Genomic DNA, 54,226 nt, shown 5'->3' with positions numbered 1-54,226 from the left:
ATCCCAAGGGGGGGTTGTGGGTGGCCGACAGCGGCAACCATTGCCTGCGCTACATCAGCCGACAGCGGTGGGTGAGCACCTTTGCCGGCACCTGTTCAGCCGGCCACCGAGATGGAGAGCGCGACGAGGCGCAGTTTCGCGAACCCTTTGGCCTGGCCCTGGGTCTGGACGGCAGCCTTTACGTGGCCGATCGCGCCAACCGCCGCATCCGCCGCATCACTCCCACGGGCAAGGTGACGACGGCCGCTGGCACTGGCCAGCCGGGATCCGCGGATGGGCCGGCAGACCAAGCCCAGCTTCTGGAGCCGACAGCTCTGGCAGTGGACAAGGCGGGTAACCTCTGGATTGCCGATAGGCATCGCCTGCGCCGGCTCTCTGCCGACGGACACCTGACCACCCTCTCCCAGGCGGAAGCAGGCTACCGCGATGGCCCTCTGGCGGAGGCCCGTTTTCAAACCCTTGCGGGGCTGGCTTTCGACAGTGCGGGGGTCCTCTGGCTGGCCGACCAAGACAACCGCCGCATTCGCCGTCTTCAGCCCAGCGGGCAGGTCTCTACCCTGGCCGGGGGGGATGAGCCGGGCTGGCAGGATGGCCCGGTGGTCTCAGCTCGCTTCCAGCGGCCTGGCTCTCTGCTTGCCTTGCCAGACGGCAGCTTGGTAGTGGCGGATGCTGGCCTGCCTGGCTTGCGGCGTCTTAGCCGCGTCGTCCCCTAGCCCGCCACTCCCGTTTCGAGGGGATCTCCCTAGGTGCGACGGTGACGGGCCAGGGCCGCTTCGTAAGCCCGCCGACTGGCCTGCAGGGACTTTGCCAAATCCACCACGGGGCGGGGATAGTCTACCCCCAGCCGCACGCCAAACTGCTTTTGCTCAGCAGCGCTGAGGCGGTAGGGCTCGTGGATCTTGTCCCCCGGGATCCCGGCCAGCTCCGGCAGCCAGTGGCGTAGGTAGTGGCCCTGGGGATCGTAGTCGCGGGATTGCTTGGGAATGTGGAAGTAGCGAAAGCCGCGCGCATCGTTGCCCACGCCGGCGGTGTAGTTCCAGTTGCCGTAGTTGCTGGCCACGTCGTAGTCAATCAGCAGCGACTCAAACCATTCCGCCCCCAAGCGCCAGTCGATCCCCAGGTTCTTGGTGAGAAAGCTGGCCACATTCTGCCGCCCGCGGTTGGACATAAAGCCAGTGGCGGCCAACTCCCGCATGTTGGCATCCACCAGAGGGTAGCCGGTCTCGCCGCGGCACCAAGCCTGAAAGCGGTCCCAGTCCTGCTGCCAGGGGATGGGGATCCCTTGGATCCCCGAGGGACGAAACAGCTTGGCGCCATGCTTGGCCAGGATGAAGCGAAAGTAATCCCGCCACAGCAGCTCGAAGACCAGCCAGTAGGTGGATTCGTTGCGCACCCGCTCCTCCTCGTAGCGCTTGACTTCGGCATACACCGTGCGAGGAGAAAGGCAACCCAACGCCAACCAGGCAGAAAGACGCGAGCTGTCGTTGGGATCCAGCATGCCGTTGCGGGTTTCTTTGTAGACGCGCAGCCGATCCAGATCCCAGATATAGGTCTGCAGGCGCGCCTGGGCAGCGGTGCTGCCGCCGGTATAGACAAAGCGGGCGCGGGGATCCGGCGGCGGCAAGCTCAACCCCAGCTCCGCCAGAGTGGGCAGAGGGCCAGGGTCCAGCCCTGGCGGCAGGGGCGGCAGGGAGGGGATGGGCAGGGGAGCGCGAATGGCGGCCTTGGCTTCCACCTGCTGGCGGAAGCGGGTGAACACCTCCGGCAGGTCTGCCAGGGCAAAGGGGAGGTCAGCAGGATGGTAGAGAGTGTGGCCCCACTCCAGGTGCAGCGGGATCCCTAAGGGCTGAAGCGCTTGCTGCAGGGCCCTGGCAACCGCCTCCTCCTCCGTGCCCACCTCTTCGTGGGCATAGACAGCCTTCACCCCCCACTCCCGCGCCAGGGCCGGGATCACCTGCTCCGGCTGGCCTTGGCGGATGACCAGATCAGAGCCGCGGGCCCGAAGCTGCTGCCGCAGGTCAGCCAGGCTTTCCAGCAGGAACTGGGCGCGGAAAGGACCGGTCTTAGGAAAGCCAAAGGCCGTCCGGCCAAAGTGGCGCGGATCCAGGCAGTAGAGGGGAATGAGGAAGGATCCCTGCTGGCAAGCGCGCGTCAGCGGCTGGTGATCCAGCAGGCGCAAATCGGTCCGAAACCAAACCAGAACGGCCATTCTAGACGGATGCCGGCGCTTCCAGATCCCCTCGGCGTTTTCTCCTAGGGCGTCCCAACTCCGGGCTGGGGACAAAATAGGGCACTTGGGCAGCCGGGATGTGGACAGGAGCCTTAGTGCGGGGGTGATAGGTTTGCCGGGCCGGACGGGGCCGCAGCAAGAAGGTGCCAAAGCGCGCCAGCCGCACGGATCCTCCTTCCGCCAGACATTGGCTGATGCTGTCTAGCATTGCCTCTAGGGCAGCGGCAGCCATTTTGACGGTCAGGCCATCCACTTGCGCAGCCATCTGGCGGGCCAACAAACGGCGATTTAAATGGGGAGAAGCCACAGCTACCTAATCCCAACAACGGCAAGATAAACCAACACGCTTCTCTAGCAACAGCGCCAAAGCTGGCTACCCAGCCAAACACCCGCTTAGGGAAACTTGCTAGGCCACCTCCAGCGCTTCAGCGAGCCTTCTCCTGCGTCGGGTTGGAATCGACCTCCTCCACCTCACTTTCGAAAAACCAGTGCCGCGAGCGGTCAGGAAACTCCAGGATATAGCCAATGCCGCTGCCATCGACCACCCGCCGCGCCAGGACCACGCCCTCCTTGCCCACCAAGGCGCTCACCTCTTCCTGCCCGCGATCGCGAATGGAGCGCACCCTAACTTTATCGCCAACTTTGATCGCCATAACACCAGAGGTAACCGCGAAGAGCTTCACCACTCAAGATGGTACGGCAAAAGTAGCTATCCCTTTCCCCAAACTGGCCTGCGCCGGCCGACGCAGACGGCCATTGCTAAGATCGACAAGAGCGTTGTGCGCCGGGAAGACCGCCCCTGTGATTGCCCTGTCCCTAAAACCCGCCCATTGCTCCTGGAGCGTTATCAGCTTTCCCTCCACCCTCTACACTCAGCCGATTCTGGATCTGTTGGTTGCCAAAGTTCCTCCTCCCTGGAGGGCAGAGGTACGCCTGGGCCTGCAAGAAGCCCTCATCAACGCTGTCCGCCATGGCAATGGTCTGGATCCCAACAAGAGGGTGATCGTCGAATACACCAGCTCCGAGCGCTTCTACCAGTGGCTAGTGCGGGATCAGGGATCCGGCTTCTGTCCCCAGCAGGAGCTGCAGCGCTGCCGCTGCGGCCTCTTGGAAACAGAGGAATCGGGCCGGGGGGTGCTCCTGCTGACCCAAATCTTTGACTTCGTGGAATGGAACGAGACGGGCAACCAAGTCTATTTGGCCAAGTTCATCTACCCCGGCTGCCGCGATCCCTGGATAGTCTAATACCACTGCCAAAACAGCTTGCCCCTCTGGAGAAGCCAGCAGCCCCGATCGGGGTAGGGAGCTTCAGAGAACTTCAGGGTAGTAGTGGCAAAGGCAAAGCGAGTGGATGACCAGCGGGATCCCGAAAGCTGAGGCAGCCAGGTTTCCAGTAAGCCTAGGGATCCATATCCATAACCCAGGTTGCGGTGAGGTAGGGGAGCCACCAGGCGGCGCCAGGCGCGAGTGGCGCTCAAGGGGGGATCTGCCAGGGCCGCTTCCAGAGCCGCCAAAGACGAAGCCAGATAGGAATAGCCGTCCCGGTCAGCGTGATACACCTGGGCTAGCGGCGGCGGCTTTGGGATCGCGGGCAGGTTCTGAGGCAGCGCCTCTGCTAGGGGCTGGACTACGGGTTTGCTCCAGGCGGTGGCGACGCCGTGTTTTGTTGCCATCGACACCACCTGCCAGCCCTGGGCAATTGCCCGCTCATCCAGCGTCGGTGCCTCCGGCCTCTTGCCAACCCAGAGCCAGGCCGGTTTCCCATCCGCGGGTAGAAGGGCAAGGGCAAACTCTCCCGTTTCCGGCACCAGCCACTGCCAGTCCAGGTCGACCTGGGCTGGCCCCCACTGACCCGGATCCAGCGGCAATCCCAGAAGGCGGAGGGGCTGCACCTGGCCCAGGCTTTGCCAAAAGACAGCCCAGTTGCGGCCGGACACCAGCGCCAGCGTCTCGTCGGGCAGCTGACCAATAACCTGGGGACGAAAAGCTTCGCTCCTAGGCAGGGCGAAGTTGGCAGGCGTATGCCAAAGGGCAGCCGTTTCTGCTAGCAAACCCTGAAAGCTCACCCCTAGCCCCAGCCCCACCGCCTGTAAGGTCAACCCTTCGGCGGAGGCCGGCTGCGGATTTTGCCAGAAGGCCCAACCTACCTGCGCCGGTGGCAGCGCCTGGATGACCTGCCGAAACTGCGGCTCGGCCATGAGCGACAACTGCGGCACCTGCCAGGCATCGATAGCGGCGCGAAGGGCTGCTGCCTTCTCCGCCAACAGCACGTAGCGCTCCCCGAAAAGGGCTGCCGCAAACCCCGGCAACCCTGGCAGCGGACTGGAAACTACCTGGATGCCCTTGTAGGTGTCCACCTGGACCGGCAGACCGGCCAAACTCTGCCGCTCCCACAACAGGTTGAGCTCAAACTGCGCCAGCGCCGGCTTGCGGATTTCCAGGGCAACCAAGGTGCCCCACTCCGGCAAGCTGGCCAAGAGGGTGCTTTTTCCCAGCCAGGGCTGCACCTCCCGCTCGAAATTCAGGGATCCCCCCGCCAAGAGGGATCCCAGCCATCCTGGACCTTCGCTGGAGAAAAATTTGCGCCACTGCTGGCGGGTAGCGCGTCGCTGGGAGGCGGGGGTTGCCGCTTGCCAAAACGCCTGCAGATTTTCCAGGGGAACAGCTAGCAGCAGCAGCGCCTGGGTGGAGCGGGGGGCCAGGCCCACAATCGGCGGCAGCTCATGGCGAACCAGCAACAAGGCCAGCGGACTTTGGGCGAGCAGCCAAGCGATTACCCACACGCTCATGGCCGCCAGCAGGCCCAGACCAATTAGGATGCCGCGCCGGAGTTGCCCTTGTCCCATACCTCCATCCCCAGTCTGGAATAGACGCTGTCTTGCCGCAAAGCTGGCAGTTAGCACCGCGTAACTATCTTACCTGGGAGGGGAAGTTGGCTCCCCTTGCTTGCCGTTAACCGCCACCTAATAAAGAGTTTCCTGGAACAGCGGTGCGCTGACCCATGCTGAGGGGGGCGTGTTGGGCGGGCGCTTTTCCTTGAGGCTGGGGCAAGGCTAAGATAGCGGGAAAGGTTGTGTTGCCAGCCGGCTCATGCCCCTTGCCTCTGAGACTGACTCCTCGCAGCAAGCTGCGCCAGCGCAAGCGCCCACGCGGGTGCCCAATCCAGAGTTTCCCTACGAGGTCGAGATGACCTTGGTGGAGCACCTGGAGGAGCTGCGCCGCCGCCTCTTGGCCAGCCTCATTGCTGTGGGCCTGTGCATCGTCGCCTGTTTTTTGGGGGTAAACCGCCTTGTTGCTTTTCTGGAGGTGCCAGCCCAGGGGGTAACCTTCCTGCAACTGGCGCCGGGCGAGTACTTCTTCGTCTCCCTCAAGGTAGCGGCCTATGCCGGCTTGCTCTTGGCCACGCCCTTTTTGCTCTACCAAATCGTCCGCTTTGTGTTGCCAGGGCTAAGCGTCAAGGAGATCAGGCTGCTGGGACCGGCGGTGCTGGGATCCAGCCTCTTGTTTGTGGCGGGCTTAGCCTTTGCCTACTACCTTCTCATTCCGGCAGCGCTGAACTTCTTTATTCGCTATGGGGAAGGGGTAGTGGAGCAGGCATGGTCCATCGATCGCTACTTTGAGTTTGTGCTGCTGTTGATGTTCAGCACTGGCTTGGCCTTTCAGGTGCCAATTCTGCAGGCACTGCTGGGGGCTTTGGGGCTGGTAACTGCCGAGCAGATGCTCAAGGGCTGGCGCTACGTCGTTGTGGCTTCAGTGGTGGCGGGGGCCATTCTTACCCCTTCCACGGATCCCCTTACCCAGAGCCTCCTAGCCGGCGCGATCACGTTCCTGTACGGGTTGGGCGTTTTGCTGGTGAAGCTACTGGGTCGGTGACACGGGCGCTGGCTTGGGCAGCCTGGCTTCCCCGTGCGGGGAAAGCGGTTTGACCTTGGAAAGAAAGATGGACAAGCTCTACCTGCTCACCAAAATCCTTAGCGGTAACAGTCGAGACTGCAGCCCTGGTTAGGGCTGGAATACCAGCCTTTGGCAACAGCCGCACCCTTTGGCCAGCAGAAAGGCTCATTGGGGCAGAGGGAAAGTTTGTCCAATTTGTCTATCCCGGCAGGGGATCCGCCCCGCCCCTACCCTAGCTCAGGCGAGGGGGGTAGCTAGCTATGCGCCCCTAGTAAGGGGTGTGGGCAACAGTTGGCTGCTGTTTTCCATCTTCAGTAGCTGCTGCAGGGCCTTGGCCAGCGGGGACCGGCAGCAAAGCTTCCTACTGCTGCTCGCTGCCGAAGAGGCTGCTGCTGCAGAAGCGGATTTTCTGAACTTTCAAGAACGAGTTCTTGACCTCAGGGCTTCTATGCTTTCTTGGAGTTTTTGCCCCAAAACAAACCCCTATCCTGCTAGAACCTACGATCCTTCCTATCCAGTTGGCAGTTACTGGGACAGCACGATAGCAGACTCCAGTTGGCGACACCCAGCACCTCTGCAAGGGCAGGTGGAGGCTGAGGTAGCCATCATTGGGGGCGGGTTCACAGGGCTTTCGACAGCCCTGCACCTAGTCCGCGATCACGGCATTTCCGCCTGCCTGCTGGAGGCGGGATCCCTGGGCTGGGGAGCCTCGGGGCGTAACGGCGGTTTCTGCGGCGTGGGGGCAAGCTGCCTGACTCACGCCCAGATGGTACGGCGGGTAGGGCTAGCGGAGACGGAGCGCTACTACCGGGATCAATGGCAGGCAGTGGAAACCGTCCAGGAGCTGGCTGCTACCGAGGGCTTTTCCCTGGATGCCCAGGGCCAGGGCTGGTACGCGGTGGCCCATCGCCCCAGTGCTTGGCAGGAGTTGGAGGCGGAATACCAGATCTACACCCAGGTGGCCGGCTACCCCGTTCAGCTCCTTAGCCCCAAAGAGCTGCGGGAGCGGGGCTTCGACAGTCGGGAGAACTACGGCGCTCTCCACATTGGCATTGGTTTTGGCCTCAACCCCCTCAAGCTTACCCAGGGGCTAGCTCAGGCTGCCCGCCGGTGGGGAGCCCAGCTATACAGTGCTAGCCCGGTTATCGCCTGGGAGAAAGTGGGATCCTACCACCTTTGCCATACACCGGGGGGGACGGTGCGGGCGCGCCACCTGGTGATTGCCACCAACGGCTACACGCCAGCCCACCTCTATCCCCAACTGGCGGGATCCCTGCTGCCGGTGCTTTCCAACATCGTGGTGACCCGCCCCCTGACGCCAGCGGAGCAAAAAGCTCAGGGCTGGTGGGATCCGACCCCTGTCTACGACACGCGGCGGCTTCTGTTCTACTACCGTCTCTTGCCCGATGGGCGGCTGCTATTTGGGGGGCGGGATGGCACCTGCGACGACCCAGGGCAACGGCAGCGCCTGCAAGCTTGGATGGTGCAGCGGCTCTACCGCCTCTTTCCCGCCTGGGAGGGGGTGGAGATTGAGTACGCCTGGAATGGCTTGGTTTGCCTCTCCCGCCAGCTTCACCCTCACATCGGCCCTTCGCCGACGGATCCCAGCCTGTGGTACGGCCTAGCCTACCATGGCAGCGGTGTGGCCACGGGGGTGTGGGCGGGCAAAATCTTGGCTCAGGATATCGCCGGTAATCGACCCCAGATCAGTGCCCTCTTTCGTCAGCCGCCGCGGGTTTTCCCTTTCCCTGGCTTGCGGCTTCACTACCTGCGGTTGGGGTATCTTTGGTGGCAGTTGATAGACGGCTAGCTTCCCCAAGAGTGCGCGAGAAGCCCCTGGGCGCTGCCACCGCCCTGTCGTAATCTAGTCCTAGCCTGGCCCGAGAAAGCCCCCTAGCTTCTCGCCTTTTGGTTCCTATTCCCCTGAGGTGCCTCGTGCTGTCCCCATCTTGGCCTGAACAGGACTCTCTCCCCCTGAACCCAACAACTAGCCGCCAACAACAGCCCTCCGCCGGGGGGCAGCGGCTGGGGTTTGCTCTGCTGCTTGGCCTGCCTGCTATGTTTTTGCCCTGGCCTGCCTTTGCCCAAATTGCCGGATCCCTGCTCAATCCTCTGGTGGCTGCCTGGATTCGCTCTGAGGTGCAGCAGGTGGACAACTTGCAGGTGCAAATTGCCGGTTCCGACGCCCAGATTCTCAAGGGTCAGATCCCTCAAGCTCAGGTCTCAGGAGACAACCTCATCTACCAAGGCTTCCAGATCAGCCATCTGCGGCTGCGGGGCCAAGATATTCGCCTCAATGTGGGGGAAGCTATTCAAGGGCGCAGCCCCCTGCGGCTGTTGGCCCCTGTGCCAGTGCAGGTAAGCTTGCGCCTCACGGAAGCAGACTTGAATCGCACCCTTCAGGCTCCCCTCATCCAGTCGCAACTGGCCCAAGCGCGGGTGCAACTGCCCTTTGGAGAGCAAACGGTTCCCTTTTTAATCCGCCAGCCCCAGGTTGCCCTAGAGCCAGGGCGGCTACGCATCCGGGCCCAACTGGTTACTCCTGAGGGGGCGGAGGTGCCCGTTACGGTGGTGACTGGGCTGCAGGCTCAGGGCCCTAGCCAGTTGCGGCTGGTTAACCCTGTGTGGATAAGTAAAGGTCAGGAGATCCCTATCCCTGGCCTGGCAGATTTTCCCATCCAGTTGGATCCAGGTGTGCGCATTGATCGCTTGGAGCTGCAGCCCGGCCAGATCCTCTACGAGGGGATGTTGGTTATCTACCCGGAAGCGGCGACCCCAGCCCGGGGGTAGTTGCTGCTGCTGAATTCTCTCCCCCGCAAGCTGCAGGTAGCCAGATACCACTTGACCAAGTTGAGGGCAGCGTTGAAACTACCCTATAACCGAGCTGGCCCCAGCCACGCCTATCGCCACAATCCCTCCTCTCCAACTTCTCAAGGTGGGGTGACGCCTGTTCTCTGGGCCGGTGAGCCAATGATGGACGTAGGCAACAAGGCACGCCATGACACCCAAGTCGTGGCAAAGGCTACCCCCAGAAGTGCCTTGTTCTCGAAAATAGCGCTGGCTACTGCTCCCCAAAATAGAAGAGTCCTCCCTACCCCTGCCACGAGAGCCGAAAGGGCAAGCAGAGCAAAGGCTCTCAACCAAGCGAGTGGTCTGGGTAGCCAAACAGGCCAGCGCATAGAGACCTCCCAGAGAGTAAGTCACTCAGCTTAATCTTGCCCCAGCTTGTGTTCTCACTCAGCCGAGCTAGGGATCCCTGCCCATTCCGGCTGCCCGGGGCGCCGCCACTGCTCCCACCAAGCCAGCACCGATTCCGAGGGACTAGCGTCATGGCTGCCGTTAGCAGGAGGTGGTGGCGGCCAGCTGACAGACGTGGGGATTAGGCAACTGGGGGGGAGAGGTCGCAGGTTGCGGTAGTGGCTGCTGCGGATGGCTAGGATCTCCTGCTGGACAACCTCCAGGGGCTCGCCCAGCTGGAGCAACAGGTGACTGCACAGCCCCAAGCTGGCCTCAAATTCCGGGTGGACGACTTCTCTAGCCCCCAACTGGTAGAGCTGTTCAATGTCCTCTTCGTGAGTGGCCCGCACCACTACCTCCAAGTGGGGCGCCAGTTCTAGCGCTTGTTTGAGGCAGAGGCGGGTGCTTAGGCAATCTGGCAAGGCAATGACCAGGGCGCGAGCTTGGTTCAGGCGAGCTTTCTCCAGCACCAGGGCGCTGGCAGCATTGCCGTAGAGGTAGGGGATCCCCTGCGAGCGCAGCTGTTGGATGACCTGTTCCGAGGAGTCAACTACCAAAAGGGGATGGCGACGGGCCTGCAGAATGCGCACCACATCTTGCCCCACCCGACCGTAGCCACACACGACCACGTGGCCCTCTTGAGGAGCCCTGGCATCCAGGTCGCGAGGCCGCTCGTCTGCTGCTAGCCAGCGAGACAAGAAGGGGATCCCTTGCAGTTTCCTCAGCAGCCCCGGCGCGCCCTTAAGCAAAAAGGGAGTGACAAGCAAGGTAACAGCAGTGGTGCTGACAATGAGCAAATACAGCTGCCGCGACACCAGTCCCAGGGCCTGCCCCTCGCTGGCCAGGACAAAGGAAAACTCGCCAATCTGAGAAAGGCCCAGCCCTACCAACACCGCCGCCGGGAGGGGGTAGCCAAACAGCCCAGCCAGAGGCGCCACCAGGCAAAACTTGCCCACCATCACTAGCCCCACCAGCCCCAGAATCAGCGTCAGGTGGTCAGCAATGAAGCGGGGATCGATGAGCATGCCAATGGCAGCAAAAAAGAGGGCAGCAAACACATCCCGCAAGGGCTCTACGTAGGCCAGGGTTTGGTCGGCGTATTCCACTTCCGAAATCATCAGCCCCGCAATGAAAGCCCCGATCTCGCTGGAAAGGCCCAGCCGCTCGGTTAGGAGAGCAATCCCCACGCAGAGGCTGATGACCCCCAGTAGGAATACCTCTTTGTTCTCCTGCTGGGCCAATAGCCGCAGCAAGGCGGGCACCAGCCAAATACCCCCCAGCACTGCTCCTACTGCCACCAGGCCAATTTCCGCTACTGACTTAGCCAGGGATCCCGCCAGCTCTGGCAGGGGAGCATCCAAAGCTGGCAACACCGCCAGCATTAGCCCTACCGCCAAATCCTGCACGATCAAGATCCCCAGCATGGCCTGGGCCTGGGGCGTGCCCATCTGGTTGGTCTCGGTGAGGCTTTTGAGCACCACCGCCGTGGAAGACAAGGAGAGCACCGCTCCCAAAAAGATCCCCTGCACCGGCGTCAGCCAGCCACTGGCCATCGCTAGCACCGCTGTGACTGCAATCGTTAGGCCAATCTGCAAAAGGCCGCCGCCTAGAGCAATCCCGCGCACTTGGCGCAGCTCTTTGAGGGAAAACTCCACCCCCAAGGTAAACAGCAAAAAGGTCACGCCAAACTGGGCCAAGGTTTCCACCTGCACCACCTCTTTAATCCACCCCAGCCCTGTCGGCCCCACTAGGATCCCGGCTAGCAAGTAACCCAAAAGCACTGGCTGCCGCAGCAGTGCCGCTAGAAGCCCTCCTGCTGCCGCTGCCGCCAGTACTGTGGCAATGTCCAGAATCAGGCGAAAGTCTTCCTGCACAGGGACACCCACCCCGAAATATGAACTTTTGTAGCCGATCCTGAGGGCTCTTCCACGATACTGCTTCCCTCAGCCGCGTGGACAGATCCCCGCGCACTCCAGTCCAGCAGGGGTAGCCCCGGGGGAGAGCGGCCAAAATTTTTGTTAAAGGTTACCTAGAAAACCTCAAAACCGTAGCTTATAATACGAAATGAAGAAATCGTTCATCCTCTGGCGGGTTCAAGAGCAACCCCACAGCCAGAGGACGGAAGTAGGGAGCTATCCCGAAGGAACGCGCCTCAACCCCTGTAGCTGTTTGCAAAATATCCCAGCTCACCTCTCACCTTGGGAGGGGGAGGGGATACCAACAACTCTCAACTTTGGAGGCGAAGATGATGAAACTCTCTTACCGTGGTGTCGGTTACACCTTCTCACCGGCGACCGTGACCGTTTCCCCTGGCAAGGTGGGGGGCCGTTATCGAGGGCTGGACTGGCGGTTCCGCCACCTAACCAAGCCGCTGGTTTTGTCCACCAACTTGGACTTTCTCTACCGGGGAGTGGCCTATCGTCCCAGAGCGGCTGAGGCAGCAGCTCAAGAGATTCCAGCAGTAGCCTCCGAGGCGGCAGCAACCCCTGGCCGTTCCCACGTTTTGGATGAGCTAGCTCGTCGGCTGATGGCGGGCCACCAACGCGCTATTCGAATTCGGCAGCAGGCGATGCTGGTACGCGGTACAGAGCGGGTTGGCCTGCACACCAACGTGCGCAACTTCTGGAACCGTATCCAGGGGAAAGTGCACCCCACCTTCCGCTTGACCTACGACCGTACGCGAGTTAGCATGAGCTAACCTCCAGGCAAGTGCTTTGGGGGGATCCTCAAAGAGGCCCCTTGCAAGAGGCGCCAGAAGTCTTCCTGCTGCTAGCAGGGAGAAAGGCGCTGTTTTTTGTATCTCTCAGACTCGCGAGGAAGAGCCTAGTAACCTCCGCGGGGTCAAGAAAACTGGCTCTCCAAGGCTATAATGCCCTAGTGAGCTTTTGGGATTCTGTCTGTCTCAACTCGGGCAGCCTCTAGTTATTCATGCGCCCAATGCTTTGGATTTTGGCCCCAGTTTTGCTCCTATGCGTAGGTCTAGCGGCCTACGTGCTGACTGCTCGCAAGTATCGCTCTCCTGAGTCGGTAGCCCGCGCCTATGACGAGTGGACGCGGGACGGGATCCTGGAGTTTTACTGGGGCGAACACATCCACCTGGGCCACTACGGATCCCCGCCGCGGCGGAAAAACTTCGTCCAGGCTAAGCACGACTTTGTCCATGAGATGGTGCGCTGGGGCGGGCTGGATCGGCTGCCGCCGGGGTCAACAGTGCTGGATGTGGGCTGTGGCATTGGCGGCAGCTGCCGCATCTTGGCTCGCGACTATGGCTTTGTGGTAACCGGCATTACCATCAGTCCGCAGCAGGTGAAGCGGGCTCAAGAGCTCACCCCCCCTGATCTGCCTGTGCGGTTTCAGGTAGCCGACGCCCTCGACCTCCCCTTTCCCGACGCCAGCTTCGACGTTGTCTGGTCCATTGAGGCCGGCCCCCACATGCCAGACAAGGCCCGCTATGCTAGCGAGATGCTGCGGGTGCTCAAGCCAGGTGGCATTCTAGTGGTGGCAGACTGGAACCAGCGCGACGACCGCCAAAAGCCCCTCAACTTCTGGGAGCGCCTGGTGATGCGGCAGTTGCTGGACCAGTGGGCGCACCCTGCTTTTTCCAGCATCGAAGGCTTTGTGGAAGCGTTGGAAGCCACAGGGCTGCTAGAGGGGAGAGTGGAGACTGCTGACTGGACCCAAGAGACCCTTCCTTCTTGGTTAGATTCCATCTGGCAGGGGGTTGTCCGGCCGGAGGGGTTGCTAAAGTTTGGCTTGGTGGGCTTGATCAAGTCGCTGCGAGAGGTGCCCACTTTCTTGCTAATGCACCTGGCCTTCAGTACTGGCCTCTGCCGCTTTGGCATGTTCCGAGCCGTGCGAGCGGCCACGCCAGCTAACTCGAGTTGCGTGGAGGCAGTGGCCTACAGCACCTAACTACCCAAGTGGGAAATGACAGCCCTTGCTTCCCCTTTAGATACCTTGGAAGCCTTCTACGATGTGGTGATTGTCGGCGGAGGCATCACGGGTCTAACCCTAGCCTGTGCCCTCCGAGCCTCCGGCCTGCGTTTAGCCCTCGTTGAGGCCCAGTCGTCTGAGGCTGTTCGGCAACGCCCCCTGGCCTACGCCCTTTCGCCCCTGTCAATCCGCATCTTCCGGTCAATTGGCGTGTGGGAGGCCCTAGCTCCCCACATTACCCCCTTTGCCCAAGTCATTTTGACAGATGCCGACGCTCCCCAGCGGGTGACGTTTAGACCGGAGGATGTGGGGGAAACAGCAGTTTTCTACTGCGGCGAACATGCCTGGCTGCAGCAGGTGCTCCAGGAGCAGGTGGCTGCCGATCCCTGCATTACCTGCTACTACGAAGCCAGGGTGGAGCGAGTTACCTACGGGAAAAGCGCGGCTGAGGTGGAGCTGACAACAGCCCAGGGTCAGCGCCGACTGGCGACCTCGCTGGTAGTAGCCGCCGATGGTCTGCGCTCCCAGGTGCGGCAGTGGGCAGGGATCCCAAGCGACGGCTGGGACTACTGGCAGTCGTGTATCACTGCCCTGGTGGCCCCTGCCCAAGACCACCAAAACATCGCCTACGAACGCTTTTGGCCTGCTGGGCCCTTTGCCATCCTGCCCTTGCCTGGCAATCGCTGCCAGGTAGTTTGGATCTTGCCCCATGAGCAGGCCAAAGCCACGCTGGCTCTTTCTCAGGCCGACTTCTTGGCCGAGATGCAGCGCTACTATGGTTCCCAGGGCGGCTGCCTGACCTTGCTGAACCCGCCTCAGCTCTTCCCCGCTCGTCTGCGCCAGAGCCGCCGCTACTATCAGCACCGCTTGGCCTTGGTGGGAGATGCGGCTCACCACTGCCATCCAGTGGCTGGCCAAGGGCTAAACCTCGGTATCCGCGATGCTGCCGCCCTGGCCCAAGTGTTGCTGGAGGCTCGCAGGCGGCAGGAGGATCTGGGGGATGTTAGAGTCCTGCGGCGCTACGGCCGCCGTCGCCGTTGGGAAAACTGGGTGGTGCTGCTCTTTACCGACCTGCTCACCCGCACCTTCTCCAACTCCTACTGGCCCGTAGTGGTTGGGCGGCGCTGGGTTCTCCAGGGGATGATAGTTTTCCCGCCACTGCGGCGCTTTCTGCTGCGCCTGATGACTGGCCTGTGGGGGAGTCCTCCCTACAACCCCAGCTCCTCCTTGGCTTTTTGAGCTGCCCAAAGCATCTCCGCATCCTCGACCTGCAACCGGTTGGGCTTGGCAATCTCAGCGTAGAACTTTTCGTCGTAGGGGCGGGTTCGCACCACCACCGGCATGGGTACAGCATGGCCAAGGATCAGGGGCTGCTGCTTCGAATCCAGCTTAACTATCACCGTCTTCAGGTTCTGGTTGCCTGCCACTCGTGGGAGCACGGCCTTGACGACAGGACAAGTGCAGCTTGTAGGTGTCCTGCGGCTCAGGGCGAAAGCGCAGCTGACTAACCTGCTGCAGGGGCAGCCCTGGCTGCATCGGGATGGTGAGGGCAGAGTTGGTGCTGAAGCGCAAGAGCTCCTGCGGTTTAAGCAGCAGCTCGCTGCCCTACCCTACACGTCGAAAACGACCGCTGTCAGCGGCTCCAACTGAACCGTCAGCCGTTGTTCAAATTGCAGCCAAATGCGTCCTGCTGCCCAGGGGCTGGCTGAGAGGAGACCCACTGCAGCAACTCCCTTGGCAGTGACCCAACCTGCGGATCCGTTGCCCTCATGAACCCTCTACGCTGGAGCCCTCAACAATTGCAACTAGGGATCCTCAACAGATGTGAGGATCCCTTCTCTGCCTCAAGGAGGGGGAAGATTTCCCACCCACCGTACCTCCCTGAAACGCTGGCATTACTAGAGAGAACCTCGACAAGGTAGGTGATGGGAAATCAGTCGACGCGCTCCAGCTTGATGTTGTGGTGGCCCAACTTGATCTCAAACTGATCTCCGGGCTTGAGTCCCATTTTCTTTGTATAGGCGGCCCCAATTAGGATGTTGCCGTTCTTATGAACCGAAACCCGGAAGGTAGGAGCGCGACCGCGGGAACCGTTCTCATCACTGGTACCGAGATCTACCCCAATAGCCTTGAGCAAGGCGTTGTTGAACTGCATCAGATTTACTCGCTCCTGGCCGTTCTTGGTATAGGTGACGTAACCGCAAGCGCGAGCTTTCTCCTTGGGATCTGCGTTTCCCATGGAGGTTACCTTGTCGAGGAGCTCTTGGCCAGTGAGTGGCTTCGGCTTTCCGGTCGTAGTCATATCAAGCGCGTTTAAGGACAACAGTTAGTGTAGCCAAAAACAAATAGCGATTGCAATAGAGTTGCCTTCAGCTCTTTCTTATCTTGTTAGACTTGTTAGAAGGGATAAGTTTGGCAACCGAGTAGGATCTAAGGAGGCGGGTGCGCAAAGCCGCAGTAGTGAATTCTGTCTAGGGGACGGAGCCTGTAGAGTTGGGTTGGACTTTTGCAAAGAGGGGTTCTCCGCAGGCAAGCCATAGGCTTGCAAGTGCTGTTCTCAGCTAGGTCTACTGTCGGAGTACTAGCGCCTTTGGGCGAGGGATTTGTGTCGCTGGCAGGAGGCAAAAGTAGGGAAACTGGAAGCAAGGCTGTTTGAGTGTTCACTGATATGGATCTCTTTTGGTCGGGGCGGCGTCTTTTGGTTGGGGTGAGCGGGGGAATTGCAGCCTACAAAACGGCAGCCTTGGTGTCAGCTCTGGCGCAGCAGGGGGCAGAAGTAAGGGTGGTTTTAACCAGAGCCGCCGAGCAGTTTATCTCCCCGCTGACCTTTGCTACCCTGTCCCGTCAGCCAGTTTTTACGGATGCCGAGTTTTGGCAAGCTACGCGGGGGCGACCCCTGCACATTGAGCTGGGGGAATGGGCCGAGGCTCTCCTGATTGCGCCGCTTTCGGCCAACACCTTAGGCAAGCTAGCCCAGGGGCTGGCGGACAATTTGCTCACCAATGTGGTTTTGGCTTCCCGCTGTCCGGTGGCCTTGGCGCCGGCCATGAATACACACATGTGGAAGGCTGAGGCGGTGGTGGAGAATTGGCAGCGACTGCAACGGGATCCCCGCTTTTGGGCCTTGCCTACTGCCAGTGGCCGCCTGGCCTGCGATGCGGTGGGGGAAGGACGGATGCTGGAGCCGGAGGTGTTGCAGGAGTACGTGCGGGCTTTGTTTTGGACAGGGGGGAAAAAAGATTGGCAGGGCAAGCGGGTGTTGGTGACAGGGGGGGGTACACGGGAGCCCATTGACGCCGTGCGTTTCATCGGCAACCCGGCCAGTGGACGGATGGGGGTGGCGCTGGCGGTGGCTGCCGCCTGCCGAGGTGCCAAGGTTACCCTGGTGCACGGGCCACTGGGGATCCCCTTTGATCCAGCACCCTTCGCCATTCGGGCCATCCCTGTGCAGACAGCAGCCCAACTGGAGCAGGTTTTGCAGGCCGAGTTTCCCCAGGCCGATCTCCTGTGGATGGCAGCAGCGGTGGGGGATGTGCGACCTGTGCAGACCTACACGGGCAAGCTGGCTAAGACTGAGCTGCCGTCGCTGCTGGCTTTGGAACCCGTCCCTGATCTGGTGGCAGCTTTGGCCCGCCAGCGACGTCCCGGCCAGCGCCTGATTGGCTTTGCTGCCCAGAGCGGGGATCCTCTTCCCCTAGCCCGCAAGAAGCTCCAGCAAAAAGGGCTAGACGCCATCGTAGCCAACCCCATTGACCAGCCGGAGAGCGGCTTTGGCAGCAGCCACAACCAGGGCTATTGGATCCCGCGTCAGGGAGATCCCGAGCGGCTCCCCCTGGCCCCCAAGGCTACCCTGGCCCATCGGCTGCTGGATCTGGCCCTGCAACTGGACCTAGGCTGAAAGCTACCTCTGGCACTCCTCGTTTTGAGAGGCTGGAGAGAGCTCCTGGCAGGGGAAGCTCAGCAGCCCCTACCCGCGCCTCCCCAGCAACGGCTAGACTGCTTCGGGGGATGTCCAGACGGTGGCTCTTGCTTTGGGCAGTTCTATTCTCCGCAAAGTCTCAAAGCTGCAGCGGCAGCCGCTTTATCTGAAAATGGAACTAGCTATTGGTCTTCATCTTTGGAGCTATGACTCTGGCGGATGCAAATTTCCCGGCTCGTTCTGCAGCAGGTTGGCAGAAAGTTCTAAACGTCTTGCCGTTTCTGCTGCTGGCGGGGGTTCCCCTCTCCTGGATAGGCCACCTTCGGGGTTGGGATCCCAACCTAATCTTCCTCTGCGCCGCTTTGGCAGTGGTGGCTTTGGCCAAGTTTACCGGCCAGGCCACAGAAGAGATTGCTGCCTTGACGGGGCCGATGATTGGGGGGCTGGTCAACGCCACCTTTGGCAATGCCACCGAGCTCATCCTTGGCCTGGTGGCCCTGCGGGCTGGCCTGGTGGAGGTGGTCAAGGCTTCCATCACTGGCGCCATCATCAGCAACCTGCTCCTGGTGGCTGGCTTGGCCATGCTTCTGGGCGGGATCAAGTTTCGCGAGCAGAGCTTTCGGCCTGAGGTAGCGCGCATGAACGCCTCAGTAATGAACCTGGCCGTGGTGGCGCTGATCCTGCCCAGCGTGGTTACCTATGCCGATGCCAATTTGGGCGAGATCTCGATTCAGGAGCTCTCGACGGCAGTGGCTCTGGTGTTGCTAGTCGTCTACGGTCTCACCTTGCTCTTTTCCCTCAAAACCCACAGCTACCTCTACAGCATTCACGAAGCTGAAGCCGCGGAAGAGGAAGCCGCTGCCCGTCTTGCCCCCAATCCGGTTCCGCAGGCAGAGGGATCCATCCCCCAGATCTTGACGGCCTCGTCGGAGCAAAGTCGGCTGTGGCCCTGGGTGCTCGCTCTTTTGGGGCTAACGGTGCTAGTGGCCCTTGAGTCGGAGCTGCTGGTGGATACCCTGGAGACAGCCCTCGAGCAGTTGCAAGTCACGCCCCTGTTTATGGGGGTGATTCTGCTGCCAATCATCGGCAATGCGGCCGAACACGCGACGGCAATCACAGTGGCCTTGAAAAACAAGATGGATCTCTCCTTCTCGGTGGCCCTGGGCTCGACGATGCAGATTGCCCTGTTCGTGGCTCCTCTCTTGGTGCTGGCCGGTAGCCTTCTCGGCCAACCGATGAACTTTAACTTCGGGCCAGTGGAGTTGGTGGCAATTGCTGTCTCCGTGCTGCTGGTTAACTCCGTTACCAGCGACGGGCGTTCCAATTGGTTGGAGGGGCTTTTGCTCTTGGCCACCTATGCCATTCTTGGGATTGCCTTTTTCTTCTTGGAGTAACTGCGCCTGCTGGTAGACAAAAAACCCAGCTTTGTCCCTCAAGAGCGCTCCCTCCCGCTCCAAGGAGGTGGGCCGACTTCTACTCATCGCCAATGATTTCTGGCTGGGTCAGCTCATCCGACATCTCGAGGATGGCGCGGCGAATGGGCTTCATCCAGCCTTCTTCGACATCGTCGGGATCCTCATAGCGGCGACGCTTGGCACGATTAGCTACCTGTACGGTAATGCGATAGCGATTTTTGGAAGCGTTAATCAATGCCTCTACCCGACGCATGAGTTCGTCGTTGTCGATGGCCAAGTGAGGGTTGCGGGACACCATAGTTGGAGTCTTCCTGTTCCTGAGTAAATCGTAGCGTAAGGGGGCCGAGTAGACTGGCATAGAAGTCCCAAGCTTAGAACCCGCGACCTGCTGACTTGCGCACTGCAATGAGGCTACTGCTGGTGCCTAGGGAAATTCCCATCCCCAAAAGCAAAAGCGGTAAGAACCAAGCCTTCAGGGGATCCGAACCTGCCTGGAACACTTTGATCAAGGGCAGGGCAATGAGCTGCTCCAGCGCCTCCTGCAGCAACTGCCGGGATCCCAGAACCAAGCCCCAAGCCCCCAGGGCACTGATCAACCCAAACAGGCAGCCCTGCAAAACAAAGGGCAGGTAGATCCAGGCTGCTGTTGCCCCCACCAGCTGCATCACCTCAATCTCCCGCCGCCGGGCGATGACGACAAGGCGAATGGTAGTGGTGGTTACAGCCACCGCGGCCAGGGTCAGCACCCCAAGGACGCCCAGGGATCCCAGCCGCAGCAGCTCCTGAAGCTGGGCCAGTTCCTCCACAACACGGCTGCCGTAGTATACCTCGTCCACCCCTTCCAGGCGACGGATCTGCTCAGCCACTTGAGCCAGGGTTGCGGCAGAATCCGCCTTGACCCGCAGGGTATCTACGAGGGGGTTTTCTCCCAACTGGGTTTCCAGGGCCGCCTCATCTTGGATCCCCATCTCCAGCAAAAGGTCGCGCCAGGCCTGCTCTTTGGTGATCACCCTCACCGCTTCTACATGAGGCAGTTGGGCAACTTGCGGCTCCAGCTCCACCCCCTGGCGCCCCGGCTCTAGATAAACGGAGATCTCCAGTTGTCCTCCCAGGGAGCGCACCGCCGCCTCCACGCCCCAAGACAGCTCCAAGCCGATCCCGACCAAAAACAGCAACACCAGCAGGGTGCTGATAGCAGCCCAGTTCAGCCAGCCTCCCCGCCGCAACCCCAAAAGGGTCTCCTGCAGGAGATAGCGGATCTTATAGAGAAATGGCATGCTGCCTACCGCCACCTAAACCCAAGTTGGGATTCCAGCCCTCTGGAGCGCCGCCTTGCGTTGGGAATCCCAGCAGATCCTCAGCCCATATCATACAGACGTCCTCCTTCTATGCGCACCACCCGGTGGCCGGCCCGCTCCACAAGATAGGGGTCGTGGCTGGTCATGATGACAGTCACCCCAAAAGAATTGAGCCGCTCCAAAATCTGAAGGACCAACAGCGAGTTTTCCGGATCCAGGTTGCCCGTTGGCTCGTCTGCTAGCAGCAGCACCGGCAGGTTGACAATGGCACGGGCCAGGCTGAGGCGCTGCTGTTCTCCCCCTGAAAGTTCGTGGGGAAAGCGATCCTCCTTGTCAGCCAGCCCCACCATCTTCAGGGTTGGCCCGAGGCGGCGGCGAATTTCTGCTGGGGAGAGCCCTTGGGCGCGCAGGACAAAGGCCACGTTTTCCGCTAGGGTGCGATTGGCCAACAGGCGATAGTCTTGAAAGACCACTCCCAAACGCCGCCGCAACATCGCCAGGGGACGGGAGGAAATCCGGTAGGGCCGCTGCCGACCTTCCGAAGAAAACAGGCACACCCCATCCACCATCACCGTGCCTTTGGTGGCCTGTTCAGCCCCGTAGAGCAGCCGCAGGAGGGTGGATTTGCCCGCTCCCGAGGCCCCCGTTAGGAAGACAAACTCGCCGCGGCGCACCTCCCAGTCTACCTCCCGCAAGATCCACTCGCCGTTGGGAAAGACTTTGCTCACACCCCGCAGCAACACCATGCTCTCGGAGCCGCTTGGCAGGGATCGCGGGCGAGGTTGAAGGCCTAAGTCCGTTAAAGCTGGAAGAGAGAGGCTTGGGCTTGGATTGGCCAAGTAGCAAGAAGCATAGCCAACGGGCTGACCAGCCATATGGAAAAACGCGGCGCACAGATCCCCAGACTTAGCCGTGGCAAGGAGCGCCACCCTCTACAACCCTGGCCTGCAAGCGAGCCACTGCTTCTTCCGGGAGCCGTTTGCCCTGCTTGTGCCAGCGGAGCGGCGTCCTTAGAGCTCCCGGCTTTAGCCGTAGGGTAGTTTACAGCAAAGCACCTACAAGGAGGAAGCCGGGGAGGAGGAGGAAGACCACAGCACTTGCCAGGCAAACCTGGGCAGAGCCAGCATGCGTCGCCAGCGCCAGGGTTCCTGATAGAGACGATACAGCCATTCCAGGTGATGGTCGCGCCACCAGCGGGGGGCCCGTCGTTTTTGCCCAGCCCAAATGTCGAAGCTGCCGCCTACTCCCATCCAGATGGCTTGGGGCAAAAGAGCTCGCCAGCGAGCAATCCACAGCTCTTGGCGCGGGGAGCCCAGCCCTACCCACACCAGTTGCGGCTGAAAAGCCTGGAGAGCTGGCAGCAGGTTTTCCTCCTCGGCGGGGGAGAAGTAGCCGTGGTGGCCCCAGATGGCCAAGGAAGAAAAGCGGGCTTGCCAATGCTGAATCGCGGCCCGGTTGACCTCCGGCTTCCCCCCCACCAAAGCCAGGCGCCACCCCCGCGCGGCTGCCTTCGAGATTAGGGCTTCGGCCAGCTCAATCCCTGGCACCCGCTGGACGCGGATCCCCTGCCGCCGCAACGCCCACACTACCCCAATGCCGTCTGGGATCACCAGCTCGGCCTCCTGCAGCACTTGGGCAAAGGCCGGATCCCGCTGCGCCTGCACGATCATCTCCGGGTTGCAGGTAACCACCTGGGCGCCCAGACCCTGGCTGATGCGGGCTTCAATCCAGGCAGCGTAGCTCTGCAGGTGGGCTTCCGGCAGGGTAAGGTGCAGGTTGACGCCCAAGAGGGGGCAGGTGACCAGCGACATGCCACGAGGGGGGAGAGGACTTGCTTCCCAATTCAAATTGTGCCAGCAAAAAAGAGCGCCATCCTAATCCCCATGCTCCCCGAACGGCTTTCTCCAAGCGGTGTTGCTCCTTGCGAGGGGCGCTGGCTCTGGCGGGGCCAGTCCATCCGCTACCAGCAGGCGGGATCTGCTGGCCCAGCGGTGGTGCTCATCCACGGTTTTGGCGCCAGCAGCGACCACTGGCGGAAGAATTTGCCGGAGCTGGGGCGGCACTGCCGCGTGTACGCCCTTGACCTTCTGGGATTTGGGGGATCCGCCAAGCCCTTGCCCGGATCCCCGCTCCCCTACACCTTCGAAACCTGGGGCGCCCAGGTGGCCGATTTTGGGCGCGAGGTGGTGGGAGAGCCGGCTTATCTGGTGGGCAACTCCATTGGCTGCATTGTGGCCTTGCAGGCGGCTGTTTTGGAGCCAGCCCAGGTCTTGGGAGTGGCGATGTTGGATCCCTCGCTGCGGCTGCTGCACGAGCGCAAGCGACACCAGCTCCCCTGGCTGCGCCGCTGGACTGCTTCTCTGCTGCAGTTCCTGCTGGGGTGGCCCCCCTTCGGGCGGTTTTTCTTTGCCCAGCTAGCTCAGCCCCGAGCCATTCGCCAGATCCTCCTCCAAGCCTATGGGCGCAAGGAGGCAGTTACGGAGGATCTAGTGCAGCTTTTGCTGCAACCGGCTCTCGATCCAGGGGCGGCAGAGGTCTTCTTGGCTTTTGTCCGCTACTCCCAGGGGCCCTTGGCCGAAGATCTCCTGCCGCAGGTCACCTGCCCCGTTCTCATCCTCTGGGGGGAGGCAGATCCCTGGGAGCCCATTGCCCTAGGGCGAGCCCTGGCCGAGTTTCCCTGCGTGGTGGGGTTTATCCCCCTGCCGGGGGTGGGCCACTGCCCCCAAGATGAGGCGCCGGAGCTGGTCAACCCGCTGCTCCTAGCCTGGATCCGGGATCCGCACGGCCTAGGTGCTCCAGTTGATCCAGGTTGGGTCCACTCAGCCGGAAGGCCTGGCCAAACCCCTGGATGAAGCTGCCCCCAGTGGGGGTGATCTGACAGAAGTGGAAGTCCGCTAGCCCCAGGATTATCTCGGCAATCTCGTACTTGGAGCGGTAGAGGACCTCGAACCCCTGGACTTGGGCCTCCTCGCGGCTGAGGAACTGGGCTGTTCCACTGACCATTAGCCGCGGCAAGGCGTGGTTGCTGCGCGGATCCCCTGCCGTGGGCGGCTCGTGGATGAGCAGGCCGACCCGCGGATCCTCCCGCAGGGCCTGAGTGTGGGGGGAAAGGTCGCTAATGACGATGGCAAAACGCAGGGGATCCCACTGCACCACAAACGGCACCAGCGACACCGCCGGCGCTCCCCGCTCCAGCACTGCCAGACTGGCTACTGGCTGGGTCTCCAGCAGTGCTCGCAACTTTTCCTGGGCTGACATGGCTGCTCCCATAGCCGCTGCTATTATCCCCAACCTGGCTTGGCTTGAGAAGAGTGGGATGTAGTCTTCGGGTTGCAGGGGAGCGGGAGGGAGCAAAATCCCGCGTCTCAGTCACCGAGCTCGCACCTCTTCACGAAAGCCACAACCCTGCTTACCCAGCTTTCTCAACAAAACTTTACAATCCTCCATAGAGCAGGCTACACTCCATAAAGAAGGGATAAGGAGAACTCCATGAGCAGATATCGCTCCGTGGTTGTCGAAGACGGTGGCCGCCTCAACAACTACGCCATTGAGCCAGAGATGTACGTAGACCCTGTTCCACGGGTGGGCTTTACTGAGTATGCGGAGCGCTTGAACGGGCGCTTGGCGATGATTGGCTTTGTGGCGCTGGTTTTGTTTGAAGCGCTATCCGGCACCACCCTCATCGGCTGGCTACAGGCCTTGGGTCGCTAGGAGAAGGGAAGGCAAGCGGGAGCTTCCGAAGAGCTTCTCTTGCCTTCTTTGTAGCTAGGGACCAGGCATCTCCCAGCGTAGCTCTACATGGGTGTAGCCTTCCGGGGTTTGGGTGCGGTGCCAAGAGCCCTTGGGTAGGTAGCGGGCGATGGTATTCATGGCCTTGCTGCCGTAGCCGCCGCCCGGGGTAGGGGCGTACTCTATGCCGTCGTTGATAATTGACAGACAGCAGAGGCGATCCCTTTGAACCAGCGACACCTTGACAAAGGAGGCGTTGCCCTTGGGAGGCTGGACATGGGCAATGACGTTGCCGATGGCCTCTCGCAAAAAGCGCAAGATGTCCTCCCGTTGGTCAAACCACTCACTGGTATTGGGCTCCGCTAAGGGCTGTAGGTGGCGCTCCACAGGTAAAGTCAGGCTGCCCGTTTGGATGAGCTCGTCCAGGTAGGTGTCGATGCCCCGGTGCAGCCCTTCCCGCAAGCTAGGGGAAATGTGCAGCTTGGTGGCCAGGGTGCGCACGTCATTGAGCTGGGCGCGAATGCCCCGCCCAATTTGCTCCAGTTGCTCCAGCAGACGATCGTAAATAGCCGGATTGGGAGCCCTGCCCTGCTGCTGTTGCCATTGCAAGCTCTCCAGCTCGTCCATGACCACCTTCAGCTCCTGCAGCTCGCGATCGTGGATGTCGGTGGCTACCCGGTAAAGGAGCTTACGGGCTTGGTCAATGGCTGCCTCCTGCTCAGCCCGGCGCAGGCGCTCTAACTCCTGCTGTTGAGCCAAAAGCCGCTGGTGGTTTTCCAAGATCACCAGGGTCAGCAGCAAGCTCACCCCCGTCAGGCCAACGGCCAAAGCTGGCAAGGTCAGCGGCCAAATCCAACGCCCCAGCAAGAATTGGGCCACAGCCCAGCCCTCGTAAACGGCTAGCCCTAGTAGCGGCAAGAGGAGAGAGCGCGCCTGTTTCCAGCGGCTTTCGCGCGAAGAGGGTCGATAGCGCACCAAGAGCAGGCCCGTTGCCGCGCCTAGGAGGAAGACAACTCCCGCTGCTAGCTCCGCCGGCAGGGATCGGTACACCTGGCCAGTGAGCAGGCTGGAGAGGATTTGCGCCTGGAGTTCTACTGCCGCAATCTGGGATCCGTCCGCTGTCCGCACGGGAAAGGTCTCGGGGTAGCCGCCCACAAAGCCGACCAGAACAATCTTGTCCTGCAGTTGACGAGCTACCTCGGGCTTGAGGGGAGGGATCCCTTCATGAGCGCCGCAAGTCTGGCCGAGGTTGAGCTGGAGGGGCGGACAAACCTGTTCGACAGGGAGGATGGGAATGGAGTGTTGGGCGCCGAGAGGGTTGAATTGCACCGGCCGGAAGCCCCGCTCGCGCAGCCAGCGGCTGGCCCGCTCTGGATCGTACTTGGCAAAAGCCAAGGCCTCCACCGAGGCAAACATCTGCTCCTTTTGGCTGTCGCGGCGCAGGTAGAGCCCTCGCAACTGGGCCTGGCGCAGGATCCCAGCCCCATCCAGGCGGTGTTGCACCACTCCCTGAACATGTTCTGGTGCTACCAAATACTCGAGCCGTAGGGAGGAAAAAGGCAAGAAGTGGTTGTAGATGGTGATCTCAGGGCGGCCAAAGCTCTCACTGCTGCGGGTAGCCAGAACTACGCGATCCGGGTAGCGCTGGACTACCTGACGCAGGGGAGCATCCAGATCCTCGTCACCCAGCGTCTGGGGCACCACAAAGCTACTGGGCAGATTCAGCACCACCACCCTGGCTTCTGCTTCTTCCAGTAAGCGCAGGGTCAGGGCAGCGTAGTTGGAGCGCTCCAGGAGAAAGTCAACATGGGGATGAGGCTTGCTCTCTCCGCTTCCCCCCTGTCCTTCGAGGCGGCCATCGATGCCAACGATTGCCACCTCCGGGGAAGGCTGCTGGGGGCCGCGCAGGGCATAGAGCCATTCTTGGGCATCGCTCTCAAGCCGCACCAGCAAGGGGTGCTGAGCGGAAAGGTTGAGCAAGGCAGCCCACCCCAGCCCCCAAGCCAAGGCCCAGCCCACTTCGCCGCGGGAGGCAGCTAGTTGAGCGGGCAAGCCAGAACCTTGGCCCCTACGGGACTGGGGAGAAACCCTAGCCTCAACGGCGGTGGCTGCGCACCCGCGCCGCTTCCTCAGGGCTAATGCCAAGCCGAGTGAGGTTGACCCGGCCCTTGTGATCAATGCTGCGAACCTTGACCACCACTTCGTCCTCCACGGCAACTTCATCTTCTACTCGGGTGACACGGTACTCCGCCAGCTGCGAGATGTGGATCATGCCCTCCTTACCGGGCAGGAACTCCACAAAAGCGCCAATGGGGAGGATGCGGGTCACCCGGCCCAGGTAAACTTGCCCCTCCTCCACTCGCCGCACCAGGTTTTCAATCATCGCCCGCGCCGCTTCGGCCTGGCCGCTGACGGTGGAAGACACTGTGATCGTGCCGTCGTCGCTAATGTCTACCTTGGCTCCTGTGGCTTCAGTAATGCTGCGCACCATCTTGCCGCCAGGGCCGATGATCTTGCCGATGTCTTCTGGATCCACCTTGAAGGTGAGCAGACGGGGAGCCGTTTTGGCCAACTGCGGCCGGGGGGCAGGAATGACCTCCAGCATCTTGTCGAGGATGGAGTCGCGCCCAGCCTTGGCTTGCAGGAGAGCCTTCTCGAGGATGTCAACAGTGATGCCGGTAATTTTCATGTCCATTTGCAAGGCGGTGATCCCTGCCCGCGTGCCGGCCACCTTGAAGTCCATGTCGCCCAAAAAGTCCTCGATCCCTTGGATGTCCGTGAGGATGCGCACCTCATCCCCTTCTTTGATGAGGCCCATGGCCACGCCGCTGACCGGTGCCTTGATCGGCACCCCGGCATCCATCAAAGACAGGGTAGAGCCGCAGACCGAAGCCATTGAGGTGGAGCCATTGGAAGAGAGCACCTCCGAGACCACCCGCACCACGTAGGGAAACTCCTCCTCCTTGGGCAACACGGGCACCAGGGCCCGCTCCGCCAGCGCCCCATGGCCAATCTCCCGCCGCCCTGGCGAACGAGAGGGCCGCACCTCTCCCACGGAAAAGCCAGGGAAGTTGTAGTGGTGCATGTAGCGCTTTTCGTCCACGGGGTGGAGGTCGTCCAACTCCTGGGCATCGCCAGGGGTGCCAAGAGTGGTAATGGAAAGAACCTGAGTGAGGCCGCGGTTGAACAGAGCACTGCCGTGGACTCGCGGGATCAAGCCCACTCGGCAAGAGACTGGCCGCACCTCATCCAGCTTGCGCCCATCTACCCGCACCCCCTCTTCCAGGATCTGTCGGCGCATCAGCTTCTTGAGGAGAGCCTTGAACTGGTTGTCCAACTCCTTGGGGTTTTCCAGCAGGTAAAGCCGCAAGGGATCCCCCTCTGGCCGTTCTTGGATTTGGGCCGCCAGCTTGGCCTTGATGGCCTCCAGTTGCTGCTCGCGGCTGGTCTTGTCCAAAAACTGCTTGAGGACAGCGCGAATCTCCTCCTGGGCCTGTTCTGCTACGAAGGCAACCAGCTCCTCATTGACGGGGGGTGGAGGTAGCTCTACACGAGGGATGTTGAGATCGACAAGGACTTGCTGTTGAGCTTTGAGGAGCTCCTGAACAGCCTCGAATCCAAACTCGATAGCCTCGACCATGTCCTTTTCCGGCAGCTGCTTGGCGCCTGCCTCGACCATGATCACGCCGTCGGCGCAGCCAGCTACCACCAGATCCAGGTCGCCAGCCTCGATTTCGGCGTAGGTGGGGTTGATGATAAACTCATCCTGGAGTAGGCCCACCCGCACCGCTGCCACCGGGCCGTTGAAGGGAATGCGGGCGCCGTGGAGGGCCAGCGAGGCTCCCAAGATGCACAGCACGTCAGGGGGCACCTTGTCGTCCACAGAGAGGGTAGTGGCTACAATTTGTACGTCATCCCGCAGCCACTCCGGGAACAAGGGCCGCAGGGGTCGGTCGATGAGACGCGAGATCAGAGTAGCCCGCTCCGGGGGCCGACCCTCGCGCCGCAGATAACTCCCTGGGATCCGACCAGCAGCGTAGAGGCGCTCCTCGTAGTCCACCAGCAACGGCAAAAAGTCAGCCCCCTCGCGATTTGCCTGGCGGGTAGCCGTGACCAAGACGGAAGTTTCCCCACAGGTTAACCAGACTCCACAGCCTGCCTGGGGGGCCATCAAGCCAATATTGATGTCAATTTCCCGTCCGTAAAAGGAAATCGACCGAGTATATTCTGCCATGTAACGCTTTGCCTTCCTTTTTTCCTTGCCGCTATCGTAGCACTTTGGCTTGCTGGAGAAGGCAACCCTTGTCCAGCCAGGGGTTGGTCTGCAGCTACTTCTTTTGCATTGGCTAGCTCAGCCTCACCCCCTCCCCTTCTCCCTCGGCCGAGTACCGCCAAAGGCGGTCGGCAATGCCTCCTCCAGAGGCCACCCAACGGGTTTTGCCTTTGCCAGCCGCTGACCTGTCCCCGGTGGCTCTTTACGCCGCTTCTAGGAATGCCAAAATAAAAAGCACTGCCTACTGTCCCCTTCTTCAATCGAACAAGTTATGAACGCTGCCGCATCTTCTCCCTCTTCTTCATTCGATGGCCAAGCTTTGGATCATGTGCTTATTCTCGACACTACTCTGCGCGATGGGGAGCAGTGTCCTGGCGCAACCCTCAACGCTGAGGAGAAACTGGCCATTGCCCGGCAATTGGCTCGGCTAGGGGTCGACATCATTGAGGCGGGGTTTGCCTACGCCAGCCCCGGCGACTTTGAGGCGGTGCAGAAGATAGCGGAACACGTGGGCACCCCCGATGGCCCCGTCATCTGCAGCCTGGCTCGTGCCTGCAAGGCTGATATTGAAGCGGCAGCTGAAGCCCTCAAGCCTGCTGCGAAGCCCCGCATCCATACCTTCATCTCCACCTCTGACATCCACCTCAAATATCAGTTGCGCAAAACCCGCGCTGAGGTGCTGCAGATTGCCGAGGAGATGGTGGCCTATGCCAAATCCTTCGTCGACGATGTGGAGTTCTCCGCCATGGACGCCACCCGCTCCGATCCCGAATTCCTCTACCAGGTTCTTGAAGCAGCCATCCGGGCCGGGGCCAAAACCGTCAACATCCCTGACACGGTCGGCTACAGCATGCCCGAGGAATTCGGCCAACTGATTAAAGGCATCCGTGAGAACGTGCCCAACATCAAGCAGGCCATCATCTCTGTCCACGGCCACGACGACCTGGGAGTCTCAGTAGCTAACTTCCTAGAGGCCATCAAGCAGGGCGCGCGCCAGGTGGAAGTAACCGTTAACGGCATTGGCGAGCGGGCCGGTAACGCGGCGCTGGAAGAATTAGTGATGGCCCTGCATGTGCGCCGCAGCTACTTTAACCCCTACTTTGGCCTGCCAGTGGACTCTGAAAAACCTCTCACTCACATCAAGACTCAGGAGATCTACCGCACCTCTCGCCTTGTCTCCAACCTCACCGGCATGTTGGTGCAACCCAACAAGGCAATTGTTGGGGCCAACGCCTTTGCCCACGAGTCCGGCATCCATCAAGACGGGATGCTCAAAAACCGCCAGACTTACGAGATCATGGACGCCCAAACCATCGGTCTGCAATCGAGCACCTTGGTGTTGGGCAAACACTCGGGCCGCCATGCCTTCCGTACCCGCCTCAAGGAGCTGGGCTTCGAGTTGTCAGAGCAAGAGCTCAACAAGGCTTTCTTGCGCTTTAAAGAGCTGGCCGACAAGAAGAAAGAGATCACCGATCTCGACCTGGAGGCCATTGTTAACGACGAAACCCGGCCAGTGCCGGATCTCTACCGGCTGGAGCATGTGCAAGTGGTGTGTGGCAATCACGAGACGCCCACAGCTACCGTGCGCCTGATTACCCCTGAAGGCGAGGAAAAGGTGGATGCAGCGGTGGGCACGGGACCGGTAGATGCAGTTTACAAAGCCATCAACCGCATTGTTAACATTCCTAACCAGCTCATTGAATTTTCCGTCCAGTCGGTTACCGCCGGCATTGACGCCATGGGGGAAGTCACCATCCGCCTGCGCCATGAGGATCGCATTTTCTCAGGACATGCTGCCAACACGGACATTATTGTTGCCTCCGCGCAAGCCTATATGAATGCCCTCAATAAGCTCTACGCCGCTCTGCACGCAGCTCGCTCAACGGCTGCCCAGCGGGAGGCTGCCACTCAGAAGGTTTGAGCGCAAGGCTAGGCTTCCCGGCTGCCTCCTCCCCAAGAGGAAGAGGAGTTGGCGGGGGAGCGGCCTAGATCTCTCCGGCAAACACTCGCCCGATGACCTCTTCAAGGGGCGGATCGGTTACCGCCAAGTCCAACACCTCCAGCTCCGCCAGGATCCTGGCTACCGTCTGGGTGAGGTGTTCCCGCCGTACCCACAGCCGCACCTCGCAGCTGCTGCCGGGATCCCCCTCGCTGCGCAGCTCGCCATAGGACTGCAGTTGCGCCAGGGGACAGGGGTGGGCCAATTCCAGCTTTACCTCTCGGTAGGGGGCAAAGCGCTGCCGCAGCTCTTCCAGGCCGCCATCGTAGATAAGCCGCCCGCCGCTAATCACCAACACCCGCTCACAGAGGGCGGTAATATCGGCCATGTAGTGGCTGGTCAGGAGCACTGTTGCCCCATAGCGGCGGTTGTAGTCGCGCAGAAATTGCCGCACTGCAGCCTGAGCGTTGATATCCAACCCCAAGGTGGGCTCGTCCAAAAACAAAACCTGCGGGCGGTGGAGCAGGGCCGCCAGCAGCTCTGCCTTCATCCGCTCCCCTAGGGAAAGCTTGCGCACCGGCTGCTTTAGCTTGTCCTTCAGGTTGAGCAGCTCCGCCAACTCCTCCACCCGCTCCTGAAACACTTTCTCCGGGATCTCGTAAACAGCGGCGTTAATGCGCAAGGAGTCCATCGCCGGCAGATCCCAGAGGAGCTGCTGCTTTTGCCCCATCACCAGGGTAATCTGCCGCAAAAAAGCTGGCTCGCGCCGGTAGGGCAAATGACCAACCACCTGTACCGTGCCACTGGAGGGGTAGATGAGACCCGTCAGCATTTTAAGGGTGGTGGTCTTGCCAGCCCCGTTCGGCCCTAGAAAGCCTACCACCTCCCCCGCTTGAATTTGAAAGCTCAGGGATTGCACCGCCGGGATGTAGCGATAGGTGCGGCGAAAAAAGTGGTGTAATGTACCCACTACCCCCGGCTCCTTGATGGCTACGGGGTAAACCTTGCTCAGGTTGTTAACAGTAATGACCGGCTCCCGCTCCGTCAACCTCATCCCCACAAAATAGCCAGCCTGGCCTCCCCAACCCCAGAGCCAAGTTCCCTGAAGCTGAGTCTGCCAGATCTGGCAAGGAGGCCACAGCAGATGGGCAGGGGCACTACAGCAGCCCCACGTCTATTCCTGGCTTGCCGGCAACGAGCTCTACTTTCAAGATGCGGCCACCCGACTTCTGAATGCGCTGCTGCTCGCGGAACCAGTTGTCGTAGGGCACCAACTTGGTGAAGTAGGTATTCTGCAGCTCCCGTTGGGTGCGAATTCGGGTTTGGCTAGGCACGCAAGCGGTGATCTTAAACATGCGCATAGCGGAAGACCCCCCTGGCAACGATTAACTTGACCAGCAACACAGGCGACCCACCTCAGAAAGCTCGCGTACCTTAGTTAGCACACCAGATCCCTGGGGCAAGTCGCCTGTCGTGCTTGTTAGATGAACTTCACGCCAAGGCCACGAGGCTGGTAGTTAGCTGAGGCCAGAGCAGATGTAGTCGAAGTACACACCCATTTCTTTGCCGGCTTCAGGGCCCACCAAAGCAGCGGTTACTTCTTTCATAGCTTGGATGGCCTGAATTGTTGCCCCAATTGGCACCCCCAGCGAGTTGTAGGTTTCTTTGAGGCCGTTGAGCACCCGCTCGTCGAGGATGGAGGGATCCCCCGCCAACATTGCATAGGTGGCATAACGCAGGTAGTAGTCCATGTCGCGAATGCAAGCAGCATAGCGACGAGTGGTGTACATGTTGCCACCAGGGCGGGTGAGATCGGAGTAGAGCAGGGCCTTGGCAGCAGCCTCCTTAATGATGTTGGAAGCGTTGGCGGCAATAGTGGCAGCCGCTCGCACCCGCAGCTCGCCCGTGGCGAAGAAAGCCCTTAGCTTGTCCATGGCCGAGCTGTCGAGGTACTTGCCTTGGACATCGTAGCTGTTGATAACAGCAGTAATGGCGTCTTGCATGATGAGCTTCCTAAATCAAACAACCTTAAACAGAGGGCAGTCGAAAAAGAGCCTAGCTCATGGCTCCCGCGACAAAGTCGAAGTAGTAGGCCGCTTCAGCCGCGTCCTCGGGAGACAAAAGACCCATGGCTACCTGCTTCATGAGGCGGATGCTCTCCGCCACTGCCGGGAGGGGCGTGCCCAGAGAGTTGTACATCTCCCGCACACCCACCAAGCCGATCTCTTCAATCGGGGTAACGTCGCCGGCAACGATCCCGTAGGTAATCAGGCGCAGGTAGTAGTCCATGTCCCGCAGGCAAGTTGCCGTCATTTCCTCCCCATAGGCGTTGCCCCCTGGAGAGACAATGTCGGGACGCTTCTGGAAGAGCTGATCAGCTGCTTGCTTAACGATGCGCTCGCGCGACTCCGTCAAGACTTGAGCGATGCGCAGCCGCTTCTCCCCCGAGGTAACAAAGGACTTAATCCGATCCAGTTCTCCCGGGCTGAGGTAGCGGGCCTCCGCATCCGCATTCACAATCGACTTCGTGATAACGCTCATGGATATCCATCCTCAAGTCGCTTTTTTAAAAAAGGAGTATGGCAGGCATACCCGCATGCTATTTTCCGATATGCCTGCCGTCTGCCATCTTAGATCTTCACACTTCTTAAAATCTTTCCCAGGAAAGGAGCTCTCCCTTCGCCGCTAGGGCAGATAGGGTTGAAAGTCTTGCGTAACCTTCAAGGTCAGGCTGGCGTTGGCCTCAATCACCGCCACTTCTGGCGCTGTTACATTGCCAATCACCGCCCCTGCGGCTGCTCCGCCCAGCACTTTCTCGGTTGAGATCACCCGGTCGCCCAAAAGGCCCCCCAAGAGAGCCCCTGCGGCTGCCCCAATCAGGGCATCTTGGACAATTGCTTCCGCGGAGGTGTGACGGGGATCCTTGCGCAGCGGGATCACCTGGCTTTGCGCATAGAGGGGGTAGGATCGGCCATTGAAAATCAAAGCTCGCGAGACAAACTGGGCGCCGCCGCTTACTGGCTGGAATTGGCCTTCTAGGAGAGCTCCTGCCGGGACAACCGTGTTGCCGTAGATATCCCGCAGGGGGGTTTCCAGAGTGAGCCTGACGGTGCGAGTTTCGCCAGGGGCCAAGAAAAGGGGCTCAGCAGAGCGGTGCACTGCTTGGATCAAGTCTCCGGAGCGCAACAGCAGCGTGGCTCGCAGTTGAAAGGGCTGGCCAAAGCCGTTTCCGCCTGTCCCTGGATTTACAGGCCGCCATCCCTCGCCACGGGGCGGAGGTGGCAAGGGATCCCTCTGCGCCAGAACCGGCGTAGCCACCGGTAGCCAGAGCATCCCCCCCACTAGAGGGGCCAACAGGCCACGGGCTAGGTTGGTCATGGTCTCAATCCCTGAGCTCCACTTCTACGTTAGCGGCAAGCTGGCCAAAGCCAAGGGCAAGAGCTACTTTGGCATTTCCCCTCCATCAAACCCCGTCCAAAAGTGGGGTGGACTACCCCAAACCAGTAGATTCTGCTGCTCTTTGGCCTTAATAGAAGTGCGGAAAAGCGCTGCCGTCGCCGCTTTGGGAACTCTGCTGTCCGTGCTAGATTAGGCCCTAGGTTTCTCCCTTCAGGTAGGGCTTACACCCTTTTCCTGTGGCCATGAAGCACAGCCCCTCCACACCAGAGCAACCCTCCCCCAGTTCAGGCGCTTCTGCCCAACCGCACTGTTTGTCGCAGGGGGAAAGAGGCTTTCCCTTTTTGCGGCCTTGGGCTGTCTCGGGGCTAAGGTCTCTTCTCTTGTCAGTGCTGCTGGTGCTCTTGGGCATGGGTCTGGGGGCAGCTCTGGTGGGAGGCAAGGGGGTATTGGCTCAAACGACGGCAACTCCGCCCCAGCCGAACCTGAACTTTATTGCCGAGGTGGCCCAGAAGGTGGGGCCGGCAGTAGTGCGCATCGACGCGGAGCGGACAGTGAACGTTCCTGGGGCTTTCCCAGAGGAGTTCTTTAGCGACCCGTTTTTCCGCGAGTTCTTTGGCCAGGTGATCCCTCCCCTGCCGCGACAGCGGCGACAGCAAGGCACCGGCTCCGGCTTTATCATTAGCCCGGACGGCCAGATCATCACCAATGCCCACGTGGTGGAGGGATCTGACAAAGTAACGGTGACGCTGAAAGATAGCCGTAGCTTTGAGGGCAAGGTCATCGGCACGGATCCAGTTACGGACATTGCTGTGGTGAAGATTGACGCCCAAAACTTGCCAACGGTGAAGCTGGGCCGCTCCGAGCTTCTCGAGCCGGGCCAGTGGGCCATTGCCATTGGCAACCCGCTAGGGCTAGACAACACGGTAACCGCTGGGATCATCAGTGCCTTGGGCCGTTCCAGCAGCGAGATCCGCGTGCCCGACAAGCGGGTGTCTTTCATCCAGACCGATGCAGCCATTAACCCCGGCAACTCTGGCGGTCCGCTGCTCAACGCCCAAGGGGAAGTGATTGGGGTCAATACCGCCATCATCCAGGGAGCGCAGGGGCTGGGCTTTGCCATCCCTATTGAGACAGCCCAGCGGGTGGCCAAGCAGTTGATTGCCCGAGGCAGGGTGGATCACCCCTACTTGGGCATCCGCATGCTTACCCTCACTCCTGAGCTGAAGGAACGCCTCAACCAGGATCCCAACAGCCGCATTTTCGTAACGGTGGATCGGGGGGTGCTCATCGGCGAGGTTGTTCAGGGATCCCCAGCCGAGCGGGCCGGCCTGCGCGCTGGGGACATCATTCTCTCCATCAATGGCCGCCCCGTAACCACTGCCGACCAGGTGCAGCAAGAGGTGGAGCGCATGGAGGTAGGCAGCAAGCTGGAGCTGGAGATTGAGCGCGGTGGGCGGCGGCAAAAGATCCAGGCGGTCACCGGATCTTTCCCAACCCCGAAGCGCAGCTAGGCGGAGGCCTAGGCGTACTGCTTGTCAACTTCGGCGGCAGGGGGGCAAATGATGGACAAGCAGGTCGGTTTCCTCTGGCGCAAGCGGGTGAGGAATTGGCCAGCCTGCACCGATTTGGAGCTGATGGAAGGCCTCAAAGCGGGGCAGCCTGCTGCTCTAGCGGCTCTTTATGATCGCTACGCCAGCTTGGTCTATGGCCTGGCCCTCCAGATCCTGGGCTGTATGACTGAGGCGGAGGATCTGACTCAGGAGGTGTTTGCCCTTCTCTGGCGGAAGCCCAGCCACGATCCAAGGCAGGGATCCATCAACAGTCTTCTGTGTAGGTTGACTCGGGCGCAGGCCCTTGAGCGTCTGCGCTCTCGAGGCAGCCAGCGCCGCCTCGGGAAACCCTGGCAGCCTCTGCTGATTGCCAGCCATAGATCCCCAGCCCCCTTTGAGCAGCTCTCCGTCGAAGAGCGGCGGCAGCCCGTTCAGGAGGCTCTCAGTCAACTCTCGGAAAGCCAGCGCCAGCTGCTGGAGTTACTCTACTATCGAGGCCTAAGCGCGGCAGACATTGCCCAGGAGCTGGGGATGCCCCTGGCAACCGTCCAAGCCCGCTCTCGCCAAGCCCTCTGCAAGTTGCGGAGATCCCTGCGGCCTCTGCTTGACCAGTAAGGCGGCGGGGCTTCGGGATGGCCATGTCTACATGTTCCTCTGAGCTGGGAGAAGAAATCCTAGCCGATTATCTGCTGGGGATCTTGCCACCCGAGCAGGCAAGGGCCCTAGAGGCGCGCTTGGCTCAAGAGCCCCAGCTAGCGGCAGAATTGCAAGCCCTCCAAGAAGCCCTGCATCTGTTGCCCTATGGGCTGCCGGGGGTGATCCCGTCAGCCAGCGTGCGAAGCCAGGTGATGGCAGAAGCGGGCGCCCCGCCCATCCCCCCCCAGCCAGCCTTGCCCTCTCTAGGGCTGGCTCGCCTCAAAAAGCGCTGGTTGAAGGGCCTAGGGGCAGTGGCCCTGCTGTTGCTGGCTTTCGATAACTGGCGGCTACGGCAGACCTCGCAGCCAGCTCCCCTAGAAGCGGGGCAGGCGCTGGCCCAGTTGCTCCAACAGCCGGGATCTCGCCTAGTTACCTTGCAAGGGGAGGCAGGGTCAGCTAACTTGCTGTTTCGCCCGGGGGAGTGGCAGGCGGTGGTTTTGGCAGCAAGGGCTCTGCCCCCTCTGCCTGAAGGGGAGCGCTACCACCTTTGGCTCAAGCTGGACACTGAGGAGATGCTCTACTGCGGCAGCTTTCAGGTAGATGCCCAGGGCAGTGCCATTGTTGCCTTGCGCCTGGCGCAACCCCCCTCCGAGGAGGCGCGCGTCCAAGAAGTGCTGGTTACGGCCGCCCCTGCCCTGCCAGAACTTGGCAGCAGGGTTCTCCTCAGCGCTAGGGTGGTGGAAGACTAGCGGGCCACCAGCAGCACCCCCATCATGCCGCCGGCGAGAGGATAGAACTTGGCAGCAGAAAATCCCACCTGCAAGGCCATTTGCCGCTGTTGTTCTCCGGAGGGAAAGCGATCCAAGCTAGGGTCAATGTAGGCATATTCGGCTGCCAATCCCAGGGCTTTGGCCTGAGCCACAACCCAGCGGCTGAGGTACCAGCGCTGAAAGCTCTCCAGGAAAGGGATCCCCCTGGGGCGATGGAAATCCAAAATGGCAGCGCGGCGGCCAGGTTTGAGCACCCGGCAAATCTCCCGCAGGGCCTGAGGAATGTCGGTTACGTTGCGCAGGCCGTAGCCCATCGTAATGGCGTCAAAGCTGCCATCCGGAAAAGGCAAGGCCAGAGCATCGCCCAAGACCCACTTCAGGGAGTAGTCGGGTAACAATTGCCGGGCCCGGCGCTGGGCAATGGCCAGCATAGCGGGGGAGAAATCCAGTCCCACCACCTGTCCGCCTCGTCCCACTCTCCGGGCCAGTTGCAGGGCCAGGTCGCCAGTGCCACAGCAGAGATCCAACACCCGCTCCCCCGCAGCCGCACCCGACCAGCGTACGGCCATGCGCTTCCAAACCTGATGCAGCCCTAGGCTTAGAGTTTGGTTAAGGGCGTCGTAGTGAGGAGCAATGCGGTCAAAGAGCTCCCGGATTTGCTCAGGGCGCTCAAAGGCTGGGCTGGGCACCGGTTCTCAACTCCACAGGCAGAAGAAGAGGCTAGGGTGGCACAGGGATCCCGCTGACCCCAACTTGGTGGCGGCGGCTGGGATAATCCGCTAGGCTCAAAGACAATGAGCGGGAGCCAGCTAGGCTAGAGGCAGGGATGCGGATCGTTCCCTGGAAAACTTGGCTGTTGGGAGGCAGCTCTCCAGGCAGGCCTTCAATGAGAGCGTCGATTGGCCGGCCGTTGTCATCGGTAACGTTGAGGAAGCTGTAGAGAAAGCGCACCGTTTCCGGTGAATTGTTTTGCAGAGCAACGTTTAAAACCACCTGCCCTCCCTCGCGACGCACGGAGAGCACCTGCATGGCCACCTGCCCGCTGGCAGCCACTTGGAGAGGCGAAGGAGAGGGCGTGGACAGAGGTGGTGGCGAAGGACGCGGCGGCTGAGAGGGGGAGGCAGGCTGCGGGGTAGACAAGGGAGAGGGAGCCGAGGCCAACTCGGGAGACAAGCGGCGTGGAGGAGTGGGGGTAGGAGGGGCAATGGCTACGGGTGGGGGTGTGAAAAGCGGAGTAGGAGGGGGAGGCGGGCGAAGAAGGGCTTCCGCTGCTGCGATCACCTCCGCCTCGTTGAGGAGGGGCACAGTGCGGGGATCGCGAATGACCCGCGAGGCAGAAGAAGTGCTGGTTTCGGTAACTGGGGAGGAGACCCCCGAGAGAGCACGTTGGCCGAAGAGGTAACCCACGCAGCCGCTCACCACTGCCGTAAAGAAAAAAGCCACTAGCCAACCCACCTCTCCCAAGAAGCTGGAGGTGAAATCTCGGGCTGGCCTAAGCGATCTCCGCAAAGACTGCTCACTCCTGCTAGGAACCTGTTCTACCTATGATGATATGCAGGCAACAGGCCAGCTACTTCACCGGCTCAGAATCAGGGTGCTCTTGCGCCTGGCAGCCGAGAGAGGCGCTGTCGAGGTTGGGCAGCCGTTCCCCCAACCACCAGCCCGGATCCTCCCAGTTCAGAGATCCCAGCCATTTCCCCGCCCGATCCGCCAAGACCAAGCCCAACAAAACCGGCGCGGTGGTGATCCCCAACGCCAGGCTCAGCCAAAGGGGAGGAAAGGTTGGCGAGGCAGCTGAAGCAGCACTTTGGCCAGGGGAAGATGCTGGCTTGGGATCCGTCATGCCTCTTGTAAAACTGCTCCTAATTGAGCTTTATCCTAGCTCCAAACTCACAGATCCAGAGAATGTGCCCGAGCTCCGCGCAGGGGTTTTCAACCGCTAAGCTAAGGCAATGGACTTCCCTCCTCCTGCCTGATGGCGATTGTACTTATCTGCGGCCCTGCCCGCTGCGGCAAAAGTCGGCTGGCGGAGAGCCTAGCTGCCGCTTCCGGACTGCCGGTCTTCTACCTGGCCACGGGGCCCAAGCCGGATCCTGAGACTGACCCAGAGTGGGCGGAGCGGGTTCGACAGCATCGGCAGCGGCGTCCTCCCACCTGGCAAACCTGGGAAACGGGGCCTGACCTGGGCGCCGAACTGCAGCAGCTACCTCAGCCCTGCTGTGCCCTAGTGGATTCGCTGGGGGGCTGGGTGGCCCAGAGCTTGGACTGCTCGCCTGGGGAATGGGATCCCTTGGCGCAATCCTTCTTGAGAGCGTTGCAAGGCTGCCGAGGAAAAGTGATCCTGGTTTCTGAAGAAGTAGGCTGGGGAGTGGTGCCTGCCTATCCGCTGGGGCGTCAGTTTCGCGATCGGATGGGGGAGCTCACTCAGAAGCTGGCCCCGCTGGCAGACCAGGTGTTCCTGGTGGCGGCAGGCTTTGTCCTCGACCTAACTCGGCTGGGGATCCCGCTGGCAGAGGTGAATAGCCCAGAACTGAGATAAGCTGCAAGGGGTTGATGCTATCCACATCCCTGGCCAGGACTTAAGACGTTAAGGTAACTGCTTGTCGTCGTGCCGATTACCTTCTACTTGCCGGCCAAAGCCATTCAAACCCTGGATTTAACGCCGGGCCATGAGTTGGTGAAAACCTTGATGGCGGATCCCGTTGGCGCCGCTCAGCAGGTTCAGTGCGCCATCGATTGGCCGCGCAGCCCCGACGATCCGCGCGAGCTCTCGGAGATCCCAGAAGTGCGCCTGTGGTTCATCCGCTGGGACACGGTTTACCCCTGGATGCCCTACTTTCTCGACTGGCGCAGTGGTGAGCTGGCCCGTTACGCCGCCATGCTGGTGCCTCACCAATTCAACCCCCGCGAAGGGATCGTCTACAACCCGGAGGCATTGGAGATCTTCGTCTACCAGAAGATTTTTGTGCTGATGCGCTGGTTTAAGCAGCAGAAACTGGGATCGGTCTCGATGCTGCGCGACATGGCCTTGGTGTTCGGCTTTGAGGTGCAACCCGAGTTTCTCAGCCTCTGGGAAGCCGAGACAGGGGAACCATGAGAGTGATGGTGGCAGACACCTGGCCTGGAAGTCGGGCAGCACTAGGAGTGGCAGAGGCCTGGCAGCAGGCGGTGCAAGCTCCTTGGGGCCTGCTCGAGGTGGATCCCAGACCTTCCGAAGCCCAGCTTAGAACCCTCTGGCGGCAGATGGTTGCTTGGGAGGGAGAGAAGGCCCCGCTGCTGGTGGTGCCCGGAAGCCTTGCCGACCCTCTGGGGCCTGGCCAAACCTGGGCTGACCTAGCTGCTGCGTGGGGGTTCAAGGTACTTCTGACGCTGCCTGAAGAAGCTGCCCTTAGCCAAGCAGCCGCCTTTGCAGCTTTGCTGCGGCAAACCAAGGCCGACTGCCTAGGGTGGGTGCTCCTGGAAGCGGCACCAGCCCTCTCCTCCCGACTAGAGCCTGCCTTGGTCTGGCAGTTGCCGGCCCAGGTAGGGATCCCCGTTTTGGGTAGAAAAGCAGTGGCTGGCTCGGTGGTGTGGAGAGAAGAGCTGTGGGATCTCCTCAGTCTAAGATCTACGCAGGGATGGGGGGCCTACCCCGAGCTTCCCCTCCTTTGATAGGTGCCCATCAGCTGCGCCTGGGCGAGGATGTGGCCTTCCATGGCCCGTAGCAAGGCCTCTTTGGTGGCTCCTGGAGCTAAGGCTAGCTGCCTGTCCAGGGCGTAGAGGGTGAAGAAGTAGCGGTGAGGGCCCCTGGGAGGGCAAGGGCCGCCATAGTTGTTCCGACCGAAACTATTTCGCCCATGGACGGCCCCCTGGGGGAGATCGCTGTCGGAGCGGATCCCTTCTGGCAGACTCGTGACCCTGGCAGGCAAGTTGTAGACTACCCAATGGACAAAGGTGCCTCCAGGCGCGTCTGGGTCTTCCATGATCAAGGCAAAGCTTCGGGTTCCTACAGGTGCCCCCGACCAGGTCAAGGGGGGAGAAAGGTCTTCCCCTTCACAAGTGTAGCGGGAGGGGATGGGTTCTGAGGGGGCAAAAGCAGAGCTAGCAAGCTGAAAAGTCACCGGTGTCGGAGTCGGCCTCGCTGTCGGCGTCGGAGCCGGAGTGGGTGTGGGCGTTACAGGCGGGGTGGGCGTCGGTGCCGGGGCTGGGCTGAAAAAGCTATCCAACCGAGTTTGAGTAACACTTACCCCCTGAACCTTCAGGGTGCCGGACACAAATTCGTTAACCCTGGCCGCATCTCTCCCCCTCGTGGCTACGGCAAACAGCACCGCTGCATCGCTGCAGTCAACTCTGCCGTCGCCCGTGAAGTCAGAGATGGCCGGACTGCGCGGGTCACCCAGCCTAGTAACATCACTAGCCGTAATCGGCACTTTGAGCGTGTTATTGACGAAGTTAACAATCCTCGCGGGGTCACTGGTGTTGAGGGTGCAGACGGCAAAGAGCACCGCTGCATCCTTGGCAGTGACCGAGGTCTTTACCCCGTCGTAGTAGAAGGCAATGCTCTCAGAACCCCGCTCCGCTATTTCCGGCACCTGAGCAGAAATTGTCGGTGGAACCTGAGTAACAGCCGGGGGATCAGAAGTAAGGGAACAAGCAGCCACGCCTCCCGCTAGGGAGGAAGCCAAAATCAGGGGGGCTAGCGGGTGACGAAGGCGAGGTTTTGAGTTGCGGGAAGCCATAGCAGATCTCCTTGCAAATACAAAACCTTGCCAGCGTCCACCTCCTTGGTAGGAGCTGCCCAGCTCACCCCAGGGAAACTCCAAGACAAACCCTGAGGCTAACCTCAAGATACACGAAAAGCGCTCATCAAAAAAGCACAGCGACGGTGCTTTTTCTAGGGGATCCCTGACCGTGTGTCCTAGTTGGTGCTCGATCAAATGGGGCAGGTAGCCCAAGACCTCATCCAACAAGGTACGGGCTGTAGCTCTCCAGCCGTGGCAGGTCATCTCCGCTTGGGTGATCCCTAGGGATCGCAAGGCCGCCAGCATGGCCATGTTGCTCATGGGCCTGAGGTTCGAGCGGGCTGAGGCAGCGGCGGGCCGTCTCGTGGGCTCCTCTGGCCTCAATTCGTCGGATAGCTTCCAGGATTTCCGAGGGGGTGATGATTCCTATCGGGCGGGATCCCAGCCAGGGCAGAATGTTTTTGTTCAAACGCTGCCGGATGGTCTTAGTATGGCTAGGAACCCACTTCTCCCGATTGATTTGCAGCCATTCTTCGGCCACCAAAGCAAACGTGTTGGCAGCAGCCAACTGCTGGGCCTGCCGTACCAGTTTTGGATCTTGGCCATGAGCTAGCTGCTGCCGCATGGTGAAGTGGATGCTGCGGGCCTCTCTCAGACTGATGTACCGGGTACTCACCAAGGCTGGGCCCTCTCTCCTGGCCTCGGAAGCGGTAGCGAAACCGCTAGAGCTTCGACCCGTTGGGCTTCACCTCCAAGTACAGCCTTCTTTTGTCCGGCAACTGGTAGGGCTTGTCCTTGGGTTTGGCATTCCTGATGACTACCTCCGACAGAGCCATGTCCCGCCCTGGCTTTTGTGTCCCTCGCCATGTCCCACTTTAGCCCGGATTACGGTGGATTTTGTCAGTCTATCTTGGACACTGAAAAGCCCGGAAGCCCTTCTAGACAAGGGCCTGCTATCTGGGTGGATGTCATCGGACTACGTGGTAACGGAGAGAGTGGGATTCGAACCCACGGTGAGTTGCCCCACACAGCATTTCCAGTGCTGCGCCTTCGACCACTCGGCCATCTCTCCAGTGCACCTATGCAACTACTTTTCAGCAGCGCCGAAAAGTGAGCTTTCTAATTCTAGCAAAGAAACTCCCCGCCCTCTAAAGCTTGCAGCAGTACCTGCCAGTGAGAGCAGCGCTAGGGATTGAGGGTGGCGTTGAATTGCATTGCTGTCTAGTTAGGGGTGCACAGGCGGGGACGCCAGGGCAAAAAAGACAGGGATCCCCTCAGCGTCCACCCGGTGCTGATGTAGCGCCGACCGGTTGGATGTCGTGCAGCTCGAGATGGATATCTTGCAGCCACCGCCCCAGGCTGTCGATCATGGCTCGATAGCGATCCAGGCCGCAAAACTCGTTGAGGGGATCCCGGAAGTAAACTTGGGGATCGTAAGTTGAGTAAGTTTGATTTTTGGGAAAGCGAGCGTAATCTGCCCGCCAAATAGCCACCAGATCAGGGCCAGGCGGGACTTGGGAAGGAATGCTCATGCCTTGGCTGCAACAGAAAGAGACACCGTTTCCCCAGGAGCAGGGCAGCATAGTCGGATTGATCGGCCGGTGGCAGCGTTCAGGGATCCCAGCTTTTCCCGAAACTCCTCTAGGCTCCCCAGAGAGCGGATCTGGGCGGCAAACCAGCCCTGGTAGTTCACCTCTCCCATCGCCGTCGGGATCACCTGCTGCGGGCGCAGGGCTGCCACCACCTGCAGGGCTCGCTCCGGCCCCATGATCACTTCGCCCAAGAGGGGGAAGATCTGCCCCACCACTGGGATCAGCAGGGTGTGGATGGGGGAAAACTCCTGCTGTAGCCGCGGGCGGGCATCGGGTTGGGAAAGATGAGGCTCATAGTAAAGCCGCGTCTGGGTGGATAGCTCTTCCAGCAAAAAGCCCAGCTCCCGCACCGGCCCCAAAGGCGCGCCGGGAACTGCTGTGATGCGCAGATCCCCCCACTGCACCCCCTGCCAGGGATCCAGAGCTTGAACCGCTGCAAATCCCAGACGCTTCACTACCCTAGCTGCAGCCGGTGAAGCCAAAACCGGGATCTGCTTGTCCAACCTTCGCAAGGTAGGCGGGTGGCAGTGATCCGGCTGGCCCTGGCTGAGGAGGATCCCGTCGATTCTGGGCAGAGTCTCCGGGGTAAAGGGGGGCGGCTGGCGGTGCTCCAGGCGGAGGAACCAGGGCAGGCCAAAGAAGACCAAAGGATCCACCAGCCACGGATCCAGGAGGAAGGTCTGCCTCTGGGTCTGGATGAGCCAACTGTTGAGGTCGAGGCGGGTGAGGTTCATGGAGCTATTGGCCGGTGATGGAGAGGTCAGCTACCCAAATGCGGGGACACAGGCCAGTAGGAGTGACTTGTGGCTCCGGCTCGACGTAGAAAATCGACTTCAACAGCTCCAGAAAGTCCCCGGCTACTGTGGCCGCCTCGATGCTGATGCGCTCTCCCTGGCGCACCCACCAGCCCTGAAAGGGTAGGGAGAAGGATCCCTGTAGAGGCTTAACTCCAGCATGGAGGGCCTGCAACTCGTCAATCCAGACCACGTTCTCAGCCGTGGCCAGGTTGTAGGTGCTCTCTGACGGCACCCCAGCAAACACGTGATAGTAGTGGGCGGCAACCGTCACTTTGGCGCCGATGTTGGCATGGCCGGTGGGCTGGGCCCCCAGACGTTTGGCAGTGCCGGCGCTGTGCAAGAAGTGGGTTAGGACACCGTTGGTGATGAGGGGAACGCGGCGGGTGGGGGTGCCTTCGCCGTCAAAGCTGATCGCTCCTACGTTGGTTGGGTGGAGAGCGTCATCACACACCGATAGGAGAGGTGAGGCAATCTGCTTGCCCAGCGAGTCGGGGGTGGAAAGGCTTTGGTTGTCGAGGATGTTCTGGGCGTTGAAGAGATTGGAGAAAGCTCCCAAGAGGCTTAAAAAAGCTTCCCCAGAAAAAACCACCGTGTATTTTCCAGAAGGGATCCGCTCGTACTCCAGGTGGCTGATGAGTTTCTCGGCAGCTTCTTTGGTGCAACCTTGAATATCCAGCTCCTCCAGGCTGCGAGCCACCCGCATGGCGCCGGCGCTGCGGGGTTTGCGGCCCTCTTGTTCTGCTTTGCCGTAGAGAAAAATTGAGGCCAGGGTGTGGCCCTCTTGGCGCAGGGCTTGGTCGCTGTTGAGGTAAAAGCGGTCGATCTGTCGCTGGGCCAAGCTGTTGTAGGGCACCCCCTGGATGGCGGGATGGGATCCCAGCAAAGCCTTCTCAGCAGCCACCAGTTGCTCTAGGAGCTCGCTAGCCAGCGCCAGGGGCCTTTTGTCGTTGCAGGGCTGGAGAATGGGCAGCTTGGCCTCTGGGCTAAATTGGGGCGCGTGTTCCCGCACACCGAAGTGGCTGGCCTCAAAGGCCGTCTGCAGGGCCAGTTCCAACCCCGCCTCATCGACATCGGTGGTGGAGGTCACTCCCACCTGCCCTTGGTCGTTCCAGGCCCGCACCGTTACGCTGCAGCGGTGGGAAGCCTTGACCTGGCGAGGTTCCCCGTGATCCACCTGCACGCTGGTTTCGTCCACTTGAGCCCCGTAGAGATCAAACTGGGGGATCCCCAAACGTTTGGCACAGCTTTGCACCCGTTCGGCCAAGGCCTCAACTTGCAGTATCGCCACTCCTTCTCTCCCCTACCGACGGGCCAGCCAGGCGGTCAAGTCCTCCACGCTGTTGAAATCCAGCAGCGCTTCCCCCAGCGCCTCCAGTTGCGACGTTGGCAAAGTCCAAATCCTGTTTTCCAGAGCCGGGTCAAGGGATCCCAGCTTCCGCCGCAAAAGCCGCAAAACCAGCGTTGCTTCTCCATGCTGCAATCCCTGTTGCAGTCCTTGTTGCAATCCTTGTTGCAGTCCTTGTTGCAGGCCCAGTTGCAGACCTTCTTTGCGCCCTGCTTCCAGGCCCTCGCGCAGAGCTTCTGCCCGCCACTCTTGGTAGATCACCGACTCCCTCATATCCAAAGACCTCATGATTTGTCGAATTAAGCACCGATCCAATGCTAGTCCTGCCAAAACGGCTGTTGCCGCTGCCAGTTCCCGTCGCTCGTTGAGGTCTGGCAAGCGCTCTAGCTCACTGACCACTCCCCGCAAGGTTTCTGCCGGATCCTCCACCTGACTCAAGACGCGAAAAGGGAGCAGGGCTTGCCAAACGTGCTCCGCACCGCTCACGCGAATGTGCTCCGCACCGCTCACGCGAACGGCTCCGGCTGGCAAGTTGCATTCCCACAAGCGAATGACCTCGAACTCATGGCTGAGCCTTTCTAGGCGGAAAAAGGTTTGGAAAACCCTCTCCGAGCGCGTTTTGCGAAGATAAATGACCACCTGCCGCACCGGTAGCTGGGGATATTTCCGATAGAGGCGAAGCCGGTAGTCAGCCATGCGAAAGGGGATTTCAGGATCTGGATCTGTTTGAAATTCCAGATGCAAAATGCTCTGCTGAAGCCCCAACAAAATCACGGAGTCTGCCCGGATGGGCTCCTCTGACAATTCCGTAGGCAGCATCTGCACCGGTGCAGCCACTTCTCCTACCAGCCAGCCGGCAAACTGCTCCGGGAAGCGCTCTGCCAGGTATTCGCAGACGTTGTCGTAGGCCATGGGGGATCCCTGGATCTAGCGCCCGCCCACGGTGATGGCGTCCACCTTGATGTGGGGCTGACCCACGGTGACGTAGATGTTGCCGCTGACAGAACCACAGAAGCCAGGGGCTAGGCGAAGATCCTTGGAGCACATGGAGATCTTGGTCAGGATGTCCTTGGCTTCCCCGATTAGGGTAGCCCCCTTGAGGGGCTTGGTAATTTTGCCGTTTTCGATGAGGTAGGCTTCTTCAACGGCAAAGTTGAATTGTCCCGTGGGGCCGACGCTACCTCCCCCCATGCGCTTGCAGTAAATGCCCTTGTCAATAGAAGCAAAAAGATCGTCCAGTTCGGCATCGCCGGGAGCGATATAGGTGTTGCGCATGCGGCTGGCGGGGGCAAAGGTGTAGTTCTGGCGGCGACCGCTGCCGGTGCGAGGGTGGCCAGTGCGCATGGAGCCAGCGCGGTCAGCCAGGAAGTTCTTCAGAATGCCTTTTTCAATGAGCAGGGTGCGCTGAACCGGCATGCCCTCGTCGTCCACATCCAGGCTGCCAAAGGCCCCCTCGGAGAGCCCCTCATCCCAGGCGGTGAGGTTTTTGTGGGCAATTTTCTGGCCTTTTTTGTCAGCAAAGGGGGTGGTTTTGCGCTCGATCTGAGTGGTTTCCAAGAGATGCCCACAGGCTTCGTGGAAGATCACGCCGCCAAAGGCGTTGGACATGACGATGGGGTAGGTGCCCGATTCCACGTAGTCGGCATAGAGCATCTGGCCGGCAGCCTCTGCCAGCTCCTGGCTGTGGGCTACAAGATCCCAGCGGCGCAAAAAGTCGGGATCCCCAGTGCCCCCCGCCCGTTGACTAACCGAAGCCCGGTGGTCGCCGTCGGCGCAGAGCAGGGTAGAACTGACCGACTGGGTGAGGCGAATGTCACGCACAAAGGTGCCATCGCTGCAGGCCACCAGGATCTCCTGCCAGTCGCGGAAGTAGTTGGTGCGGCGGGACTGAACGTGGCGAGCTTGCCGCTTCAGCTCTGCGTTGGCCCGCAGCAGGATCTCGCCCATTTCGCCAATAGGGCTGCATTCCTTGAGCCAGCCGTCTTTGCTGCGACGCTCGGCGTAGTCTTGGAGCAGCCCTAAGTTGGCAGGAGAGACCAAAGCGGCAGGGCCAGGGGGGGTGAGGCCCATGAGCAGCAGGCCTTTTTCCAGAGCAGCTTTGAGGCCGGCAAAGGAGAGATCGTTGGTGCTGACGTAGCAGTCAGCCAGGCCGCGAAACACCCGCACCCCCGCGCCGGTGGAAAGCCGAGGGGTGATGCTGGTGATGGCGTCGTCTTCCGCGAGGCAGCTGATGGAGTTGACCCGCTCCAGGAAGATCTCCACCAAGTCGGCGCCGGCAGCCCGCCCCCAGCCCAAGAGAGTTGAAAGGGGATCCCGCCAGTCCTCGCCGAAGCGCTGCAGGGTGGGGCGATAGTCGAGGTTGGGCAGGTCTTTGGATAGAAGCAGCATACAGGCCTATGGGGCTGGGGCCGGTTTTTGTTTCCTCAGTTTAACAAGACGTAAAGGCTGCCTTTTGGGGGAAAGAGCCTCCCAGCTTGACAAGGGCAAAGGAGCAGCCGAAGATCGCTGCACAAGGAACCCCCCAGCTTGCAATGGCTGCCAAGAAAAGAGCCTCGGAGCTTCAGCCCAGCCTGTTTGACGATCCCCTAGAGCCGCCTGCCCCCACTGCGGAGACTCTTCCCCAATGGGATCAGATCCCGCTCTCGGCCCAGGTGCCCATTCCCCCCGGTACCTATCGGGATCTGGAACAACTGGAGCAGCACTGCCGAGTCTGCCAGCGCTGCGAGTTGGCGGCCAACCGTACCCATGTGGTGGTGCACCGAGGCAACCCCAAGGCAAGGATTCTCATCATCGGCGAGGGGCCGGGGGAACAGGAAGATCTGCAAGGGCTGCCCTTCGTGGGCAAGTCGGGGCAGTTGCTCGATAAGATCTTGGCCTCCGTGGGGCTAGATTCCGAACGGGACACCTACATTTGCAATGTCGTCAAGTGCCGTCCCCCCAACAACCGCGTGCCCACCCAGGAGGAGATGGACGCCTGCCGGCCCTACTTGTTGGAGCAGATCCGCCTGGTGGATCCCTGGATCATTTTGTTGACCGGCGCTACCTCGGTGCGCTCCCTTCTGGGGGATAAGCGGGGCATTACCAAGATTCGCGGCGAGTGGATCCAGTGGCAGGGGCGCTGGTGTATGCCGATTTTTCACCCAGCCTATCTATTGCGCAACCCCGACCGCACCCCCGGCAGTCCCAAGTGGCTGATGTGGCAAGACATTCAGGCAGTAAAGCAAAAGTACCTGGAGCTTGCCGGCGCAGCGCGGTGAATCCCGCAAAACCCGACTAAGCTGGGAAAGGAGCTCCTTGCCGTCTTGCCTTGACCCCTTCGGAGTTTGCCCTCGAGCAGCTTCTCTTCACGCCGGCCACACCCGACCCGGACGCTGTGCGGGTCATCTACGCCTTTCCCAACACCTACTCAGTAGGAATTACTAGCCTCGGCTACCAGGTCATCTGGAGCCTGCTGGCCAGCCGTCGAGATGTGGCTGTCTCCCGCCTCTTTACAGATCTGGCCGAACCTCTGCCGCGGGATCCAGAGCTGATGGGCTTTTCCCTGTCTTGGGAGCTGGACTACGTCCATATCCTGGATCTGCTGGAGCGACAGGGGATCCCCCTCCAGGCCGAGGCGCGGGGGGAAGCGGATCCCTTGGTTTTCGGTGGTGGCCCAGTGTTGACGGCCAACCCTGAGCCCTTTGCTGCCTTCTTCGACCTCATCCTGCTGGGAGACGGGGAAGGGCTGGTGGAACAGATGATCCAAGCCTACCGCCAGGTGCGGCAGGGCTCCCGAGCGGAAAAGCTGCAGGCGCTGGCCCAGGTACCGGGGATCTACGTGCCCAGCCTCTACGAGGTGCACTACCGCGAGCCCGAGGGCCCGGTGGAGAAAGTCATTCCCAAGCTGGACGGGATCCCCAGCTCCATCCGCAAGCATACCTTCCGCGGCAACACCCTTTCGGTTTCCACCGTGGTTACCCCCAAGGCAGCCTGGGAGAACATCTACATGGTGGAGGTGGTGCGCAGTTGTCCGGAGATGTGCCGCTTTTGCCTGGCCAGCTACCTGACCCTGCCCTTCCGCGCTGCTGAGGTGGAGGGGCATCTGATCCCAGCAGTGGAGCGGGGGCTGCAGGTGACCCAGCGGATTGGCCTTTTGGGGGCCTCGGTAACCCAGCACCCCCAATTTGAGCAGCTGCTGGAGTACCTGGCCCAGGATCGCTTTGAGCGGGTGCGCCTCAGTCTGGCTTCGGTGCGCACGGGCACGGTCACGCCTCGCCTGGCGCAAGTTCTCTCCCGTCGCGGCAGCCAGTCCATCACCGTGGCCATTGAGAGTGGCTCGGAGCGGCTGCGCCGGGTCATTAACAAAAAGCTAGCCAACGAAGAGATCTTGGCGGCGGCAGCCCACGCCCAGGCCGGCGGCCTGAAGGGGATCAAGTTCTATGGCATGGTGGGGATCCCAGCAGAGACCCAGGCTGATCTGGAGGCCACGGTTGCCCTCTTCAAGGAGCTCAAGAAGGTGGCTCCCCGCCTGCGCTTGACCTTGGGCTGCAGCACCTTTGTGCCCAAAGCCCATACTCCCTTTCAGTGGCAGGGGGTAGATCCCCAGGCGGAGAAAAAGCTGCAGTGGTACCAAAAACACCTGCGTCCGTTGGGGATTGAGTTCCGCCCAGAAAGCTATAGTTGGTCGGTCATTCAGGCTCTGATTTCCAGAGGGGATCGACGAGTAGCGCAGGTTTTGCAGTTGGCGCGGGAGTTTGGCGACTCCCTGGGCAGCTACCGACGCGCCTTCAAAGAGCTCAAAGGAAAGCTTCCGCCCTTGGACTACTACGTCCACAGCAACTGGGATCCGGCGGATCCCCTTCCCTGGCAACACCTTGAGGGCCCTCTCAGCCTGGAGCGGCTGCGGCAGCACCGCCAAGAGGCCTTTTCCGTGTAGCGCAGGAAGCTGTGCTTAAGGATGAGGGCCTGCAGCGGCCAGAAACGCCTCGATCTCAGCGCGGCGCGGCAAACTAGGCTGAGCCCCAGGGCGGGTTACGCACAAAGCCGCAGCGGCATTGGCAAACCGTAGAGCTTCCCTCAGGGGTTTGCCAGTAGCTAGGCAGGCGGCCAAAGCGCCGCAGAAGCTGTCGCCGGCAGCGGTGGTATCCACTACCGCCACAGGGTGGGCCGGCAGGTAGCCGCTTTCTCCGCCATCGGCCCAGACCAAGCCTGCTCCCCCCAACGTGACGATCACTGTCGGGATCCCCTGCCGTTGCAAGGCTTGGGCCACGTTTTCGGCTTGCGCGGGTGTCTCCACCGGCAACTGGGCAAGAGCAGCGGCTTCGCTTTCGTTGAGCACCAAGTAGCGCACCTGGCGCAACAGGGATCCCGGCGGGGGCACCACAGGGGCTGGATTGAGCAGGACGGGGATCCCTTGGGCAAAGGCTTGCTCTGCCACCGCCTGCACCGTGGCCAGGGGGATTTCCAGTTGCAGCAGAACCATCGCTGCTGGCGTCCAGGGAGGCAGCTGGGCGGGGGTGTAGCGACCGTTAGCGCCGGGGCTGACCACAATCCGGTTTTGCCCTGCTGGATCCACAGTGATCAGAGCGATGCCGCTGGGCCCTTCCAGCTCCCGCAGGTGGTGGGTATCGACGCCATTCTGCTCCAGGTTCTCCTTCAGCAGGCGGCCAAAGCCGTCGGATCCCACTGCCCCCCACATCTCCACCTGGGCTCCCGCTCGCGCCGCTGCCACCGCTTGGTTGGCCCCCTTGCCGCCAGGGTAGGTGGCGTAGTCGGATCCCAGCACCGTTTCCCCAGGCCCAGGATGGCGTGGTACCTGCACCACCAAGTCCAGATTCAAGCTCCCCACTACGCGAACTAGGGCTGTCATTGGCTAGCTGAAAAACGGTGCCCTAGAGGTAGCTCATTCTAGCTCCCACCACTTGGTTGGAGAGCTTTACACCTTGGAGAGGATTGGCTAGCTTGTGAGGGGGTGACGCGGAAACAAGCCATGCTGCTGACCACTACAGACGTGCCCCAAGGCAGAGAGGTTGAGCGTTACTTGGGCATTGTTACCGCCGAGGTCGTTTATGGCACCAATGTTCTACGGGACTTCCTTGCTGTCCTCCGCGACATCATTGGGGGACGCACAAGAGCCTATGAAGAAGTTCTCGAGAATGCCCAGAAAAAGGTTTTGGAAGAGTTGGAGCAGCGAGCCAAACGTTTGGGAGCAAATGGCATCCTAGGCGTTAGCATTCATACCAACATGAGCACGACCATGATCCTCGTTACCGCCGCCGGCACCGCCGTCAAGCTGCGCTAGAACCTTTAGGCCAGGCTCTCCATCAATGCCTCGTCGATCTCAAAGTTGGCGTAGACATTTTGCACATCATCCAAGTTGTCCAGCCGCTCCATGAGGGTCAGTACCAGCTTGGCTGTCTCGGGGTCCTCCACATGCACCTCCGTAGAGGGGATCCAGCGGATGGCCGCCTCTTGCACCTGGTAGCCTTCTTTTTTGAGGTAGGTGGCCACCTGCTCCAGCAGGGTGTAATCGCAGTAGACTTCTGCGTCGGTTCCCTCTACCTTGAGATCTTCCCCGCCTGCTTCGGCTACCGCTAGCAGCAGAGCTTCGGGATCTGTCACCCCCTCTAGGCTAATCACCCCTTTTTGCCGGAACAGCCAGCTCACGCAGCCGCTTTCCCCTAGGCTGCCGCCGACTTTGCTGAAGGCCTCCCGCACCTCGGCAGCCGTGCGGTTGCGGTTGTCGGTCATCGCCTCGATCAAGACAGCTACCCCCCCAGGGCCGTAGCCTTCGTAGCGAATTTCCTCCAGGGGGCTGTCGTCGGTCCAGTTGCCCGATCCCTTGGCGATGGCCCGCTCGATGGTCTCAGCAGGCATGCCTGCCGCTTTGGCTTTCTCCACGGCCGAGCGCAGCCGAAAGTTGGCGTCAGGATCGGGCAGGCCGTTGCGCGCTGCCACGATGATGGCCCGGGAAAGTTTGGTAAATAGGCTGCCCTTTTTGGCATCTACACGGGCTTTTTGCCGCTTAATGTTGGCCCATTTGCTGTGTCCTGCCATGCTGTGCACACTAGTCAAGCAACCTAAGGGAAGGGATCCCCTAACTTTGAAGCCTAGATCACCACTTGCTTAGGTCTCAACCCCAGAGGTGCAGGTCAAGGCTGGATGGGTTGCCGCTCGATTACACCCCCTGGTGGCGGTGGAGCTTCTGGCGTTGCTTGAGGTGTAGGCGTTGGGGTCTCCATAGGAGGCGCAGGCGTTGGTGTCTCTGGCGTAGGCGTTGGTGTCTCTATAGGAGCTGGCGTGGGAGGCAGAGGAGGTACAGGCTCTTCAGGCACAGCCTCAGGCGGAGGGGTCGGGGTTGGCGGCTGAGTTAAAAAGGGCGTTACCTGTTCCAGCAGCTCGGCATAGAAGATTCCGTCCTGCTCCGGCCCAAAGCGGCCCACCGCCCAGCGGTGACGGGGCACAAACAGGGTTTGCAGCAGCACTTCCCGACTGGCGAAAGAGGGAGTGCCCACAAAGACATAGCCATCGACAATGACACGGTTCAAGTCAGGCCGAGTTTGAAACACCCGGTCCACCTCCCGCAGCATCTCCGCATCCAGCCGCTCCAGCAGAGTTTCCAGAGTATCTTCAGGCCTGACCAAAACCCGCACTGGAAAGCGATAGCTTTCGCATCGATTTTCTCCGCAGAGCTTAACCAGCTCGTTCCGAACTCGGATCTGCACTGCCGGATCGATATCTCTCACCGGTGGTGAGACTTCTGGCTCTGGCTTTTGTTCCGCTTCCTGGGCCCAAGTCAAGAGGTGGCCACCCCAAGCTCCCAATAGCAGCGATCCGCACAACAAGGCGAGTTCCCAACCTCCAAGGGGAAGGCTCCAGCCTGGGCTGCCTCGCTCAGGGCGTTGTGAAGGCAGGAGATTGGGATCCCGATTCTTACTCAGCGGGCTGTTCATAGGTTAACCACTACGGCGTCGATAGCTACCGCCAACTCTACCCGACATGGGCCTAGGAGGCACTAGGCTAAAACGGAGCCGCTCCTGCTGGATGTCGCTGCTCAAAGGATCAAGGGGAGGGATCGATGGATTGCCAAATCCGTTCGCTGCAGCTTGCCGAAATGGCTGTAGTCTAATCTGGAGAAGCTAATGATCCTGCAAGAGGTATCTATGGCAGCGCCAACATCAAAGGTTTGGGGATCCCCTCTGAAGCTTTTTTGGGGCTTCCTAGCCTCGGCTGTCCTCCTGGCAGGCTGTGGGGGAGCTGGAGGGACGGTCCCACCTCCGGTCAACGTTTGCGAGCAAGCCTTTCCAGCGATTTTCGAGGCCAAGAGCTTGCGCCCAGGAGCAAGGCGCAGTGGAACCTTGGGGCCAAATAGCGACTTGGAGATCTACTTCGATGAGAGGGGCAATGTCATAAATGCCCGGGAAGTTCCACCTCCCCCTGGCACGTTTACCTTTTATGTCGATGGATTCCTTTACTTTCCTTCTGCAGCCAATGTTACAGGAGTTACTATCCGCCTAACTAGTCCAGTCTTCGACCCTCTGCTGGCCATCTCTGGTCTTGATGTCAACAGGGAGACTGATCCGGAATTCTTCTTCATCAACGATGACGCAAAGCCTGGTGATTTCACCACCTCCGAGCTGACGATCCCAGTACGGCTAGACCGCTGTTACTTAGTGCTGGTGCAAAGCTACTGGGCCCAGAATGCCCGCACCGTTGCTCCGGGTAGCCCAGGCCGAGGTCCCTATACCCTCGAGGTGGTGGGGGAAACCTCTGCCGCGCCTCCTCCTCCCCCTCCCATCCAGCAGAAGCCTGACGACAGGGAAAACGGCGGTGGCGGTGACCGAGGCGGTGTGGGTATTTAGCTCTGGCGGGTAAGCCTAATGGCAAAGCTTGCGCTGCCACAGGTGGCTGTGCCGCGAATCAAGCGCCCGTCAGAGCTGACGGTACCGCTCCACGTGACAGTTGGAGTACCGCTACCCCCTATTCTGCCGCTAACAGAAAGTTGGTTGCCGATGAGCTGGCCACTGCGCTCAGAAAAGCTGGGTGAGGAAATGGTAATCTGATCGCCGTTTTGCTGAATGGAAACGGTTTCCTGGATGCCAGTTGCAACATTGATCTTACACAGCGATCCCTTCCAGATAAAGGATCCTCCCTCGTAGAGCCACTGGCCGCTCAAAGCAAGCTCTGGGGCAGGTGTTGGCGTTGCTGGGGTCGGTGTCGAGGTGGGCGTCGGGGCCAGAGTTGGAGTGGGGGCAGGGGTACGAGGGACAAGCGGCGTGAATCGGGGGATAGGGGTAAGCGTTGGTGTTGGCACTGGCGTGGGAGTGGGTGTTGGTGCTGGAGTTCGAGTAGGCGTTGGCACCGGAGCAGGAGTGGGTGTCCGTGCAGGGGTTCGTGTAGGCGTCGGCAGTGGAGCGGGAGTAGGTGTCGGGGCTGGAGTTCGAGTAGGTGTCGGCACGGGAGTGGGAGGGGGTGTCGGTGTTGGCGTCGGGGTGGGGGCCGGTGCTGGCGTTGGGGTGGGGGAGGGCTTGAGGGTCGGGGTTCGGGTGACGTCCGCAGTAGGGATCGGCT

The 54,226-nt window shown here is 60.7% G+C and carries 57 protein-coding genes, 1 tRNA gene and 1 riboswitch (1 of these 59 cut by a window edge); of the genes, 24 read left to right on the top strand and 34 right to left on the bottom strand.

The genetic code is table 11. The features are described 5' to 3' along the window. Positions 1-713, top strand: partial view of an NHL repeat-containing protein gene (locus NW808_RS09310; protein WP_414421002.1) — the final stretch only. The gene continues 1,150 nt to the left of window position 1, outside the view; 713 of the gene's 1,863 nt are visible here — the last part of the coding sequence; the start codon falls outside the window, past its left edge; the stop codon is at positions 711-713. 29 nt (positions 714-742) lie between these two features. On the opposite strand, the gene NW808_RS09305 is transcribed toward NW808_RS09310, so the two are convergent. The 3 genes from NW808_RS09305 to NW808_RS09295 all read right to left on the bottom strand — a co-directional run bounded on the left by NW808_RS09305 (position 743) and on the right by NW808_RS09295 (position 2,883). Beyond that, positions 743-2,209: a DASH family cryptochrome gene (locus NW808_RS09305; protein ID WP_414421001.1), complete on the bottom strand. Its 1,467-nt coding sequence runs from the start codon at positions 2,207-2,209 to the stop codon at positions 743-745. A gap of 1 nt (position 2,210) precedes the next feature. After that, positions 2,211-2,537: an HU family DNA-binding protein gene (locus tag NW808_RS09300; protein ID WP_414421000.1), complete on the bottom strand. Its 327-nt coding sequence runs from the start codon at positions 2,535-2,537 to the stop codon at positions 2,211-2,213. A gap of 118 nt (positions 2,538-2,655) precedes the next feature. Continuing rightward, positions 2,656-2,883, bottom strand: a complete 228-nt coding sequence (locus NW808_RS09295) for a cytochrome b6f subunit family protein (protein ID WP_414405707.1) — start codon at positions 2,881-2,883, stop codon at positions 2,656-2,658. Between the two features lie 148 nt (positions 2,884-3,031). Here NW808_RS09295 and NW808_RS09290 point away from each other — a divergent pair, with 148 nt between their 5' ends. Then, on the top strand, positions 3,032-3,475 hold the full coding sequence (locus tag NW808_RS09290) for an ATP-binding protein (protein ID WP_414409879.1): 444 nt from the start codon (positions 3,032-3,034) through the stop codon (positions 3,473-3,475). Here NW808_RS09290 and NW808_RS09285 read toward each other — a convergent pair. Next, positions 3,472-5,076 (bottom strand): DUF3352 domain-containing protein, encoded by a 1,605-nt coding sequence (locus tag NW808_RS09285; protein WP_414420999.1) that lies wholly within the window; start codon positions 5,074-5,076, stop codon positions 3,472-3,474. The two genes, NW808_RS09290 and NW808_RS09285, sit on opposite strands and share 4 nt — an antisense overlap. A gap of 340 nt (positions 5,077-5,416) precedes the next feature. On the opposite strand from NW808_RS09285, the gene tatC reads away from it, so the two are divergent. The 3 genes from tatC (at position 5,417) to NW808_RS09270 (ending at position 8,914) form a co-directional block, all read left to right on the top strand. Further along, on the top strand, positions 5,417-6,103 hold the full coding sequence (gene tatC, locus NW808_RS09280) for a twin-arginine translocase subunit TatC (protein WP_414421061.1): 687 nt from the start codon (positions 5,417-5,419) through the stop codon (positions 6,101-6,103). Between the two features lie 607 nt (positions 6,104-6,710). Continuing rightward, positions 6,711-7,934: an NAD(P)/FAD-dependent oxidoreductase gene (locus NW808_RS09275; RefSeq protein WP_414420998.1), complete on the top strand. Its 1,224-nt coding sequence runs from the start codon at positions 6,711-6,713 to the stop codon at positions 7,932-7,934. Between the two features lie 248 nt (positions 7,935-8,182). Beyond that, complete coding sequence (locus tag NW808_RS09270; protein ID WP_414420997.1) at positions 8,183-8,914, top strand: DUF2993 domain-containing protein; 732 nt, start codon at positions 8,183-8,185, stop codon at positions 8,912-8,914. Between the two features lie 443 nt (positions 8,915-9,357). Here NW808_RS09270 and NW808_RS09265 read toward each other — a convergent pair whose 3' ends face one another. Continuing rightward, a complete protein-coding gene (locus tag NW808_RS09265; RefSeq protein WP_414420996.1) occupies positions 9,358-11,235 on the bottom strand; it encodes a cation:proton antiporter in 1,878 nt (625 codons plus the stop codon). Between the two features lie 198 nt (positions 11,236-11,433). Next, positions 11,434-11,513: riboswitch (Glutamine riboswitch) on the top strand. Between the two features lie 93 nt (positions 11,514-11,606). On the opposite strand from NW808_RS09265, the gene NW808_RS09260 reads away from it, so the two are divergent. The 3 genes from NW808_RS09260 to NW808_RS09250 all read left to right on the top strand — a co-directional run bounded on the left by NW808_RS09260 (position 11,607) and on the right by NW808_RS09250 (position 14,533). Continuing rightward, entirely contained in the window at positions 11,607-12,059 is a 453-nt protein-coding gene (locus NW808_RS09260) for a DUF4278 domain-containing protein (RefSeq protein WP_414420995.1), read from the top strand. 230 nt (positions 12,060-12,289) lie between these two features. Beyond that, complete coding sequence (locus tag NW808_RS09255) at positions 12,290-13,273, top strand: methyltransferase domain-containing protein (protein WP_414420994.1); 984 nt, start codon at positions 12,290-12,292, stop codon at positions 13,271-13,273. A 15-nt stretch (positions 13,274-13,288) separates the two neighbouring features. Next, positions 13,289-14,533: an FAD-dependent hydroxylase gene (locus NW808_RS09250; RefSeq protein WP_414420993.1), complete on the top strand. Its 1,245-nt coding sequence runs from the start codon at positions 13,289-13,291 to the stop codon at positions 14,531-14,533. On the opposite strand, the gene NW808_RS09245 is transcribed toward NW808_RS09250, so the two are convergent. Both NW808_RS09245 and NW808_RS09240 read right to left on the bottom strand, forming a co-directional pair. Then, a complete protein-coding gene (locus tag NW808_RS09245; RefSeq protein WP_414420992.1) occupies positions 14,503-14,694 on the bottom strand; it encodes a hypothetical protein in 192 nt (63 codons plus the stop codon). The two genes, NW808_RS09250 and NW808_RS09245, sit on opposite strands and share 31 nt — an antisense overlap. A gap of 533 nt (positions 14,695-15,227) precedes the next feature. Continuing rightward, complete coding sequence (locus tag NW808_RS09240) at positions 15,228-15,533, bottom strand: AbrB family transcriptional regulator (RefSeq protein WP_414394661.1); 306 nt, start codon at positions 15,531-15,533, stop codon at positions 15,228-15,230. 429 nt (positions 15,534-15,962) lie between these two features. Between NW808_RS09240 and coaBC the strand changes: the two genes are divergently transcribed. Together coaBC and cax are read left to right on the top strand one after the other, a co-directional pair. Continuing rightward, positions 15,963-17,192, top strand: a complete 1,230-nt coding sequence (gene coaBC, locus NW808_RS09235) for a bifunctional phosphopantothenoylcysteine decarboxylase/phosphopantothenate--cysteine ligase CoaBC (protein WP_414420991.1) — start codon at positions 15,963-15,965, stop codon at positions 17,190-17,192. Between the two features lie 227 nt (positions 17,193-17,419). Then, positions 17,420-18,607, top strand: a complete 1,188-nt coding sequence (gene cax / locus NW808_RS09230) for a calcium/proton exchanger (protein ID WP_414420990.1) — start codon at positions 17,420-17,422, stop codon at positions 18,605-18,607. Positions 18,608-18,686: 79 nt separating this feature from the next. Here cax and NW808_RS09225 read toward each other — a convergent pair whose 3' ends face one another. The 4 genes from NW808_RS09225 to NW808_RS09210 all read right to left on the bottom strand — a co-directional run bounded on the left by NW808_RS09225 (position 18,687) and on the right by NW808_RS09210 (position 21,737). Next, positions 18,687-18,926: a DNA-directed RNA polymerase subunit omega gene (locus NW808_RS09225; protein ID WP_414405696.1), complete on the bottom strand. Its 240-nt coding sequence runs from the start codon at positions 18,924-18,926 to the stop codon at positions 18,687-18,689. A 73-nt stretch (positions 18,927-18,999) separates the two neighbouring features. Next, positions 19,000-19,905 (bottom strand): cell division protein FtsX, encoded by a 906-nt coding sequence (locus NW808_RS09220; protein ID WP_414420989.1) that lies wholly within the window; start codon positions 19,903-19,905, stop codon positions 19,000-19,002. An 80-nt stretch (positions 19,906-19,985) separates the two neighbouring features. Further along, entirely contained in the window at positions 19,986-20,672 is a 687-nt protein-coding gene (locus NW808_RS09215; protein ID WP_414409888.1) for a cell division ATP-binding protein FtsE, read from the bottom strand. Between the two features lie 309 nt (positions 20,673-20,981). Beyond that, a complete protein-coding gene (locus NW808_RS09210) occupies positions 20,982-21,737 on the bottom strand; it encodes a WecB/TagA/CpsF family glycosyltransferase (protein ID WP_414420988.1) in 756 nt (251 codons plus the stop codon). A 72-nt stretch (positions 21,738-21,809) separates the two neighbouring features. On the opposite strand from NW808_RS09210, the gene NW808_RS09205 reads away from it, so the two are divergent. Continuing rightward, the gene (locus NW808_RS09205; RefSeq protein ID WP_414421060.1) at positions 21,810-22,778 is read left to right on the top strand and encodes an alpha/beta fold hydrolase; all 969 of its coding nucleotides are present in this window, start codon (positions 21,810-21,812) and stop codon (positions 22,776-22,778) included. Here NW808_RS09205 and NW808_RS09200 read toward each other — a convergent pair. Beyond that, positions 22,672-23,184 (bottom strand): pyridoxamine 5'-phosphate oxidase family protein, encoded by a 513-nt coding sequence (locus NW808_RS09200; protein ID WP_414420987.1) that lies wholly within the window; start codon positions 23,182-23,184, stop codon positions 22,672-22,674. The two genes, NW808_RS09205 and NW808_RS09200, sit on opposite strands and share 107 nt — an antisense overlap. Before the next feature lie 231 nt (positions 23,185-23,415). Here NW808_RS09200 and NW808_RS09195 point away from each other — a divergent pair, with 231 nt between their 5' ends. Next, positions 23,416-23,637, top strand: coding sequence for a high light inducible protein (locus NW808_RS09195; protein WP_414405691.1), 222 nt, complete (start codon positions 23,416-23,418; stop codon positions 23,635-23,637). A 54-nt stretch (positions 23,638-23,691) separates the two neighbouring features. Here NW808_RS09195 and NW808_RS09190 read toward each other — a convergent pair whose 3' ends face one another. Together NW808_RS09190 and NW808_RS09185 are read right to left on the bottom strand one after the other, a co-directional pair. Then, complete coding sequence (locus NW808_RS09190; RefSeq protein ID WP_414420986.1) at positions 23,692-25,707, bottom strand: CHASE2 domain-containing protein; 2,016 nt, start codon at positions 25,705-25,707, stop codon at positions 23,692-23,694. 43 nt (positions 25,708-25,750) lie between these two features. Next, entirely contained in the window at positions 25,751-27,889 is a 2,139-nt protein-coding gene (locus NW808_RS09185) for a polyribonucleotide nucleotidyltransferase (RefSeq protein ID WP_414420985.1), read from the bottom strand. A gap of 310 nt (positions 27,890-28,199) precedes the next feature. Here NW808_RS09185 and NW808_RS09180 point away from each other — a divergent pair, with 310 nt between their 5' ends. Then, entirely contained in the window at positions 28,200-29,849 is a 1,650-nt protein-coding gene (locus tag NW808_RS09180; RefSeq protein ID WP_414394640.1) for a 2-isopropylmalate synthase, read from the top strand. A gap of 64 nt (positions 29,850-29,913) precedes the next feature. Here NW808_RS09180 and NW808_RS09175 read toward each other — a convergent pair whose 3' ends face one another. The 5 genes from NW808_RS09175 to NW808_RS09155 form a co-directional block, all read right to left on the bottom strand. Next, positions 29,914-30,921 (bottom strand): ABC transporter ATP-binding protein, encoded by a 1,008-nt coding sequence (locus tag NW808_RS09175; protein ID WP_414409893.1) that lies wholly within the window; start codon positions 30,919-30,921, stop codon positions 29,914-29,916. Positions 30,922-31,024: 103 nt separating this feature from the next. Then, a complete protein-coding gene (locus tag NW808_RS09170) occupies positions 31,025-31,228 on the bottom strand; it encodes a phycobilisome linker polypeptide (protein WP_011431036.1) in 204 nt (67 codons plus the stop codon). A gap of 156 nt (positions 31,229-31,384) precedes the next feature. Continuing rightward, positions 31,385-31,870, bottom strand: a complete 486-nt coding sequence (gene apcB, locus NW808_RS09165; protein ID WP_414394636.1) for an allophycocyanin subunit beta — start codon at positions 31,868-31,870, stop codon at positions 31,385-31,387. Between the two features lie 52 nt (positions 31,871-31,922). Continuing rightward, positions 31,923-32,408 carry an allophycocyanin gene (locus NW808_RS09160; RefSeq protein ID WP_414359834.1) on the bottom strand — a complete coding sequence of 162 codons (486 nt, stop codon included), beginning with the start codon at positions 32,406-32,408 and terminating at the stop codon, positions 31,923-31,925. A 144-nt stretch (positions 32,409-32,552) separates the two neighbouring features. Further along, on the bottom strand, positions 32,553-33,245 hold the full coding sequence (locus NW808_RS09155) for a hypothetical protein (protein ID WP_414420984.1): 693 nt from the start codon (positions 33,243-33,245) through the stop codon (positions 32,553-32,555). Between the two features lie 428 nt (positions 33,246-33,673). On the opposite strand from NW808_RS09155, the gene NW808_RS09150 reads away from it, so the two are divergent. The 3 genes from NW808_RS09150 to NW808_RS09140 are packed head-to-tail and all read left to right on the top strand — an operon-like array spanning position 33,674 to position 36,201. Beyond that, positions 33,674-34,777, top strand: coding sequence for an HhoA/HhoB/HtrA family serine endopeptidase (locus NW808_RS09150; RefSeq protein ID WP_414394816.1), 1,104 nt, complete (start codon positions 33,674-33,676; stop codon positions 34,775-34,777). 51 nt (positions 34,778-34,828) lie between these two features. Further along, on the top strand, positions 34,829-35,431 hold the full coding sequence (locus NW808_RS09145; protein ID WP_414405686.1) for a sigma-70 family RNA polymerase sigma factor: 603 nt from the start codon (positions 34,829-34,831) through the stop codon (positions 35,429-35,431). Positions 35,432-35,454: 23 nt separating this feature from the next. After that, positions 35,455-36,201 (top strand): anti-sigma factor domain-containing protein, encoded by a 747-nt coding sequence (locus tag NW808_RS09140; protein ID WP_414420983.1) that lies wholly within the window; start codon positions 35,455-35,457, stop codon positions 36,199-36,201. Here the strand turns inward: NW808_RS09140 and ubiE are convergent. The 3 genes from ubiE to NW808_RS09125 all read right to left on the bottom strand — a co-directional run bounded on the left by ubiE (position 36,198) and on the right by NW808_RS09125 (position 38,065). After that, complete coding sequence (gene ubiE / locus NW808_RS09135) at positions 36,198-36,911, bottom strand: bifunctional demethylmenaquinone methyltransferase/2-methoxy-6-polyprenyl-1,4-benzoquinol methylase UbiE (protein WP_414420982.1); 714 nt, start codon at positions 36,909-36,911, stop codon at positions 36,198-36,200. The genes NW808_RS09140 and ubiE overlap by 4 nt on opposite strands. Before the next feature lie 31 nt (positions 36,912-36,942). Further along, a complete protein-coding gene (locus NW808_RS09130) occupies positions 36,943-37,731 on the bottom strand; it encodes a hypothetical protein (protein ID WP_414420981.1) in 789 nt (262 codons plus the stop codon). A 61-nt stretch (positions 37,732-37,792) separates the two neighbouring features. Continuing rightward, the gene (locus NW808_RS09125; RefSeq protein ID WP_414420980.1) at positions 37,793-38,065 is read right to left on the bottom strand and encodes a hypothetical protein; all 273 of its coding nucleotides are present in this window, start codon (positions 38,063-38,065) and stop codon (positions 37,793-37,795) included. Between the two features lie 132 nt (positions 38,066-38,197). Here NW808_RS09125 and cobU point away from each other — a divergent pair, with 132 nt between their 5' ends. The 3 genes from cobU (at position 38,198) to NW808_RS09110 (ending at position 39,873) form a co-directional block, all read left to right on the top strand. Then, complete coding sequence (gene cobU / locus NW808_RS09120) at positions 38,198-38,761, top strand: bifunctional adenosylcobinamide kinase/adenosylcobinamide-phosphate guanylyltransferase (RefSeq protein ID WP_414420979.1); 564 nt, start codon at positions 38,198-38,200, stop codon at positions 38,759-38,761. A 69-nt stretch (positions 38,762-38,830) separates the two neighbouring features. Then, positions 38,831-39,319, top strand: a complete 489-nt coding sequence (locus NW808_RS09115; RefSeq protein ID WP_414394621.1) for a CRR6 family NdhI maturation factor — start codon at positions 38,831-38,833, stop codon at positions 39,317-39,319. Continuing rightward, positions 39,316-39,873 carry a hypothetical protein gene (locus tag NW808_RS09110; RefSeq protein WP_414420978.1) on the top strand — a complete coding sequence of 186 codons (558 nt, stop codon included), beginning with the start codon at positions 39,316-39,318 and terminating at the stop codon, positions 39,871-39,873. Before NW808_RS09115 ends, NW808_RS09110 begins: the two co-directional genes overlap by 4 nt. On the opposite strand, the gene NW808_RS09105 is transcribed toward NW808_RS09110, so the two are convergent. The 8 genes from NW808_RS09105 to NW808_RS09070 form a co-directional block, all read right to left on the bottom strand. Then, complete coding sequence (locus NW808_RS09105; RefSeq protein ID WP_414420977.1) at positions 39,849-41,264, bottom strand: YbhB/YbcL family Raf kinase inhibitor-like protein; 1,416 nt, start codon at positions 41,262-41,264, stop codon at positions 39,849-39,851. The two genes, NW808_RS09110 and NW808_RS09105, sit on opposite strands and share 25 nt — an antisense overlap. After that, positions 41,161-41,619 (bottom strand): tyrosine-type recombinase/integrase, encoded by a 459-nt coding sequence (locus NW808_RS09100; RefSeq protein WP_414421059.1) that lies wholly within the window; start codon positions 41,617-41,619, stop codon positions 41,161-41,163. The genes NW808_RS09105 and NW808_RS09100 overlap by 104 nt, the downstream gene beginning before the upstream one ends. Positions 41,620-41,930: 311 nt before the next feature. Then, positions 41,931-42,015, bottom strand: a tRNA-Ser gene (locus tag NW808_RS09095). A 202-nt stretch (positions 42,016-42,217) separates the two neighbouring features. Beyond that, positions 42,218-42,475, bottom strand: coding sequence for a DUF2358 domain-containing protein (locus NW808_RS09090; protein ID WP_414420976.1), 258 nt, complete (start codon positions 42,473-42,475; stop codon positions 42,218-42,220). Then, on the bottom strand, positions 42,472-43,269 hold the full coding sequence (locus NW808_RS09085; protein WP_414420975.1) for an MBL fold metallo-hydrolase: 798 nt from the start codon (positions 43,267-43,269) through the stop codon (positions 42,472-42,474). The genes NW808_RS09090 and NW808_RS09085 overlap by 4 nt, the downstream gene beginning before the upstream one ends. A gap of 4 nt (positions 43,270-43,273) precedes the next feature. Beyond that, on the bottom strand, positions 43,274-44,614 hold the full coding sequence (locus NW808_RS09080) for a TldD/PmbA family protein (RefSeq protein ID WP_414421058.1): 1,341 nt from the start codon (positions 44,612-44,614) through the stop codon (positions 43,274-43,276). A gap of 18 nt (positions 44,615-44,632) precedes the next feature. Beyond that, on the bottom strand, positions 44,633-45,589 hold the full coding sequence (locus NW808_RS09075; protein ID WP_414420974.1) for a DUF4351 domain-containing protein: 957 nt from the start codon (positions 45,587-45,589) through the stop codon (positions 44,633-44,635). Positions 45,590-45,604: 15 nt separating this feature from the next. Beyond that, complete coding sequence (locus NW808_RS09070) at positions 45,605-47,065, bottom strand: TldD/PmbA family protein (RefSeq protein ID WP_414394609.1); 1,461 nt, start codon at positions 47,063-47,065, stop codon at positions 45,605-45,607. A 263-nt stretch (positions 47,066-47,328) separates the two neighbouring features. On the opposite strand from NW808_RS09070, the gene NW808_RS09065 reads away from it, so the two are divergent. Together NW808_RS09065 and NW808_RS09060 are read left to right on the top strand one after the other, a co-directional pair. Further along, positions 47,329-47,934 (top strand): uracil-DNA glycosylase, encoded by a 606-nt coding sequence (locus tag NW808_RS09065; RefSeq protein ID WP_414394814.1) that lies wholly within the window; start codon positions 47,329-47,331, stop codon positions 47,932-47,934. A 50-nt stretch (positions 47,935-47,984) separates the two neighbouring features. Beyond that, entirely contained in the window at positions 47,985-49,592 is a 1,608-nt protein-coding gene (locus NW808_RS09060; RefSeq protein WP_414420973.1) for a B12-binding domain-containing radical SAM protein, read from the top strand. Between the two features lie 15 nt (positions 49,593-49,607). Here NW808_RS09060 and rbsK read toward each other — a convergent pair whose 3' ends face one another. Next, entirely contained in the window at positions 49,608-50,525 is a 918-nt protein-coding gene (rbsK, locus tag NW808_RS09055) for a ribokinase (RefSeq protein WP_414420972.1), read from the bottom strand. A 120-nt stretch (positions 50,526-50,645) separates the two neighbouring features. Between rbsK and NW808_RS09050 the strand changes: the two genes are divergently transcribed. Then, on the top strand, positions 50,646-50,957 hold the full coding sequence (locus NW808_RS09050; RefSeq protein WP_414409973.1) for a YbjQ family protein: 312 nt from the start codon (positions 50,646-50,648) through the stop codon (positions 50,955-50,957). A 5-nt stretch (positions 50,958-50,962) separates the two neighbouring features. Here the strand turns inward: NW808_RS09050 and NW808_RS09045 are convergent, their stop codons facing one another. Further along, on the bottom strand, positions 50,963-51,712 hold the full coding sequence (locus NW808_RS09045) for a YebC/PmpR family DNA-binding transcriptional regulator (protein ID WP_414420971.1): 750 nt from the start codon (positions 51,710-51,712) through the stop codon (positions 50,963-50,965). Positions 51,713-51,807: 95 nt separating this feature from the next. Next, positions 51,808-52,455, bottom strand: coding sequence for a hypothetical protein (locus NW808_RS09040; protein ID WP_414420970.1), 648 nt, complete (start codon positions 52,453-52,455; stop codon positions 51,808-51,810). A 558-nt stretch (positions 52,456-53,013) separates the two neighbouring features. On the opposite strand from NW808_RS09040, the gene NW808_RS09035 reads away from it, so the two are divergent. Both NW808_RS09035 and NW808_RS09030 read left to right on the top strand, forming a co-directional pair. Continuing rightward, on the top strand, positions 53,014-53,517 hold the full coding sequence (locus NW808_RS09035) for a hypothetical protein (protein ID WP_414420969.1): 504 nt from the start codon (positions 53,014-53,016) through the stop codon (positions 53,515-53,517). A gap of 18 nt (positions 53,518-53,535) precedes the next feature. After that, entirely contained in the window at positions 53,536-53,718 is a 183-nt protein-coding gene (locus tag NW808_RS09030; protein ID WP_414420968.1) for a hypothetical protein, read from the top strand. A gap of 54 nt (positions 53,719-53,772) precedes the next feature. Here the strand turns inward: NW808_RS09030 and NW808_RS09025 are convergent. Beyond that, the coding region (locus tag NW808_RS09025; RefSeq protein ID WP_414420967.1) for a hypothetical protein at positions 53,773-54,226 on the bottom strand (454 nt) is incomplete at its 5' end.

It is taken from the genome of Synechococcus sp. W70.1, from assembly GCF_047461515.1.
GTDB lineage: Bacteria > Cyanobacteriota > Cyanobacteriia > Thermostichales > Thermostichaceae > Thermostichus.
Note: the sequence above shows the minus strand (reverse complement) of the source record. Positions and strands in the feature narration are given on the sequence as shown.

What these genes read in the sequence shown, in the direction of transcription:
- NW808_RS09305 (WP_414421001.1), bottom strand. Translation starts at nt 2,209, where the DNA reads ATGGCCGTTCTGGTTTGGTTTCGGACCGATTTGCGCCTGCTGGATCAC.
- NW808_RS09295 (WP_414405707.1), bottom strand. Translation starts at nt 2,883, where the DNA reads ATGGCGATCAAAGTTGGCGATAAAGTTAGGGTGCGCTCCATTCGCGAT.
- NW808_RS09285 (WP_414420999.1), bottom strand. Translation starts at nt 5,076, where the DNA reads ATGGGACAAGGGCAACTCCGGCGCGGCATCCTAATTGGTCTGGGCCTG.
- tatC (WP_414421061.1), top strand. Translation starts at nt 5,417, where the DNA reads ATGACCTTGGTGGAGCACCTGGAGGAGCTGCGCCGCCGCCTCTTGGCC.
- NW808_RS09270 (WP_414420997.1), top strand. Translation starts at nt 8,183, where the DNA reads ATGTTTTTGCCCTGGCCTGCCTTTGCCCAAATTGCCGGATCCCTGCTC.
- NW808_RS09260 (WP_414420995.1), top strand. Translation starts at nt 11,607, where the DNA reads ATGATGAAACTCTCTTACCGTGGTGTCGGTTACACCTTCTCACCGGCG.
- NW808_RS09255 (WP_414420994.1), top strand. Translation starts at nt 12,290, where the DNA reads ATGCGCCCAATGCTTTGGATTTTGGCCCCAGTTTTGCTCCTATGCGTA.
- NW808_RS09250 (WP_414420993.1), top strand. Translation starts at nt 13,289, where the DNA reads ATGACAGCCCTTGCTTCCCCTTTAGATACCTTGGAAGCCTTCTACGAT.
- NW808_RS09240 (WP_414394661.1), bottom strand. Translation starts at nt 15,533, where the DNA reads ATGGGAAACGCAGATCCCAAGGAGAAAGCTCGCGCTTGCGGTTACGTC.
- coaBC (WP_414420991.1), top strand. Translation starts at nt 15,963, where the DNA reads ATGGATCTCTTTTGGTCGGGGCGGCGTCTTTTGGTTGGGGTGAGCGGG.
- cax (WP_414420990.1), top strand. Translation starts at nt 17,420, where the DNA reads ATGACTCTGGCGGATGCAAATTTCCCGGCTCGTTCTGCAGCAGGTTGG.
- NW808_RS09225 (WP_414405696.1), bottom strand. Translation starts at nt 18,926, where the DNA reads ATGGTGTCCCGCAACCCTCACTTGGCCATCGACAACGACGAACTCATG.
- NW808_RS09220 (WP_414420989.1), bottom strand. Translation starts at nt 19,905, where the DNA reads ATGCCATTTCTCTATAAGATCCGCTATCTCCTGCAGGAGACCCTTTTG.
- NW808_RS09215 (WP_414409888.1), bottom strand. Translation starts at nt 20,672, where the DNA reads ATGGTGTTGCTGCGGGGTGTGAGCAAAGTCTTTCCCAACGGCGAGTGG.
- NW808_RS09210 (WP_414420988.1), bottom strand. Translation starts at nt 21,737, where the DNA reads ATGTCGCTGGTCACCTGCCCCCTCTTGGGCGTCAACCTGCACCTTACC.
- NW808_RS09205 (WP_414421060.1), top strand. Translation starts at nt 21,810, where the DNA reads ATGCTCCCCGAACGGCTTTCTCCAAGCGGTGTTGCTCCTTGCGAGGGG.
- NW808_RS09200 (WP_414420987.1), bottom strand. Translation starts at nt 23,184, where the DNA reads ATGTCAGCCCAGGAAAAGTTGCGAGCACTGCTGGAGACCCAGCCAGTA.
- NW808_RS09195 (WP_414405691.1), top strand. Translation starts at nt 23,416, where the DNA reads ATGAGCAGATATCGCTCCGTGGTTGTCGAAGACGGTGGCCGCCTCAAC.
- NW808_RS09185 (WP_414420985.1), bottom strand. Translation starts at nt 27,889, where the DNA reads ATGGCAGAATATACTCGGTCGATTTCCTTTTACGGACGGGAAATTGAC.
- NW808_RS09180 (WP_414394640.1), top strand. Translation starts at nt 28,200, where the DNA reads ATGAACGCTGCCGCATCTTCTCCCTCTTCTTCATTCGATGGCCAAGCT.
- NW808_RS09175 (WP_414409893.1), bottom strand. Translation starts at nt 30,921, where the DNA reads ATGAGGTTGACGGAGCGGGAGCCGGTCATTACTGTTAACAACCTGAGC.
- NW808_RS09170 (WP_011431036.1), bottom strand. Translation starts at nt 31,228, where the DNA reads ATGCGCATGTTTAAGATCACCGCTTGCGTGCCTAGCCAAACCCGAATT.
- apcB (WP_414394636.1), bottom strand. Translation starts at nt 31,870, where the DNA reads ATGCAAGACGCCATTACTGCTGTTATCAACAGCTACGATGTCCAAGGC.
- NW808_RS09160 (WP_414359834.1), bottom strand. Translation starts at nt 32,408, where the DNA reads ATGAGCGTTATCACGAAGTCGATTGTGAATGCGGATGCGGAGGCCCGC.
- NW808_RS09155 (WP_414420984.1), bottom strand. Translation starts at nt 33,245, where the DNA reads ATGACCAACCTAGCCCGTGGCCTGTTGGCCCCTCTAGTGGGGGGGATG.
- NW808_RS09150 (WP_414394816.1), top strand. Translation starts at nt 33,674, where the DNA reads ATGGGTCTGGGGGCAGCTCTGGTGGGAGGCAAGGGGGTATTGGCTCAA.
- NW808_RS09145 (WP_414405686.1), top strand. Translation starts at nt 34,829, where the DNA reads ATGGACAAGCAGGTCGGTTTCCTCTGGCGCAAGCGGGTGAGGAATTGG.
- NW808_RS09140 (WP_414420983.1), top strand. Translation starts at nt 35,455, where the DNA reads ATGTCTACATGTTCCTCTGAGCTGGGAGAAGAAATCCTAGCCGATTAT.
- NW808_RS09125 (WP_414420980.1), bottom strand. Translation starts at nt 38,065, where the DNA reads ATGACGGATCCCAAGCCAGCATCTTCCCCTGGCCAAAGTGCTGCTTCA.
- cobU (WP_414420979.1), top strand. Translation starts at nt 38,198, where the DNA reads ATGGCGATTGTACTTATCTGCGGCCCTGCCCGCTGCGGCAAAAGTCGG.
- NW808_RS09110 (WP_414420978.1), top strand. Translation starts at nt 39,316, where the DNA reads ATGAGAGTGATGGTGGCAGACACCTGGCCTGGAAGTCGGGCAGCACTA.
- NW808_RS09105 (WP_414420977.1), bottom strand. Translation starts at nt 41,264, where the DNA reads ATGAGCAACATGGCCATGCTGGCGGCCTTGCGATCCCTAGGGATCACC.
- NW808_RS09090 (WP_414420976.1), bottom strand. Translation starts at nt 42,475, where the DNA reads ATGAGCATTCCTTCCCAAGTCCCGCCTGGCCCTGATCTGGTGGCTATT.
- NW808_RS09085 (WP_414420975.1), bottom strand. Translation starts at nt 43,269, where the DNA reads ATGAACCTCACCCGCCTCGACCTCAACAGTTGGCTCATCCAGACCCAG.
- NW808_RS09075 (WP_414420974.1), bottom strand. Translation starts at nt 45,589, where the DNA reads ATGGCCTACGACAACGTCTGCGAATACCTGGCAGAGCGCTTCCCGGAG.
- NW808_RS09070 (WP_414394609.1), bottom strand. Translation starts at nt 47,065, where the DNA reads ATGCTGCTTCTATCCAAAGACCTGCCCAACCTCGACTATCGCCCCACC.
- rbsK (WP_414420972.1), bottom strand. Translation starts at nt 50,525, where the DNA reads ATGACAGCCCTAGTTCGCGTAGTGGGGAGCTTGAATCTGGACTTGGTG.
- NW808_RS09050 (WP_414409973.1), top strand. Translation starts at nt 50,646, where the DNA reads ATGCTGCTGACCACTACAGACGTGCCCCAAGGCAGAGAGGTTGAGCGT.
- NW808_RS09045 (WP_414420971.1), bottom strand. Translation starts at nt 51,712, where the DNA reads ATGGCAGGACACAGCAAATGGGCCAACATTAAGCGGCAAAAAGCCCGT.
- NW808_RS09030 (WP_414420968.1), top strand. Translation starts at nt 53,536, where the DNA reads ATGGCAAAGCTTGCGCTGCCACAGGTGGCTGTGCCGCGAATCAAGCGC.